General features: G+C 47.2%; 32 protein-coding genes and 1 tRNA gene (1 of these 33 running past the window's edge). 24 read left to right on the top strand and 9 right to left on the bottom strand.

Features of this window, described 5'->3' with window-relative positions:
• The 4 genes in view from Q1V85_RS20315 to Q1V85_RS20300 are tightly spaced (at most 59 nt apart) and all read left to right on the top strand, a layout consistent with a single transcriptional unit that may run on beyond the window.
• Positions 1 to 1487: the 3' portion of a RagB/SusD family nutrient uptake outer membrane protein gene (locus Q1V85_RS20315; protein WP_300602441.1), read on the top strand. The gene continues 433 nt to the left of window position 1, outside the view; only the last 1487 of its 1920 coding nucleotides appear in the window; its start codon lies beyond the left edge, outside the window; its stop codon occupies positions 1485 to 1487.
• A 49-nt stretch (positions 1488 to 1536) separates the two neighbouring features.
• Positions 1537 to 4635, top strand: coding sequence for a SusC/RagA family TonB-linked outer membrane protein (locus tag Q1V85_RS20310; RefSeq protein WP_300602439.1), 3099 nt, complete (start codon positions 1537 to 1539; stop codon positions 4633 to 4635).
• Positions 4636 to 4678: 43 nt separating this feature from the next.
• Positions 4679 to 6514 (top strand): RagB/SusD family nutrient uptake outer membrane protein, encoded by a 1836-nt coding sequence (locus tag Q1V85_RS20305; protein ID WP_300602437.1) that lies wholly within the window; start codon positions 4679 to 4681, stop codon positions 6512 to 6514.
• 59 nt (positions 6515 to 6573) lie between these two features.
• Positions 6574 to 8373 carry a hypothetical protein gene (locus Q1V85_RS20300; RefSeq protein WP_300602435.1) on the top strand — a complete coding sequence of 600 codons (1800 nt, stop codon included), beginning with the start codon at positions 6574 to 6576 and terminating at the stop codon, positions 8371 to 8373.
• Positions 8374 to 8481: 108 nt separating this feature from the next.
• Here Q1V85_RS20300 and Q1V85_RS20295 read toward each other — a convergent pair whose 3' ends face one another.
• The gene (locus tag Q1V85_RS20295; protein ID WP_300602434.1) at positions 8482 to 9108 is read right to left on the bottom strand and encodes a dienelactone hydrolase family protein; all 627 of its coding nucleotides are present in this window, start codon (positions 9106 to 9108) and stop codon (positions 8482 to 8484) included.
• A 179-nt stretch (positions 9109 to 9287) separates the two neighbouring features.
• Positions 9288 to 10217, bottom strand: coding sequence for a ring-cleaving dioxygenase (locus Q1V85_RS20290; protein ID WP_300602432.1), 930 nt, complete (start codon positions 10215 to 10217; stop codon positions 9288 to 9290).
• A 404-nt stretch (positions 10218 to 10621) separates the two neighbouring features.
• Between Q1V85_RS20290 and Q1V85_RS20285 the strand changes: the two genes are divergently transcribed.
• Positions 10622 to 11335, top strand: coding sequence for a pirin family protein (locus Q1V85_RS20285; RefSeq protein WP_300602430.1), 714 nt, complete (start codon positions 10622 to 10624; stop codon positions 11333 to 11335).
• A 175-nt stretch (positions 11336 to 11510) separates the two neighbouring features.
• Here Q1V85_RS20285 and hepC read toward each other — a convergent pair whose 3' ends face one another.
• The 3 genes from hepC to Q1V85_RS20270 form a co-directional block, all read right to left on the bottom strand.
• Positions 11511 to 13478: a heparin-sulfate lyase HepC gene (hepC, locus tag Q1V85_RS20280; RefSeq protein WP_300602428.1), complete on the bottom strand. Its 1968-nt coding sequence runs from the start codon at positions 13476 to 13478 to the stop codon at positions 11511 to 11513.
• Positions 13479 to 13517: 39 nt separating this feature from the next.
• A complete protein-coding gene (locus tag Q1V85_RS20275; protein ID WP_300602426.1) occupies positions 13518 to 15488 on the bottom strand; it encodes a heparin lyase I family protein in 1971 nt (656 codons plus the stop codon).
• A gap of 180 nt (positions 15489 to 15668) precedes the next feature.
• Positions 15669 to 16880 (bottom strand): glycoside hydrolase family 88 protein, encoded by a 1212-nt coding sequence (locus tag Q1V85_RS20270; RefSeq protein ID WP_300602424.1) that lies wholly within the window; start codon positions 16878 to 16880, stop codon positions 15669 to 15671.
• A gap of 619 nt (positions 16881 to 17499) precedes the next feature.
• On the opposite strand from Q1V85_RS20270, the gene Q1V85_RS20265 reads away from it, so the two are divergent.
• The 10 genes from Q1V85_RS20265 to Q1V85_RS20220 all read left to right on the top strand — a co-directional run bounded on the left by Q1V85_RS20265 (position 17500) and on the right by Q1V85_RS20220 (position 37031).
• The gene (locus Q1V85_RS20265) at positions 17500 to 20676 is read left to right on the top strand and encodes a TonB-dependent receptor (protein ID WP_300602422.1); all 3177 of its coding nucleotides are present in this window, start codon (positions 17500 to 17502) and stop codon (positions 20674 to 20676) included.
• 118 nt (positions 20677 to 20794) lie between these two features.
• The gene (locus Q1V85_RS20260; RefSeq protein ID WP_300602420.1) at positions 20795 to 22672 is read left to right on the top strand and encodes a RagB/SusD family nutrient uptake outer membrane protein; all 1878 of its coding nucleotides are present in this window, start codon (positions 20795 to 20797) and stop codon (positions 22670 to 22672) included.
• A 39-nt stretch (positions 22673 to 22711) separates the two neighbouring features.
• On the top strand, positions 22712 to 24223 hold the full coding sequence (locus Q1V85_RS20255) for a sulfatase (RefSeq protein WP_300602419.1): 1512 nt from the start codon (positions 22712 to 22714) through the stop codon (positions 24221 to 24223).
• A gap of 189 nt (positions 24224 to 24412) precedes the next feature.
• The gene (locus tag Q1V85_RS20250; protein ID WP_300602417.1) at positions 24413 to 25381 is read left to right on the top strand and encodes an ROK family protein; all 969 of its coding nucleotides are present in this window, start codon (positions 24413 to 24415) and stop codon (positions 25379 to 25381) included.
• Between the two features lie 3 nt (positions 25382 to 25384).
• Positions 25385 to 26647 (top strand): MFS transporter, encoded by a 1263-nt coding sequence (locus tag Q1V85_RS20245; protein WP_300602416.1) that lies wholly within the window; start codon positions 25385 to 25387, stop codon positions 26645 to 26647.
• Between the two features lie 139 nt (positions 26648 to 26786).
• Complete coding sequence (locus Q1V85_RS20240) at positions 26787 to 27935, top strand: heparin lyase I family protein (RefSeq protein ID WP_300602414.1); 1149 nt, start codon at positions 26787 to 26789, stop codon at positions 27933 to 27935.
• 141 nt (positions 27936 to 28076) lie between these two features.
• Positions 28077 to 29603: a sulfatase gene (locus Q1V85_RS20235; RefSeq protein ID WP_300602413.1), complete on the top strand. Its 1527-nt coding sequence runs from the start codon at positions 28077 to 28079 to the stop codon at positions 29601 to 29603.
• A gap of 52 nt (positions 29604 to 29655) precedes the next feature.
• Positions 29656 to 32844 (top strand): chondroitinase family polysaccharide lyase, encoded by a 3189-nt coding sequence (locus Q1V85_RS20230; RefSeq protein ID WP_300602411.1) that lies wholly within the window; start codon positions 29656 to 29658, stop codon positions 32842 to 32844.
• 82 nt (positions 32845 to 32926) lie between these two features.
• On the top strand, positions 32927 to 34300 hold the full coding sequence (locus Q1V85_RS20225) for a sulfatase-like hydrolase/transferase (protein ID WP_300602409.1): 1374 nt from the start codon (positions 32927 to 32929) through the stop codon (positions 34298 to 34300).
• Positions 34301 to 34355: 55 nt separating this feature from the next.
• A complete protein-coding gene (locus Q1V85_RS20220; protein WP_300602407.1) occupies positions 34356 to 37031 on the top strand; it encodes a DUF4962 domain-containing protein in 2676 nt (891 codons plus the stop codon).
• A gap of 74 nt (positions 37032 to 37105) precedes the next feature.
• Here Q1V85_RS20220 and Q1V85_RS20215 read toward each other — a convergent pair whose 3' ends face one another.
• Entirely contained in the window at positions 37106 to 38041 is a 936-nt protein-coding gene (locus Q1V85_RS20215) for an ROK family protein (RefSeq protein WP_300602405.1), read from the bottom strand.
• A 222-nt stretch (positions 38042 to 38263) separates the two neighbouring features.
• The gene (locus tag Q1V85_RS20210; RefSeq protein ID WP_300602403.1) at positions 38264 to 42319 is read right to left on the bottom strand and encodes a two-component regulator propeller domain-containing protein; all 4056 of its coding nucleotides are present in this window, start codon (positions 42317 to 42319) and stop codon (positions 38264 to 38266) included.
• A gap of 417 nt (positions 42320 to 42736) precedes the next feature.
• Between Q1V85_RS20210 and Q1V85_RS20205 the strand changes: the two genes are divergently transcribed.
• Positions 42737 to 42895 (top strand): hypothetical protein, encoded by a 159-nt coding sequence (locus tag Q1V85_RS20205; protein WP_300602401.1) that lies wholly within the window; start codon positions 42737 to 42739, stop codon positions 42893 to 42895.
• Positions 42896 to 43054: 159 nt separating this feature from the next.
• Here the strand turns inward: Q1V85_RS20205 and Q1V85_RS20200 are convergent.
• Positions 43055 to 43131, bottom strand: a tRNA-Ile gene (locus tag Q1V85_RS20200).
• A gap of 215 nt (positions 43132 to 43346) precedes the next feature.
• Here Q1V85_RS20200 and Q1V85_RS20195 point away from each other — a divergent pair.
• The 7 genes from Q1V85_RS20195 (at position 43347) to Q1V85_RS20165 (ending at position 55449) form a co-directional block, all read left to right on the top strand.
• Positions 43347 to 44096, top strand: coding sequence for a hypothetical protein (locus tag Q1V85_RS20195; RefSeq protein ID WP_300602400.1), 750 nt, complete (start codon positions 43347 to 43349; stop codon positions 44094 to 44096).
• A 209-nt stretch (positions 44097 to 44305) separates the two neighbouring features.
• Positions 44306 to 46255, top strand: a complete 1950-nt coding sequence (locus tag Q1V85_RS20190; RefSeq protein WP_300602398.1) for a heparinase II/III family protein — start codon at positions 44306 to 44308, stop codon at positions 46253 to 46255.
• A gap of 356 nt (positions 46256 to 46611) precedes the next feature.
• Positions 46612 to 47190: a sigma-70 family RNA polymerase sigma factor gene (locus tag Q1V85_RS20185; RefSeq protein WP_300602396.1), complete on the top strand. Its 579-nt coding sequence runs from the start codon at positions 46612 to 46614 to the stop codon at positions 47188 to 47190.
• Positions 47191 to 47236: 46 nt separating this feature from the next.
• Complete coding sequence (locus Q1V85_RS20180; protein WP_300602394.1) at positions 47237 to 48268, top strand: FecR domain-containing protein; 1032 nt, start codon at positions 47237 to 47239, stop codon at positions 48266 to 48268.
• A 219-nt stretch (positions 48269 to 48487) separates the two neighbouring features.
• A complete protein-coding gene (locus tag Q1V85_RS20175; protein WP_300602392.1) occupies positions 48488 to 51904 on the top strand; it encodes a SusC/RagA family TonB-linked outer membrane protein in 3417 nt (1138 codons plus the stop codon).
• Between the two features lie 62 nt (positions 51905 to 51966).
• Positions 51967 to 53778 (top strand): RagB/SusD family nutrient uptake outer membrane protein, encoded by a 1812-nt coding sequence (locus Q1V85_RS20170; RefSeq protein ID WP_300602390.1) that lies wholly within the window; start codon positions 51967 to 51969, stop codon positions 53776 to 53778.
• Between the two features lie 144 nt (positions 53779 to 53922).
• Positions 53923 to 55449: an alpha-L-fucosidase gene (locus tag Q1V85_RS20165; RefSeq protein WP_300602388.1), complete on the top strand. Its 1527-nt coding sequence runs from the start codon at positions 53923 to 53925 to the stop codon at positions 55447 to 55449.
• Between the two features lie 256 nt (positions 55450 to 55705).
• On the opposite strand, the gene Q1V85_RS20160 is transcribed toward Q1V85_RS20165, so the two are convergent.
• Entirely contained in the window at positions 55706 to 56203 is a 498-nt protein-coding gene (locus tag Q1V85_RS20160; RefSeq protein ID WP_300602386.1) for a hypothetical protein, read from the bottom strand.
• 87 nt (positions 56204 to 56290) lie between these two features.
• On the opposite strand from Q1V85_RS20160, the gene Q1V85_RS20155 reads away from it, so the two are divergent.
• On the top strand, positions 56291 to 56941 hold the full coding sequence (locus tag Q1V85_RS20155) for a hypothetical protein (RefSeq protein ID WP_300602383.1): 651 nt from the start codon (positions 56291 to 56293) through the stop codon (positions 56939 to 56941).
• The last annotated feature ends 730 nt before the right edge of the window (positions 56942 to 57671 follow it).

Here is a 57671-nt window from a genome sequence, read left to right as displayed (position 1 = left end):
ATGGCATACAGGAGTCGATCCGGAACCGCTGGAAGGCCGAAGCCCATGTTTTACGGGCGTACTATTACTCAGAATTACTGAAATGGTTTGGAGCGGTGCTACCCATACAAAGTGCACCCTATAATTTTAAAGATGATTTTTCAAAGCTGAAAAAGGCTTCTTATTATGAAGTAGTAAAGTTTATTATGGCTGATTGCGACTCGGCGCTCGCTATCCCGGATTTGCCCTGGCGCATTACGATTGCGGGCGAAGGAGGGCGTGTGCAAAAAGCGATGGCGGAAGCTATTAAATCAAAGATGATCCTTTTTGCCGCCAGCCCTTTAAACAACGGAGGAAAAAATTACTGGGAGGAGGCCTACCTGGTTAATAAAGCGTCGTTACAAAATCTGAGGGATCAGGGGTATGAACTTTATAACAAAGTGAACCAGCCGCAAACCTATCTTTCGGATATTGCATTTATCGGGCCCGATAAAAATGAAAAAGCCGCATTGTATAACGAGTATTTTACACAAACAATGGCTTATTCGGCTACACCCGTGGATAAAGAAACCATTTATCAAAGCCGGGACGGGCAGGGCAATATCTGGGATATTGACGGCATCGGCGCGCAGGATGGGTATAAATCCGGCACCTGCCCTACCCAGGAACTGGTGGATGCTTATGAAACCAAAGATGGACAGCCGATCCTCGACCTGGCAAATCCATACATAGATGAACAGCATTTGCGACCCAATTATAACCCGGATAATAAAATGTACGATCCGCAGAATCCCTATGCAAACCGGGATCCCCGTTTTTATGCATCGATCTATTACAATGGATCCAAAAGATATTGTCTTTGGAATTTTGATGAAGTAAAGGAGTCGCCCGAAAACTACCCGGGAGGAAAAGTGCAACGTACCCGTATTATCACTACCTATGTGGGCGAGCCGCAAACCGGTTTGGATCCGGCCGTAAGAAGGGCTACCCGTACGGGTTATTTTGAACGTAAATTTTTGCATCCGACCAGCAGTAATAATAACCCTGTTGGCGGCGCCAACTGGAAGCTGTTCCGTCTGGGAGAAGTGCTGCTCAATTTTGCAGAAGCAGCCGCAGAGTCAGGGCATTCGGATGAAGCCTATACTGCGGTGAATGAGATCCGGAGAAGAGCAGGCATGCCCGATTTACCACTGGGGTTGTCAAAAGAACAATTGATTTTGCGGGTGCGGCAGGAGCGCAGGGTAGAGCTGGCGATGGAAGAAAACCGTTATTTCGATATCCGCAGATGGACAAACCCTGAAGGGGACTTATCTAAAACCGATAAATGGCTGACAGCGGCGGAAATAAAACGCAATACAGACGGTACGTATACGTACGGCCGCCGTTTGGTACGGCCCACTCCCCGGGCCTGCTATGAAAACAAATTTCTTTGGCTCCCCATCCCGCTAAATGAAGCGAATATCCTCCTGAGTAATACAGGACAGACATGGCAAAACCGGGGCTGGTAGATGTAAAAATGTTTAATCGAAAATAATAAGAAATTACATGGACTATAAAATGATTAACAGAGTCATTATGTGGCTGGCGTTCCTTTTAAGTGGCCCGTTGATGAAAGGAGCCGCGCAACAATCGGGGATCGTGGTAAAGGGTACGATCACGGATGAATGGAACAGACCGGTACCGGACGCATCCGTTAGCTCCTCAAATGGTAAAAACGGAACTTTTACAAACAACAAAGGCGTGTACCTGCTGACCGTTAATGACAATAGCAGCTCATTTATTGTAAGTAAGGGAGGTTATAAATCGCAAGCCTTCGAAGTAAGCGGATTTAAGGAGCTGAACGTTCAACTGCAACCCGATGTGCACAACGAGTACGAAACCGTACAACTGGGGTATTCACAACAGTTGCGTAAAGATGTTTCCGGTGCGGTTTCATCCGTTAGCGGTGAGGTGTTGGAACGGGCACCTGTGGCAAATTTTACACAAACACTTGCCGGGCGGTTATCGGGCCTTACCACCATGGAAACCTACTCCGAATTATCCCGAGCTACCACAAATATTTATGCGAGAGGTTTCAACTCAATCCGGAAAAATAGTCCGCTGGTGGTCATCGACGGTGTTCCGGTTTCCTACAATGCCAGCCAGAGCCTGGAGTATATTTCACCCAATGAAATAGAATCTGTAAGTCTGCTGAAAGATGCATCTACCCAGGCCATTTATGGTATCCAGGGGGCCAACGGGGTGTTGGTGGTCAAAACAAAAAGAGGAGTAAAAGGTGCGCTGCAGATACACACGACCTTTGATCAATCGGTACAGCAGGTGACCACCAAACCGGCGTTTATCAGCGCAGCGGAATATGCAGGCTTCAGGAACCAGGCGGCTCAAAATGATGGTAAGAAGCTGCCGTTTACAGAGGCGCAAATAGAGAAATATCGTACGGGCGCTGACCCGGTATACTATCCCAATACGGATTGGTACAGCTACTTTGTAAAAGACTTTGCCAAAATGCAACGGGGTAGTGTAAATCTTACAGGAGGCAATGACCGGGTTCAGTTTTATTCAAATATCAATGTAATGCACCAGGGCGGGTATTTTAATACCGATCAGCCAAAGTACGACCCCAATGCCAACAACGTATGGGTGAACTACCGTACCAATGTGGATATGGTCATCAACAAATACATCAAAACATTTGTACGGTTAGCCGGTAATGTAAAACGGGAGCGAACGGCCGGATCGGGTAATTCTACGATCTACAGCAGTATCTTTCAACTTCCTGCCAGCTTTTACGGTCCCCTTACACCTGAGTTGAAGAATGCCGCAGGAACAGTGACCACTCCCGGCGGGCAGGTGGTGGCCTCTACGAATATCAGCAGCCCTACTTATGGAATGTTAAACCGCTCCGGTTATTACCGTCACACGGTAACGAATGTTACTTCCCAGTTTGGCCTGGATGTGGATCTGAGCTTTTTAACCAGGGGCCTGAGCATGGATGGTTTGTTTGCCTATCAAACCAATGCCGTGGGAAGTATGAGTACCATACAGGACTATGAACGCTATACAAGATCTGCCAACCTGGATACCATGGCGTTCTCCAAACTGGGATCCAGCACCAACAGCCCGCTTGCCTATGGGAAAACGCATTCCTTTTATTATCACTTATCCTATAAGGCAAACCTGAAGTATGAACGTGTTTTTGGAAAGCATACCCTGCGCGGCTTTGGCTATATGTTTTACCAGGACCTGATCAAAAATGACAATAGCAATACCGGGGCCCTGCCTTATGACCGGGTTAGTGCCGGTGCTGAACTGGATTATGCATATAACGACCGGTACCTTGTAAAATTTGACTGGGGGTATGGCGGGTCCGAACAGTATGCAAGAAATAAACGTTTTACCGGTTATCCTGCGGCTTCGGCCGGTTGGGTGATATCGAATGAATCATTCCTGAAAGATCAGTCATGGCTTAGTTTACTGAAGTTACGTGCCTCCTACGGAAAAGCAGGTAATGATCAAAGTGGTTTAAGCCGCTTTGCCTACCTGAATGATATCCGGCTGGCCAGGGGCGGCCCCATCGGCTATTTGCAGTGGCTGGTGTCTGAAAATAAAATGGCCAATCCCGATATTATGGCTGAAGTATCTACCAAAAAGAATTTTGGTATAGACCTGGGATTGCTGAATGCGATTACAATCAATGCCGATATTTTCAATGAGCGGATGGAAAATATGGTTGTTGGAGCTACCGGTACCATCCCCGCATACCAGGGCTTCCCGCTTAATGAATATCCCCAGTTAAACGAAGGGGTTTTTGAGAACAAAGGGTATGAGATTTCTGTCAACTTCCGCAAACAGCTGAATCAGGATCTGGGCTTCTCCATTGGTGGTATGTATAGCTATGCCCGGAATAAGGTGATCAGCATTAACGAGGCCGCACAAACCGAAGATTATGTATACCGGAAAAGAACAGAGGGCTTTTCTGTAGGTCAGTCATGGGGATACCTGGTAGACCGCAGTAATGGCAATGGCTTCTTCAATACTCCGGAGGAACTGGCTGCAAATAAACTGGCCTATGACCGGGTGGGTAAGCCCCGCTTGGGTGATCTGAAGTATATAGATTTGAATAATGATGGCATCATCGATGAAAAAGACCAGGCACCGATTGGTACGGGAGCCATTCCCCGCGCGATATATGCATTTAACGGAGCAGTAACCTTCCGGTCTTTTGAACTGAATTTTCTTTTTCAGGGAACGGGGACCTATACAACTATTGAAAGTGGAATGGGCGTATATGAAACTTCTAATGATGGCGTTTTTGGCGCACTGCACCGGAATGCCTGGACGGCTGAACGCTATCAGAACGGGGAACTGATCACCGCTCCGGCGCTTTCGTTAACCGCCAGCAGCAGTCATCAGGGAAGTGATTATTATGCTTCAAACCGGGCCTATCTCCGCCTGAAAAATATGGAGTTGTCCTACGTATTGCCTTCGGCAGCCGTTCGGTTTATTGGGGCGCAACATATCCGTTTGTTGTTAAGCGGTCAGAATCTGATAACCTGGGATCAAATGCGAACGGATGACTACGGACCCGAAGGAGGTGGTTTCAGTGGCTTCCCGGTTTACCGCGTATACAATATAGGGGTTAAAGTAACATTTTAATTAATAGTTCCGGTTTAGGATTATTTATCTGAAATTTTTTGATATGAGATCAATACAATTAAATAGAAAGCGGAGGATAACAAACGGCCGCAAAAGCGGAAGCAATGTTTGGGGTGAAGGACTGCTGCAAATGGGATGGCTGCTTGGTTGTCTGCTGTTGCTGAACGCCTGCAATAAACAATTGGATTTTACTGCGGACGGCCGGTTGCCGAATGTTGAAGATGCGTTTACGGATTATAACCGGGTACGGGGCTACCTCAACTCCTGTTATGGTTATTGCCCGTCGCCCTCAATGAACCGTGCTTCATTTACAGACGAAGCACAGGATGCGGACGATATTACCAGCGGATCCGATTTTATAAACTGGTACAGGGGTGCACTTACGGCTTCCACCTATGCCAGTAATTCGGCAGACGGAAGTCCCTGGACGACCCTGTTCCAGGGAATACACCAGTGCAATACCTTTTTGAAGTATATAAAAACGGCTACCGTCTATGCGCGGGAAGAGGAAAAGCCAGGCTGGATGGCACAAGCATATACCTTACGGGCGCTCTATTATTTACAGCTGATAAAAAGATATGGCGGAGTACCGATCTTCAAAGAACCATTGGGGATCAAGCATGATTTTTCACAGGATCGCCGCGCGAAATTTGGAGACGTGGTAAAGTTTATCCTCGCTGATTGTGATTCGGCGCTTACGGCTCCTGATTCGCAGTTTGGTTTTCCGTGGAATATTTATGACAACCAGTTTGGGATCATGAACCGGTCCATACCTTATGCCATAAAATCGCAGGCTATTACCTATGCGGTGAGCCCCTTATGGAACGATGGTACATTTACCCTTGAGGAAGCTGCGAAGATTACTGCCGAAGCGTTGTTTCAATGTACGGCCAATGACTATAAACTGTTTGATGTAACGCCGGCCGCAACCGTTGCGCAAAATGCTTATGCCTATTATTTCATTACCAGCTCCAATGATAAAAGAACCGTAGATAAAGAGACGATTTTTCAGCAGGGCAGCCAGCTGGCTGTTTGGCGGGATGCAGGAATGCCTACCACCGCCGGTATGAGCAAAGCGGGGCCTTGTCCAACCCAGGACCTGGTAGATGCTTATGAAATGGCCAACGGAGAACCGCCCATCCTTGGGTATAGCGACGCGGATCACCTGGTGCCGATCGTGAATCCCGCATCTGGTTATGACCCCAATAATCCCTATGTGGGAAGGGACCCGCGGTTTTATGCTTCTATATATTACAACGGGGCCGTACGATTCCTGAATCAGCCCACGGGGAGAAAAGTAGCTGCTTATATAGGCGGTGCAGACAGTCTTTCTGAAACCGACAGGCGGTATACACGCACGGGTTATTATCAACGGAAATTTAATAATTCGGTATCGAGCCAAAGCTCCAATGCCGACGGTGCTATCCGGTTATTACGCCTTGCTGAACTTTACCTGAACTTTGCAGAAATGGCCTACCAGGCAGCAGGACCTGATGTACCTGTTACGGTTAATGGAACCTCCATGAGCGCAAGACAGGCCGTGAATGCGATACGGAAAAGAGCGGGTATGCCCGATTTTCCGGCGGGGATGAGCAAGGAGGCTTTTGAAAAAAAATACCGTAACGAACGGCGTATCGAACTGGCTTTTGAAGAACACCGGTTTTTTGATGTGCGCCGCTGGAAGATCCTGGATCAAACGGATAAATTTGTAACCGGTATGCGCATCAGAACCAACGGATCGGGCCTTACCTATACGCGGTTCAGGTTTAACGAAAGGGGAAGTACAACGGACCGCTTCCTGATGTATCCTATTGACAAAAATGAGGTAGATAAAATCCTGGGTCTTTCAGGTGTGAACTGGCAGAATCCCGGATGGTAGCAGGTGAATAATAAAAGAAAATATATTTCAATAATAACGGTTATCAAATGAAATGCATTTTGACAATACCTCGTTTTCTTTGTCTGGCCGGCTGTTTTTTACTATTGCCGCTGTATGACATCGCCCAAACATTAACAACCTATCATTCCATGCTGACGGCTACAGATGCGCTGGGCCGGCGTGTTCCCGGTTATGAAACCACCGGTGCATCGCGGAAAGATAAATTTGTGGGGTTGTTTTACTGGACCTGGCATACAAGGCAGGGTAAGGACAATCCTCCATTTGATGTAACGAAATACCTGGCCCGCGATCCGAAAGCCATCGATAATTACGATCATCCTATTTGGCCTAAACGCAACAGCCCCTGGTTCTGGGGTGAGCCGTTGCTGGGTTATTATCTGGATACCGATGCGTGGGTATTGCGTAAACATGCAGAGATGCTTGCGGACGCAGGTGTGGATGTGATTATTTTTGACTGTACCAATGGAAACATCACCTGGAAAGAATCCTACATGAAACTCTGCGAAGTATTTACCAAAGCCCGGAAGGATGGTGTTCCCACACCCCGCATTGCCTTTATGCTTCCGTTCTGGCCCAGCGACGGAGGTAAGGAGATACTAAGGGAGCTATACAACGACCTGTACCGGCCGGGGCTTTATAAAGATCTTTGGTTTATGTGGAAAGGAAAACCACTGATCATGGGATTGCCCGAATTCGCAGATGATATTGCAGGTAAAAACAATGATCCTGCACTGCGTGTGGCTATGAAGCAATTTTTCACTTTCCGTCCCGGGCAGCCGGTGTATAATAAAGGACCGGAGCGTCCGGATCATTGGGGCTGGCTGGAAATATATCCGCAGCACGGGTTTGCAAAAAATCAAAAGGGTGGCTTTGAGCAGGTGACGGTAGGCGTGGCACAAAACTGGAGCCAGGAAAGGGGACTAACCGCTATGAATGCTCCCGGCGCTTTTGGCCGGAGTTATACCCATGCAAAAGGACAGATCACAACACCCGGTGCGGTCAATTATGGATACAATTTCCAGGAGCAATGGGAGCGGGCACTGGAACTGGATCCGGAGTTTATTTTTATAACCGGCTGGAACGAATGGATCGCCGGCCGTTACAAGGTTTGGCAGCAACAGACCAATGCATTCCCGGATGAATGTGACCAGGAGGGCAGCCGCGATGTAGAGCCGATGAAGGGCGGGCATGGCGATAACTACTATTACCAGATGGTCACCAATATCCGCCGGTTCAAGGGGATGCCGGCACCACAACCCGCTTCAGCACCCGGTTCCATCCGGATCGACGGAGCGTTTGATGATTGGAAGCAGGTGATCCCTGAATTCCGCACATATAAAGGTAACACACAGCACCGGAACAGTCCGGGATGGGGCAGCCTGTATTACCGGAATCAAACGGGGCGTAATGATATTGTTGCGGCCCGGGTTGCAAGGGATAACGAGTACTTTTATTTTTATGTGGAGACGGCTGCTGCACTTACACCTAAAACAGACCCGGGTTGGATGCGTCTTTTTATTGATACGGATAATGATAAAAATACCGGGTGGGAAGGCTATGATGTTGTTGTGAACCGGCTGAACCCGGGACAAAAAGCAATCCTTGAAAAATCGGACGGAGGCTGGTACTGGCAAAAAGCGGGGGAACTGGAATACGCTGTTGTTGGTAATAAAATGGAACTTAAAATACCAAGATCATTACTGGGTATACCGGGAAAAGCGGATCTTGGTTTTAAATGGAGCGATAATATGCAGGAGGATGGGGTTATCACCGATTTTATTGTTAACGGAGATGTAGCCCCTTCGGGAAGATTTAATTTTCATTTTACAGCCCCTTAAATGCAGGAGCTTGTTTAGGTGTTTATTTATTTGCAGAAGGAAACGTATGTTACCGCTGATCTGCGCAGCTTAAAGTACTGCGCAGATTTTTTCGGATTTGCTTTTGCGTTACTGTTGCCGGTCAAAAACGAGCCGGTTAGCCAGCGTGATTTCATCTTCGCTAATCGTATGCCCCATATTGGGATATACTTTTTCTGTAACATCCGCGTGCATTTGTGTTAATAATGCTGTAGTGGCATGCACCCGTTCTACCGGTACATGAAAATCAGGATCGCTGGTGCCAATGAATACAGGGGTCTGTTTAAAATCGCCCTGATAGTTCCCGGTATAGAGTTGATCGCCGATCAGTCCGCCGGTAAATGCCGCGGCACCACCATAACGCTGCGCATGCCGTGCGATATATTCAAGCGTTAAACAGGCTCCCTGGGAAAAGCCCAGGAAATAGATGTTTTCGGTGGTAATGCCTGCTTCCAATGCCGTGTTCACCGTTTGTTTTACCATATCAATGGCGGAAGAAAGCCAGGGCTCATTCTCCTGTACCGGAGCTATAAAGGAGTAAGGGTACCAGGTATGGTTGGTGGCCTGCGGCGCCAGCAAGGCGGCATCTGCTATATTCAAATAGCCGGCAAGCGATAGAATATCACGGGCTGTTCCGCCCCGTCCGTGCAGCATTATTACCGCCCGTGAGGCCTCACTCAATTTCTTTCCGCCGGTTATTATATTTAATGTATGCATGTGTTTGTTGGGTTGTTTGAATGTATAAGACTGAATTTCCTCAGACCTGTCCGGAAAAAATCTGCGCATCAGCGGCATATGAATAACACCAGTCAAGGTGCTGAATAACCAGTAGCAGATGCGCAGATAGAATATAGCAAGGCTAAGTCCCCGGCTTCATCAGCGGGACAGGTATCGCTTTACAATCCGGGAAGAACGGCTTCAATTTTCGTCCGCGCCGGTTCGTATTGTTTAGGCAATTTTAAGGCCGTGCCCAGTTGTTCCAGGGGCTCATCCCTGGTGAAACCCGGATTGTCTGTGGCAATTTCAAATAACACACCACCGGGTTCGCGGAAATAAAGTGAATAAAAATAATCCCGGTCAATCTTTTGTGTAATGTTTAATCCGGCCGCGGCTATTTTTTCCCGCAGTTCCATCTGAACCGTGTCGTCTTTTACCCGGAACGCAATGTGGTGATTGGTGCCTGCTGCATTGCGGCCATACCCCGCTTTGGCATCTTCAATAATATCGATATAATTGGCGGTATCAATGTTTTCATTTATAAAACGGTAGCGGTTGCCTTCCTGCAGTGTTTGCCGGTAACCCAGCAGGTCGGTCAGTACCCTGGCAGTAGGATCTGCCTGGTTCAGGGTGAGCGTTGCACTGTGAAAGCCCCTGGTGGCTACATCTGCAGCAACCGCTTCGGTAACCCATGGCGCCCGGTTATCTGCGCTAGCGGGAACGATGAGTGAAAGGTTCAACCCGTCGGGATCGCTGAAGGCCAGTTGAGGTTCTCCGAAGATCTCTGATTCTGTATATGCAATCTTGTTTTCGTCAAAACGCTTTTTCCAGAAATCGAAACTGCCTTCCGGAACCGTATAACCGATATGTGTGGCCATTCCGGCACCAGCTGTGCCCCTGCCGATGCCTTCCCAGGGAAAGAAGGTGAGGATGGTACCGGGTGCGCCGTTTTCATTGCCATAATAGAAATGATAGGTGCCCGGATCGTCGAAGTTTACGGTTTTCTTTACCAGCCGCAACCCCAGTACCTTTGTATAAAATGAATGGTTGCGTTTGGCATTGTCTGCTATTGCGGTGATGTGATGCAATCCTAAAACTTTATTTTCCATAATCGTGATTTTTTTAATTGAATCACAAAGTTACTATACCGCAACAGGGAAGCACTTAACGTAGATTAAGCGGTAATAACTACCGGTTTTGTTACTTTGTAAGCTGTTTGGGGGAAGGCAGCGGACAGCTCAGCGGTTTGCTGCTATTCAGGAATTCGATGGCCGCTGATTCGCAGATTGTGTTATTGAAATCAGCGCATCTGTGGCATTAATGCTGGTTTTGTAAAGACGCGGAGACGACAAAAATGATCGCTACTATTTTGTTTAAGCCGGGGAGCTGGATGGCCGCTGATTCGCAAATTGTGTTGTTGGATCAGCGCATCTGCGGCCTTTATTCAAACATGATTTTTGTTATTGAATCAATACATCTGTGGCATCGTATATCCATTTAAAAAATTAAAAATATGCAGGTACAACATTTTAAAGCATCCGAAAGAGGCGTTAAGGATGCCGGCTGGCTGAAGAGTAATTTTGTTTTCAGTTTCAGCAATTATTATAACCCGGTTAAAAGCGCCTTTGGCACGTTGATGGCATTCAATGACGACTACCTGGCACCGGGTAAGGGATTTGGCATTCACCCGCACGTGAATATGGAGATCATTTCCATTTTGCTGAAAGGGAGGATGAACCATAAGGATACGCTTGGCTATAATACCGAATTTGAAGAAGGCGGGGTGCAGATCATGAGCGCCGGAAGCGGGTTGCGGCATGAGGAATACAATATCGGTGAAGAAGAAGTGAATTTTTTACAGATCTGGATCTATCCGAAACAACAAAACATTACGCCGCGGTATCAGTACCGCAGTTTTCCAAAAGAAACGCGAAAGAACAGGCTGGTAACCATCGTGTCCGGAGAGGAAGGACAGGCGCATTGCTGGATCAACCAGAATGCCAAATTGAGTCTGGGTTATTTTGAAGCGGACAACAGCACTACCTATTCTTTTAATCCTGAAAATAAATGCCTGTTTGTATTTGTGATCTCCGGATCTGTTACCGTAAACGGTGTGGATGTTCCGGAACGGGATGCCCTGGGTGTATGGGATACGGATACGGCAACCATCCGGTGTAATACGGAGAGCGAATACCTGGTAATAGAGACGGTGGTGAATCAGAAATGATGAAGAAATGTTATAGTCTGAAGTGCATAGTTAATGGTGAGAAGCTGAAGCTGATTGTAATAGATGTGTTTGCATCTTTGTAGCAGCAGCGTTGACGCATAAAATAAAGTGAGATGCAGGCTTCAGACCGTACATCTCACTTTTTAGCTATACATTTATTCCTCTTCAAAAAAGACTATCGTGCAGGTTGCACCGTAATCTCTTTCTTTTTCCCGTCAACCGATAAGGTAAGCCGGATGGTGCCTGTTTCGTAGTTGTTCCCTGCATTTTCTTTTAACGTAATGACCGGAGCATTTTTGCTGCTGAAGGGGTACAGTACGGTAACAAAGGTTTGAGTGGCATTTCCTGTTTTTGATTTTTCAAATACAAAGGCGGGGCGTTCCAGTTCCTGACGATAGGAGTAGGAAACCTTACCTTCTTCTTCTTTTAATGTAACGGGTTCCTGGTTCAGGTTCTGGATCAGCAGGTTGTTGGCATCATTAAAGCGGGTGTATACCCGACGGTGCTCCTGATCAAAAACAGCATTGCAGTTTTCTTTAAGCTGAAAATGTGTGCCGATAGTACCGGTTGCTTTGCCCATAGCCCGGTCGATGATAAGAAAATATTGCTGATCGATAAACAATACCGTACGCTGGTGATTCAGTTCCGTGTAGCTGGGATTGGTGTAGGTAAGAATGTCCAGGTCCCTGCCCGTTTTCCATTGCTGCAGCGCGGCCTTGGTTATCACCATATTCTCATTGTTTAATGTGAGCGTACTATGTACCCGGGTTTGCCGGTACCAGTCTCTGAGTTTCATGATGGTAGAATCTCCTGCATATACATAGCAGCCGGCGTCCGGTGTAAAGTTCCGGCCTTTGATCCAGAGCTCGAAAGTGCCATTGTCTGGCTGGGCATGGAAGGCCCCGGGAGGACTGGCTTTTAACACCATTACGGTTGAAGCATTGTTCCAGCCGTTCCGGAACGTATAAAAACCGGAAGTGGTTAGCCCGTGTGAAAGAAAAGAAGGCTGTTTGCCTTTTTTGCCATCGGTGGCGTAGTACTGAATCACTTCATTATGCGGAAAGGCCTTGGCCCAGCTGGCGTATGATTTCAGCATTGAGGATTTATCTACCAGTTTGGCATCACTGAATACTGGGTAGGTATAATCGGGGAAGGAGAAGTTAATGGTGGCCAGGATCATTTTTTCAACAGTTTCTTTATAACTCGCCGGAAATACCTGGTCCATGCCGGCTTTTTGCGTAGAGCGAAGGGCACTCAGGAAGGTATTGATCATGGCTACATGATAGTTGGGTGACAACTCCCATTGCACACCATCCGGGTACACCTGTTTTTTAATTTCATCATTGAGAATGGCAACACCGCCATCTCTCCAGCCGGCCGCTTTTTTAAATTCGGGGAAGGAAACACCGGCAAACAATACCCGCTGTGCTTCAAAAAGCCGGTGGTTACCACGGTCGGCATAATTGCCCGACAGGTAATCGGCCTGCTGGTGGTAATTGTTTAAGAACGCCATCAGGAATGCCGGCGTAAAGTTGGGTGAGTGTACAAAAATATTAAAGGAAGGCGCCAGGTTTAAGATCCTGTCTGAAATTTCCAGCGGCCGCCAGGCGTATTTATCATTGTCTTTCGACAAGCCTAACGGATTTTTCTTTGCCCAATCCGTAAACTGGAACATCCATTCCTTTGCATAGCGCTCATCCTTTGTAGCCCGGTATACCAATGCCATGGACTGCCACCATTTTACCCGGTGCAGCTGCCAGCGCACTTCATTGTCCTTAACCGGCCAGTATTGCCAGTTGATGTCCCTGCCATAATCGAAAAATCCATAACCCTTATGCGGTTTGAATTTATGCTCCAGCGCGCTGTCTGCTGCAGCGCGCGTGGCTTTATCGATGGGCTGGTTTAAATCGATCTCTTCTTCCGCCGCGCTAAAATCCGGGTCCTTACTTTTCTTTTTATAATAGGCAAGTAAAGCTTCCGCCGCTGCATCATAACGCTGTGCCTGTACCGCGGCCTTAACCTTTTCCAACCCGGGGTAATTCAGGTTAATGACATTGAAACTTTCTTTGGTGGGCGCCGGGGTTTGCGCGTTGATCAATGTACCCAAAAATGAAAAAAAGGCGATGTATATCAGTTTAACCATAACGTAAATTTTAGAATGTATAATGAGCGTTCATGCCGGTTACAGATCGGATGTAGCCGTTACGATTTTTGAAAAAGTAGCGTTACCGTCCATATCTACCTGCTTTATCCTTACATATATTTTATCTCCATATCCCGAAACCGCGGCATCATTATACTTGCTGCAAGATGCAATGATGACTGTTAACGTTGCAGTGGCCATAAATAAGGCGTTTCTTGTGCTGTGGCAACGAGATACTCCCAGGCCCAGTAAACCGAAAAGCAGCGGCAAACTTAACAGGGTTGCCATATCGGTTGCGGCAATGCCCCATTCGTAATGCTGCGGTACCGATGCGTTGCCGTTTTTGGATTGCACGGTTTTAACGGCAGTGAATTTTTTACCATCTTTTGAAACCTGGATTTCAAAATACCTGTTATTGGTTTCGTAGAGGCTTTGCCAGTTTACCACCAATCCTTTGTCTTTTAAGACGGCCGATATGGAACCAAAGACTACCGGCAACGCGGTATTGGGTACTGTTTCACCGTAGAACCGGAACTCCTCAAGTCCCACACTATTGCCGCTTCCGCCGGCTGTGGAGCCATACCAATACATTCGTAGTGTAATGGGTTGTGTTATATCGGTAAGTGCCGACAGGTCGTATTTTGTGATGGTGGTTACTCCCGCTGCATTGTTGGTGGTAATGGGGGGCGAAATATCGGTGCTGAAGCCATCCCTGCTGGAGCCTAGCACAAAAGTATTGGGCGCTGTTATGGTACCGCGCCGCCAGGAAAAAACAATGGAGTCGAAATTGACAACATAGCCTGTTACAGGGCTCAACTTAAATTCATAATACTGTGTAAGATCCACCGGAGTGGGGCTGGCTGCTGTTCCTATATTAAATCCGTTAACGAGGTACCGGCCGGCAGGCCCGGGCGCTAAAGGAGTACCCGCGGCGCCGGAGGCGGTTAGCGAGGCTCTTGAGAAGTCGGAAGACGGGCTTCCTTCTACATTGTCTCCAGCCCCGGGAGCGGGCGAACTGCTATTAAAATATACAATGTTTTGCGATGGAGTGTACTGTATATTAGGATCTATATAAATGGTATTGCCGGTATTGATATAGGCTGCAGGAGCCGTAATGTTGGCGGCTTTTGTATAAGGTCCGTCTAAATAGGAGGGGTTGGCATCCGGTATGCTATTTCCCCAAATAAGGCCCCGGCGCGCTGTTGCCGGCGATGGATTTAGCTCAATGATGCGTATATCATCGTGGTAAACAATACGGGTAATATCGGGCGGAACTACGTATACCCCCCATTTAATATACCCGATATTGTTTCCTCCACCCGGAAATGTTATATAATCTGTTTTTTCATCTGCCAGCACATAATCCGGCTGGCCGGGCAACTTCATATAGGTTCTGATGTACCCGGTGGCGTCCAGCGTCCATTTTGCATCAATTCTAAACTGGATCCATTGGTTTACATAAGGCAGAAGATCTTTCAGGATGTCTTTTGTTGTAACACCGCTTGCAACGTCATTGTAACGAAGCCGGATCACATTCCGCTGCGTACGTACCTGCAGCGGTACTTCCTGCCCGCTCGATACTTTGAGCTGGAAAAAATTGGTTTCATTGATCGGATCGCCGGTGTTCCAGGGTGTCCAGTCTTTTAATAATACGCTAAACTCATAACGGCGTTCCATTCCCGGCGAAAAACGGGCGGGTAAATATTGGAGCGCAGCACTTTCGCTTCTCCAGTTTCCATCCGAATAATAAGTGCTGTCGCCATATACCACTTTATGCGCTATGGCATAATTGCCGGTAGCGCCGGGGCTTACCATATATACGGCGTCTGCACCCGGTGCACTGGTAGGCTCAACATCCGGAAAGCCCGAATTGAGCGCACCGTTTTCGTAGTCTATGTTTAAAATCGTTTTTCCCACAACCTGGGCAAGAACAGAACCCGCTGCTACAAAAAGCAGCAGTGCTGCAATAAGGCTGATACGGGTCGTTATGGCTGCAAATCGTTTGTTCATTTATAACGTATATTAAAATTAGCCGCATCTGAAAGAAAGACAGGCCGTATCAAAAGTTGTTCAAATGCACAAATTCAGCATGACAGAAGCAGTTTTTTAGTCAGCCCCCAAAATGAGCTCTTCTGATACGGCCCCGTTCTCCTTCAATAAACCGAAATACCTGAATGGCCTGCCCTGGGTCTATTGCAATGGCAGAGCGATCTTCTTCAGTGCCGCATACTTTTTCAAGGCCTCCAGGTAGTAATAATCGGCATAATTCAGCGGCGTATCAATTTCTGAATTATACAGGAAGGCACCTACGCTATGCTTCAGGAGAAAAAAATGATTTTCGCCCGGTTTTGCCAGGAAATCGGGCGCGGACAAGGCCTTTAATATATCTTCTGCGTAATCTGCGTATTTTTTGCCGTCTTTTACTTTGGTACTCAAATCCAGGAGTCCGCAGGCAATAACAGCAGCGGCAGAGGCGTCGCGGGGTGCCCGGCCGTCAGAATCCAGCGCATTGTGTACATCAAAGTCCCATACAGGAATTTTGTTTTTAGGCATCCGCGGGTGCGTCATAATAAACTGCGCAATATGTTGCGCCTGTTCCAGGAACCGGGGATTATTGCTGTTGTTGTAACACATAATATACCCGTAAAGCCCCCAGGCCTGTCCCCGGGCCCAGGCCGATTCATCGGAAAGCCCCTGGTGGGTCTCTTTGCTCCGTACTTTGCCGGTAACAGGGTCATAATCCACTACGTGGTAGGAGCTATAATCTTTCCGGAAATGATTTTTCATGGTGGTGAACGCATGGGTGTTGGCTGCCTGGTTATAGGCCGGCTTTTTAAATTGAGTGCCCGCCCAGTACAGGTATTCCAGGTTCATCATATTATCGATGATCACCGGGAACTTCCAGTGGTCGCCAAAATCCCAGGAGCGGATTACTCCGGTTTTGGGGCTGAAACGGTTATAAAGATGTTGTGCGCCGTCTTCCAGTACAGGCAGGTAGGTTTTGTCTCCCGTAATGCGCCAGGCATTACCGTAAGAGCAATAGAGCATAAAACCAAGGTCATGCGTTTTGGTTATATAGCGGATAGAGTCCAGGGCAAGAGTAAAAGTACGGGCAGATGTGGCCAGGGCCTTGTTTCCCGTTAACTCATAACCATACCAGAGCGAGCCGGGAAAAAAACCAGTGGTCCAGTCGGTATAAGGCGCTGTTCGCACCGTGCCGTTGGGGTTTACGGAGCGGGGATTTAACCCGGGAGTATAGGTTCCTGCGGCACGGGTCAACTGCTCGCCAATAACGGTAACAGAATGCCGGAACCAGTCCTGTGTATCTCCGGGTTGCGCCTGAACCTGTAGGGTAACAAACAAAAGGATGCCTGAAATAATGGCATGGAATCGTCTTTTCATGAGCTTTTTCTTTTCTTAAAAGTTTCCGATAAAAATAGCATTCCGCACCAGCAAGCTGTTTCAATATTGATTTTAATATTTTAAAACTGGATGAAATTTTGAAAATAAATGGGAAAAGCACGGCCCGGAGAAAAAGGGCCCAGCGTTTTTTGTTGTTTCTTACATTGTTGATTATCAATGTTGAGTTTTGCGTATTAATATCCGGAAGCAGAAAAATAACCAAAATTGAAAAAAGAAAAACCCATTTTTAAAACCTCCGGGCCAAAGGCGCTCTATATTTATGGGTGTTAAAAGCGGCGCTTTTCCGCGCAAGACCAACGATTAAAGCGGGAAGGATGAAGGTAATGGTTTCTTTACGACACTTTGTCGGGTTTTAAAATGGGGTACACGTAATTGCTTCGATTGTTGCCATTGAAACTGAAGATTGATTATCCGGACAACGCTGTTTTGAACCATTGACCTTAACGTCTAAAATGTACAGATTATGCCATTTGTTATTACAGGCAGCAGCCACGTCAACTGCAGTTCCCGGAAACAGGAGCGGCAAGCAAGTACCCGAACGCCCCATGAATCACTCATAAAAAAAATCATTTCACCTGGTTTAAAATTCAAGCTTAAAATGAGATCAACGTTTGTTCTATTATTATTACTGATGGGTGTTTCTGGCACACTGACTGCACAAACCATCAAGGTAACAGGAATTGTCAGTAACGCGTCGGGGGAGCCGCTGGCGGGCGCCACCGTTCAGGAAAAAGGTACTGCCCGTACGGTGCTCTCTCAAAAAAGCGGCCGGTACTCAATTCAGGTGGAGGCCAACGCGCTGTTGGTCATTTCGCATATCGGCTACGAGACCAAAGAAGTAACGGTAAACAACCGGGAGCAGATTGATATCAGCCTGATGGAGCAGGATAAAAGCCTGGAACAGGTAGTGGTTGTAGGGTATGGAACCCAAAAAAGAAAGGACCTTACAGGAGCGGTTAGCTCCGTAAGCGGCGCGGAACTGGCAAAAGTGCCGGTACAAAACGTAGGGCAGGCGCTCCAGGGCCGGCTGGCGGGTGTTCAGGTAACCATGAACGATGGATCGCCCGGTGCCGATCCTTCCATAAAAATACGGGGAGGAACCTCTATTTCCCAAAGCAATCAGCCTTTATATGTCATCGATGGTATTCCTCAAACCGATGGTCTTGGTTTTCTTGATCCGATGGACATCGAGTCGGTAGATGTACTGAAAGATGCTTCGGCTATCGCTATTTATGGAGCGCGTGGTGGTAATGGTGTGGTATTAATTACCACAAAACAAACAAAAGCCGGTAAAGTAACCGTAAACTATGACGGTTATGCAGGTGCCAAACACATCACGAAAGAAATTCCCGTGATGAACGGCTACGACTATTTGCTGCTGAGCTATGAGCGTTCGCTGGGCGATCCGACCCGCCTGGCCGGCTTTATCAAGCAGTACGGCACTTTCGATTCGTTGCAGCTTTTATATGGCAACCGCCCCGGTATCGACTGGCAGAAAGAAACATTCGGCAGCACGGTATATAATCAATACCATAAAGTAAGTGTAAGCGGCGGCAGCAAGGATACAAAGATCAATATGTTCTTTTCACGGAATAAGGATAATGGCATTATGATTCACAGCGCTTCCACCAAAAATATCGGCAAGCTATCGGTGAATCAAAAAGTAGGCGAAAAGCTCAATGTGAACGCCCTTGTAAGTTACTCCAACCAGAAAATAGAGGGACTGTCTCCTGCTGAAGGGGGAAATGCCCGGTTGGCTGTATTGCAAAACCTTTTACAATATCGCCCTGTAGCCGGCAGAAGTACATCGGATGATGACCTGATCGATTATGCAACGGACCCGGTAGACAACCCGGGAGGAGCTCCCACGTTTCAAAGTCCGGTAATTGGCGCCCGTTCAAGACTGCGGGAACGCGTCATCAATATTATGAATGCCAATGTAACCGCACAATACAAACTTACCAGGGATCTTACCTACCGCGGTGTAATCGGCTATACGATTAAAGATACCAAGGACAAGCAGTTTAATACCAGTGAGTCGATTACAGCCATCCGCAGCGGCGGGCCCTTTGGCAGCATCGGGCAGGCAAAAGATCCCCGTTTTACCTACAGCAACACACTTACCTATAGTAAGACGTTTGCGGCGGCACATAAGCTGGATGTAATGGCCGGGCAGGAATATCAATACATCTATCATGAAGATTTCAGCGCCAGTTCCAATGCCTTCCCATCTGTAAACAATGGCTGGGATAACCTGTCGCTGGGAACAGTACTGGGTACACCTTCATCCTATGCAGAGGAAGATAAATTACTTTCTTATTTTACCCGGCTTAATTATGGGTATAAAGATAAGTACCTGTTCACCGCAACCATGCGTGCAGACGGTTCTTCCAAATTCGGTGCAAATAACCGCTGGGGCTATTTCCCTTCTGCCGCATTTGCATGGCGGGTGATCAACGAAAATTTCATGAAGAACAATTCCCTGTTTTCTGATTTAAAGCTGCGCCTGGGTTATGGCCTTACCGGTAATAACCGTATTGCCAATTATGCGGCACTGGGTATTTATGGAACGGGGTCCTACAATCTCAATAATACGGTTGTGATATCGGCTGCAGAAAACAATCTGCCCAATCCCAATTTGAAATGGGAAGCCACCGAGGGCCGCAACATTGGGGTGGATATGGGCTTTTTAAGCCAGCGGATCACTTTAACTGCTGAAGTGTATGATAACCGGTCCAGGAACCTGCTTTATAACACCCGCATCCCTTCAAGTTCGGGCTTTGTAACCCAGTTTCAGAATATCGGAAGCACTTCCAGCAAGGGCCTGGAGTTTACGCTGAATACCGTAAATATTAAGAAAACAGATTTCAGCTGGAGCTCCAGCCTGAACATATCTTTTCCAAAAACAAAGGTACTGTCGCTGAGCCAGGGAGAAAATTCGATGGTATTACCCAGCTATACCGGCTATAACAGTAACCCCAGCATTAACGATTATATCCTGCAGGTAGGTCAGCCGGTGGGAATGATGTATGGCTATGTGGCAGACGGTTTGTACCAGGTAAGCGATTTTGATTTTAACGCAGCTACCAATACCTATACATTAAAAACAGGGGTGGTTCAGGACAACCGTACCGTGCAGCCGGGCTACCAGAAATTTAAAGATATAAGCGGACCGGATGGAATACCTGATGGTAAGATCACAGATCTGGACCGCACGGTGATTGGCAATTCCAATCCTAAATATACCGGCGGCTTTAACAATACGGTTACCTATAAAGGATTTGATCTGAGTGCCTTTGTAAATTTTACAGTAGGCAATGATATTTATAATGCCAATGTGCTGAACAATTCAGCGCTGAGCCAGGATTATAAAAATACGTTAGCCCGCTTTGCAGACCGGTGGATGACGATTGATGCCAGTGGTCAGCGGGTAACGGATCCTGCTGCACTGGAAGCGCTGAACCAGGGGAAAACCGTACCTTCTTATATTGGTATTGTATCAGACAGACCTTATAGCAGCCTGATAGAAGACGGGTCGTTTTTGAGGATCAACAATATCAGCCTGGGGTATACCTTGCCCAAGCTTTTTTTGAAAAGAGCAAAAATTGCAAATGCGCGGGTATATATCACCGCATACAACCTGCATGTGTTTACGAAATATTCTGGTTATGATCCGGAAGTAAGTGTGGTAAACAATGCGCTTACACCGGGTGTAGACTTCAGCGCTTATCCAAGGGCGAGATCATTTGTGGCTGGTATCAATTTATCCTTATAATTTATTTAAAGATTTTATACAATGAAATGCGCATAAAAATCAGCGAGCTAATTATATACAAAGCGATGATGATTTTTATGCGGATTCCATCTGGCAATAAAAAATAAAAAACAAACAGATGAAACTTATATCAAAACGTTTTATATGGATGGCGCTTGCGGCCGGCTCGCTGCTTGCTTTAGGTTCCTGCAAAAAAGCATTAGAGGTAAAAGCGTATTCGTACTTTACCAGCGATAATTTTTTTAGCGATGCAGATGAAGCCTATATGGCCACCCTGGGTGTATATGGTGCTGTATCAAATTTTTCGGGTTATGGCTGGTATGTACCGATGGTGCTGGATAATGATAATGACATCAGCCAGATATCGGGAAATAGTGTGGATAGCTGGCGTGTAATCCCTCATTACCTGGGTATCCCGGAAACCGATATTTATTACAGCACCTGGAGCGTATTGTACCAGGGCATTGACCGGGCCAATGTGGTAATTGAAAAGATCCCGCAAATGACCTTGTTTGCCTCCGGTACAGACGATCAGAAAGCATCGTTGAACCGTATGTTGGGTGAGGCCAAGTTTTTGCGTGGATTTTATTATTCGGAGTTGGTGCGCTTTTGGGGCGATGTGCCGTTCAAAACGACCTCTTCCAAAGCCGGTGATAACCTGAAAGGGGGCTTAACCGACCGTTATGTGATCTATGCCCAAATTATTAAAGATATGCAGGAAGCGATCGATTTGCTGCCTGCTGCCATGCCCACGGATGAACGGATCAATAAATGGGGCGCAAAGGCAATGCTGGCAAGGGTTTGTCTGTTTGCAGGAGGCTACTCACTGGCCAACGATGGTACCATGAAACGGCCTGCGAATTACAAAGATTATTATAAAACGGCACAAACCCAGATCAATGAGATCATGGCATCTAACCCGTATAAGCTGAACCCCAGCTATCCCCAGGTATTTATTAATCAGTGCAAACATAATTTAGAGCCTACTGAAAGTGTTTTTCAAATAGCGCTTTACACTGTAACAGATCCGGCCGGTGATGTACCCAACTCTTCCCGCTTCGGATTCTGGAATGCGCCGGCAACTTCAAAAGGTGTATATGGCTCAACCAATTTAAGAGAGGCCACTGTACGGCCGTTTTACGAAAGCTTCCAGGCGGGTGACTTTAGAAAGGACTTTGCAGTGGCCCGCTTTAACGTGGCTGCTGACGGAAGTCGTACCTATATCGTAACCGGTAACGGTGATCAGAACTGGGCACCTGGCAAATGGAGCCGTGAGTATCAGACCAATTCTATCACGGAACAGACCAGTACCGATATCAACTGTGTGGTGATGCGTTATTCGGACCTGCTGCTGATGCGTGCGGAAGTAGAAAATGAATTGAATGAAGGTCCCAATGATATCGCACTTGATGCCATCAACCAGGTACGGAGAAGAGCGTATGGATTGGATATGCCGGGAAATGCGGTAAGTTTTGCCCTTACCAGTGGGGGCAGCGGCTATACAGGTGTACCAACCGTACAGGTTTCCGGCGGCGGTGGCAACTACGCATCAGTAACCGTTACCACACGCACTGGTGATAAATTATCAGCGATCACCTTAAATAACCCCGGTTATGGATATACATCGGCTCCCACAGTTACATTAACCGGCGGTGGTGGATCAGGTGCGGTAATCACAGCATCGCTTGTACCCAAACCCACAACGGCGCAGGTTTATATACCCGGCGGATTGACCAAGCAACAGTTTTTGGATACTCTTGTTTCTGAACGTGCTAAAGAATTGTGCTTTGAAGGTATGCGCCGTTCCGACCTTGTCCGCTGGAATTTGCTGGGTACCAAAATAGCCGATACCTATGCTAAAACACAGGCAATAAGAGCTTCTTATCCCTATCTTTCCGGAACCAATTTCAAAGCCGGAAAGCATGAGCTGTTCCCTTACCCGCAAAATGAAAAAGATGTAAACAGCTCTATTACCCACCAGAATCCAGGCTGGTAAACAGGACTTTAAAAACAGAAATAATAAAATCGATTGATCATGTTAAAACAATGGAGCTATCTCTTTTATTTCGCTTGTTTGCTGTCATTTGCCGGCGGTTGTAAATCGCAGCAAAAGGAGCGGCCGGCGTCCCGTCCCAATATCCTCATCGTGATGTCCGATAACCAGTCGGCCGGTCATGTGGGTATTTATGGCGATTCAACCGTACGAACACCCAATATGGATAAGGTGGCAGGCGACGGCGTACGTTTTACCAATGCATTTTGCAACTCTCCTTCCTGTACGCCATCGCGGGCCGGGTTTCTCACCGGCCAGGATATCTGGCGGTTGGAAGAGGGTGCCAACTTATGGAGTATATTGCCTACAAAATACCCGCTGTACACCGACTTGCTGGAAGCTTCGGGTTATGAAATCGGCTTCCAGGGCAAAGGCTGGGGACCGGGAAGTTTTGAGGCCAACGGCCGCAAGCGCAACCCGGGTGGAAATCCGTATGAAACCTTTGGCCAGTTCTTAAAACAAAAGAAGCTGGGCGCTCCCTGGTCCTACTGGATCAGCAGTCATGAGCCGCATCGTCCGTACGAAGTAGGCATCGGTGCTAAATCGGGTATCGATCCGCAAAAGGTAAAAGTACCGGGCTATCTTCCGGATGCGCCGGATGTGCGCACGGATATTGCCGATTACTATCATTCTGTAGAAGTTTTTGATAAAGAACTGGGCGATGCATTAGCCTTATTAAAACAAAGCGGTGAACTGGAAAACACCATCGTGGTGGTTTGCAGTGACAATGGCTGGCAGATGCCCCGCGGACTGGCCAACCTGTATGATTTCGGAACCCATGTGCCCCTGATCATTTCCTGGCCGGGTAAGTTTAAGAAAGCAGCCGTTACCAGCGGATTGGTTACGCTGAACGATCTGGCGCCTACCTTCCTGCAGCTGGCCGGTGTACCGGTACCTGCAGAAATGACCGCAAAAAGTTTATTGCCGGTGCTGGATAATAACAGTAAAGAGCCGGACACTGAAAGGGAATTTGTGGTACTGGGCAGGGAGCGGCATGCCTTTGTGCGGCAGCACGGAATGGGCTATCCCGGAAGAGCCATACGCACCAAACAATATTTATATATCCGCAATTATGAACCCGATCGCTGGGCGGCCGGAGATCCTCCGCTGTACGGAGATATAGATCCCTATATGCTCAACTATCCTGGTCCTGCCAAGTTTTATATGATCGCCAATAAGGCGAACCCTGCCGTGAAAAACCTGTTTGAACTGGGGATGGGCAAACGTCCGGCAGAAGAGCTGTTCGATATCACCAGCGATCCTTACGAACTGCATAACCTGGCTGCTGACCCCGCATATAAAAATGTAAAAGAAAAGCTGGCGGCACAAATGCAGGATTACCTGGTAAAAACAAAAGATCCGCGTGCTACGGGCGGAGATGTAAGCATCTGGGATAAGGCGCCTTATTTTAGCGATATTGATAAACGCGCGCATCCAAGTGCAGAAGCCATCCGGCAGTTTAAGCTGGATTCTGTGTATGATTATATAAAATAAATGGTATTGGGGCTGATCAAAAACTGGCTTCTTGTCATGCTGAATTCATTTCAGCAGTTAAAACAGATACGGGTTGTTCATAAATGCTGAAACTGTAGATCCTGAAGCGAGTTCAGGGTGCAATCTCAGCACGGCAATTCAATGTAGCAGATTTTTAGTCAGCCCCGATACAAAAAAAGATACCGTCATTTGAAAGAACAATTTGCAATAGGAATAGATGTGGGCGGCTCTGCGCTGAAATGCGGCGTGGTAGCGGAAGACGGAAACCTGGTTCACTGCTTTACAGAGACCATACAAAAAGATAGCGGGGAGGCCGGCATCATTGAACAGATCGCGGTATGTATTGCACAGGCGGCGGCTGCAGCAGCGGATAAAGGTGGAACGGTTTGTGGCACGGGTATTGGTTTTCCGGGCATTGTTGAAGACAATGTGGTCATTGGTGGTGCAGATAACCTGCCTGGGTTTGAACAGCTGCCCCTCGGACGCCTGTTACAGGAGCGCACCGGTTACAGAACCCTTGTAGATAATGATGCCAATATGATGGGTATGGGCGAGTGGATTTATGGCGCTGCAAAGGGATGCAGTGATATTGTTTTTTTAACGGTGGGCACCGGCATTGGCGGGGCGCTCATTATCAATAACCAGTTATATGGCGGATACCGTAACAGAGGTACGGAGCTGGGACATATCATTATCCGGCACGGGGGCATAGCCTGCTCCTGTGGGTCAAGGGGCTGTTTTGAGGCGTACGCCTCCGTAGCAGCTTTAATCGGGCATTATCAATTACTAAAACAGGATGTACCGGAGCTGGTAGATGGTAAGCAAATTATTGAAGGCTATGTTCAGCAGGAAGATGCGGCCCTTGCAGCAATGGCGTATCATTTTGATTATATGGCGGCGGGTATCGCCGGCTACATCAATATATTCAGTCCGCAAAAAGTGGTGATTGGCGGAGGTATCAGTGAGGCCGGTGATTTTTATATCCGGGAAATAACAGAAAGGGTGGCCCGGCTGGCAATGCCGGCGGCCAGCGAACAAACCATACTGGTAGCCGCTGCATTGGGAAATAAAGCCGGGTTGCAGGGCTGTGCCGCAAAAATTTTTCAATCGCTTGCCGGATCAACATCCGCAACGATATATAACCAATCAACAAATTAACGGATGCAGCAACGAAATAATTTCCTGGTAGGGGTCATCTTACTGATCTGGTTTGTAATCTCCTTTGTAACCAATATCCTGGGTCCCCTAATGCCCATTATTATTGAAACTTACGGGTTGAGTCTGACGATGGCTGCCTTCCTGCCCTTTTCTTTTTTCCTGGCATATGGAATCATGTCGGTTCCGGCGGGCATGATGATAGAACGGCTGGGTGAAAAAAAATCAATGCTCATTGCCTTTGCGCTGAATTTTTCGGGTGCATTGATCTTTGCCTTCAATCCCCAGTACAGCATGGCACTGGCCTCGCTGTTTATCATCGGTATTGGTATGGCCATGCTCCAGGTAATCATCAACCCGTTGATGCGTACTGCGGGAGGAGAAGAAAATTTTGCGTTCTTTTCGGTGATGGGGCAGCTGGTATTTGGCCTGGCCTCTTTTGTAAGCCCCTTTGTATTTACCTACCTGATGAAAGAATTGGCTGGGCAACCGGTAAGCAATCCATTGGTGAGCGTGTTAGGCGGATTGGTACGGGACGGGCTGCACTGGACGGCGCTCTACTGGCTGTTTAGCGTTATCTTTTTAGTGATGTTGTTGATGCTGGCGCTTATAAAGATGCCGGCAGTGGAGTTAAAAGAAGATGAAAAATCCGGAGCCGCTTCGGCATACTGGGAATTGCTCGGAAAGCGCGATGTATGGTTATTCTTCCTGGGCATTGTAGCGTATGTTGGTACGGAGCAGTCGCTCGCAAACTGGATGTCGGAATTTTTAAAACGCTATCACCAGGTAGATCCCGCTACGGATGGTGCCAACGCCGTTGCATGGTTCTGGGGATTGATGACCATTGGTTGTTTATTGGGACTGGTCGTATTAAAGCTGTGGGACTCAAAATGGATACTGAAGATCGCCTGTGTCCTTTCGGCCATCGTGTTGAGCGCAGCGCTGCTGGGAAGCAGGGAGCTTTCCCTGTGGGCCTTTCCTGCTGCAGGGTTTACCATTTCGGTAATGTTTTCGGTGGTATTCTCGCTGGCGCTGAATTCCATCAGCAGGCATCACGGCTCTTTTTCGGGTATTTTGTGCTCCGGCATTTTTGGAGGAGCGTTGATACCTTTTATTGTAGGAGCATTGGGCGATTGGATCGGACTGCGCTATGCTTTATTGTTCCTGTATATCACGTTGGGCTACCTGTTCTTTATTGCAGCGTATGCAAAGCCCCTGGTAAATAACAAAACGATGACGTTAAAAGAGATCTTTTCGCGTAAAAAATAATAAAGCGAGATAAAGCCAATAGATGAAATGTTTTTTTTCAATAGTCAATAAACAAATAAACATTTGAGTTGTCAAAGTTACATCCACCAATAAAAATCCGTTTCATCCGGAATTTATCCAGGGCAATAAAAAATAACGAATGAAAAAAATAAGCATAGGTCTGTTGACGGTATGGTTCGCGTCAAATGCAGCAGCGCAGCAATCAGGGCTGGAACCCGTTACCGGCAGGGTAAATGTACAGGCGGATACGGCCGGTAAATCAGACATCGTAGACGGGGAGTGGGTGGCTGTGGGCATCAACCGCTCGTATGCTATTCAAAAGGATGCCACACGCAGTTTTAATGGGAAACCGTCCTACCGGTTTGAACTGAAAGGAGAAGACAATTCCCTGGAGGGATACGAGGAGGGCAGCACCAAGGGCCGGGCAGAGCTTTGTTACTGTTATGCCACTGCAGATGATTTTAAAGGATTGCCACCGGATGCGTATCCGACGGAGCAGGTATTGAAAATGGTATACGACAGGGGCAAAGGCCAGTGCAAGCAGGGAACCAAATGGACCTATACCTTTTCGGTATATGTTCCTTCAGACTTACCAGGAGATGTGAATACCATTTTTGCACAATGGCATGGAATGCCTTCCCGCACCCTGGTGCAGGATCCTTCGGGAAAAATTATGCAGCTGACGCCACAGCAGTTCGTAAAATTGAGCGACAGCGTGGTGTTTAACAAAGACCAGGGTCATGAGAAGATAAAAGCGGTTGATAAAAAAGGAAACGAAGTGTTTAAAGCCGGCAGGAAAAATGGCTGGAAGATCGAGCAGGGAGGCTACCCGCCGCTGGCTTTTGGATTTTCCAATAATATGTTTTACATAAAGGCTAATTCCGATAGTAAATGGATGACCGATAAAACCGACCGTACCCTGGCCAACCCGGGCAAAGACGCTACCATGGTGCCGGTGCGCTCTGCCTATAAAATTTCAACGATCGCGTATAAAAGCGCTTTTGATACATTTCCCAAAGATACCTGGGTAACGTTTACCGTTGCCATCGACTGGTCCGTGTACGGCGGGGCAAATAATAAAATAGAACAGCCCGGCAAGCTGGATGTGGTGATGCAGTATCAAAAAGCTAAAAAGAATATAAGCGAGCATATTGTCAATAATCAGCGCATTGCCATCGGAAGAAATGATGAAAGCGGGTATTATTTCAAATTCGGTATTTACCGTGTTGGCAGCAGTACAACACCGGTTGTATATAACCTGGCGGGATATAGCCAGGTGCAGCGCTAGTATAAGACCGTTGCCCCGCTGAAGTGAAGCGGTTCCTACGGATCAATAAACATAAAGGATGTATTAATTATTTAAAGGGCCTGTTATTAATAACGTTTATTTTTAAAGGAAAACATGAAACGAGTATACCTGTCAACCCAAATGAAAAGGAAATTACCGCTTGTGGTATTGCTGGTGCTGCTTGGCGGCATTCTGCAGGCCCAGCGTCCGAATATAGTGTTGATCATTTCCGATGATCACGCTTTTCAGGCAATCAGTGCTTATGGCAATAAACAAATCCAGACGCCTGGTATTGACCGGCTGGCGAAAGAAGGCGCATTGTTCAGCAACGCGTATGTTACCAATTCCCTTTGCGGGCCCAGCAGGGCCGCCATTCTTACCGGTACCTACAGTCATGTAAACGGGTTTAAGGACAATGTGAATTTCAATTTTAATTTTAACCAGGGCAGTTTTGCCAAGGTTTTACAAGGGGCAGGCTATCAAACCGCCTGGATCGGCAAAATGCACCTGGGCGACAGTATTCCCCAGGGGCTGGATTATTACAGCATCCTGCCGGGACAGGGCCAGTATTATAACCCGGATTTTATTCAAACGGGCAACAAAACCCGCCGTTATAATGGGTATGTGACCGATGTAATTACAGATGTTGCCGAAAACTGGCTGGAACACCGGGATGCTTCCAAACCTTTTTGCCTGGTCATCGGGCATAAAGCCACGCACCGTACCTGGATGCCGGCGCTGGAAGACCTTGGCCGGTACGATAACATAAACTTTACCTTACCGGAAGATTTTTATGATGACTATTGCACCCGAAAAGCGGCAGCCGTACAGGACATGACCATCGCAAAGACCATGCGGATGATGCATGACCTGAAAATATATGAACCCGGCGATTCACTGGCAATTGAGAACAGTGTAAAACGGATGACAAAAGAGCAACAGCAAAAATGGTTTGCTTATTATGCCAAAGTAAAGGCCGACCTGGATGCAAAAGCGCCCAAAGGGAAGGCGCTTACAGAATGGAAATACCAGCGGTATATGAAGGATTACCTGGCAACGGCAGCATCACTTGACCGGAACATCAGTAAAACACTGGATTACCTGGACAAAAGCGGCCTGTCAAAAAATACCCTGGTGATCTATATGTCGGATCAGGGATTTTACATGGGAGAGCACGGATGGTTTGATAAACGGTTTATGTACGAAGAATCCTTCCGTACACCCATGGTGATGCGGTACCCGGGAGTGATCAGGCCTGGCAGGGTGATCAGCGACTATGTAATGAATATCGACCTGGCACCTACCTTCGTTGAAATGGCCGGCGCCCGTGTTCCGGAACGCATGCAGGGCATCTCTTTTTTGCCGCTACTGAAAAATAAAAAATATGCTTCCCGCAATGCGCTTTACTATCACTACTATGAGAATGGGGAACATTCCGTATCGCCGCATTTTGGTATTAAAACGAAACGTTATAAACTGATCCGGTTCTATGATAAGGTAGAAAGCTGGGAGTTATTCGACTTGCAGCAGGACCCACATGAACTGAAGAATAGATACGATGATCCGAAGATGGCTGCTATTGTGGCCACGCTCAAAAAGCAGTTGCTGGAACAGATCCGGCATTATAAGGATACGGATGCGGCCGTTATTTTTAATAAGGCATTATAAAGAGCACGAAAGAAGTCGGTTATACAGTGCGATGCTTCGTAAAGCAGGTTATATGAATAAAAAAATAAAAGCTTTTGTTGCTGTTACCATGGCACTATCTGCCGCTGTTCCACTTTGGGCACAATCTAAAGAAACCGCAGCTACTAAAATTATTACCGGGCAATTTGGTTTTGAAACCGACCGGGAGCAGGAGGGATGGGCGGCGCAAAACAGCAGTTTGTCTTTATCCACGGCACATTATAAAGAAGGACAGCGTTCGCTTTGCTGGAGCTGGAAAAGAACGGGATCACTGGAGGTTACCGGTCTTAAGGGGTTAAAGGAGGCCGGAGCCGTTTATCCCGGTGGCATTCCCGAAATTTATGAGCCATCCTTTTATCCCAAAGCCCGGTTTGGGGGCATGAAGATCTGGTTATACCAGGAAAAGCCGGTTACCGGTCAGTTGGTTTTCCAGCTGGGCAGCACAGTAGCAGCAGCGCGTCAATCGCCGAAATACCGGTTTGTAGTAAACCTGGATTTTACCGGCTGGCGAACGGTATGGGTTTGTTTTGATGAAGATGCCAAAGTGCCGGGATATAAGGGCAGCGATGAATTGCAGGCCCTGGTGGTGGTGCCCCAAAATGTACAGGAGCAGGAAGGAAAACTGTTTATCGATCATCTTACCCTGCTCAGCTTTGTATCCAACAAAAGAAGTTCCGACCTTCAGTTTGAAAATAAAAAACGCAATCTGCGATCGGCGGATGGGTATGAGATCCTGAAACCCTTTCAGACGTTTCGTGCGGCTACGTTTAACGGGAACGTGAATGCGTCCCGTCTGAAAGAAGAGAGCCGGCAGATCGCCTCCCGCCTGGAATTTTTGATCCTGGGCGATCAAACCGCCGACTGGAAGGAACGCGCTACCGGTATTGAAAAACTAATGCAGGGGAAATTAAAGGCTGCAAAAAATGCCTACGAACAATTAAACATAAAACGGGGGAATGGTACGGTAAACGGAGTGCCGCTGTTTGCCATAAGGGATGAGCATCCGGCACCGGAAGGACAGGTCTATGATAATGTGGCGCAGACCCTGTTATTTCCCCTGGCTGCAGACTACCGGTTAAATGGCTCCGCTCAATCCAAAGAACAGTTGCTGGCAGCACTGGATTATTTCCTGGACCAGGGATGGGCCGCAGGAAGTGCCATTGGTACGGTAGATCATGTGATCCGGTTAACACCAATAGCCACAGCCATCTTCCTGATGCGGGATGAACTGAAAGCACAAAACAAATTAAAACCGCAGGTAGACATGCTGATCTGGCATACCCGTATGGGCGGCCTGCTGGAACTGGATGCCACCCGGGGTGAAAATTCAGATAAAGTGCGTGGTGGTGCGATGGTAAAGCTGATCACCATTTTACTGATGGAGGATGATGCGCGCAAACAGCAGCTATTGCAGCAGTTTAAGGAGTATATGGATTATGTGGCGGCATTTGCACCCGGGTACAGCGATACCTTTAAGCCAGACTATTCTATTTACCACCACCGGGGTACCTACCTGAATGCATATGGTACCAACGCCTTAAACACAATGGCATTGATCCACTGGCTGCTGGAGGGAACCCCTTATGCGATGGGTGCTACAGCAACGCATACGCTTACTGCGGCATTAAAACAACAGGCGGCAATTGCCTATGGCGTACAAATTCATTATGGAGTCAGTGGCCGCTTTCCGCTTAATAATAGTTCGATAGATGGGAACAGCATGCCGGCTTTTGCATATATGAGTATGGCTGGCGACAGTATCCGTGATCCGGAACTGGCCGCGCTGTATAACTATATTTATGCGGTGGCGCAACCAGAAGAGCTGAATAAAATGTTGTTGCCGGCGCTTACTTATTCGGGAACCTATGGCACACTGGACCTGATGGTACGGCTGCATCGTAAGATGGGGACCATACAACAGGTGCCCACGGATGGTGTAACGGTAATGCCTTACTCCGGTTTGCTGGCTTACCGGCGCGGTAATGCCTTTGCTACCGTAAAGGGATACAACAAATATGTTTGGGATTACGAAGGCGGAAAGGGTGAAAATAACCTGGGGCGCTACCTGAGTCATGGCATGCTGGTGACCGCACAGGGGGATGAAAAGAATGGGTTTGATGGCCTGGGAATGGCGCTGAATGAAGGGTTCGACTGGTCGATGTTGCCGGGCGCTACTACAAAAAAATTACCGGCAGATAAAGTGTTGTACTACCCGCAGGCCGATCAGAAATATGTGGAGAGCAAGCACCGGAATTTTTCGGAGAGTGTGGTAGCAAGTGGCCTGAAACAGGGAACCAACGGACTTTTTGCATTGGACCTGAGAGATGATGTGTTTCCGGATGCAGACCGGTCCTTGTTTGACAATAGTTTCCGCGCCAAAAAAACATATTTTTTTATCGGGGATGAAATTATTTGCCTGGGTTCAGATATCCGGAATACTGATAGCCGGTACGCAACGGTAACCACCCTGTTCCAGTATCGCACGGATGAAAAGCGCTCCAATTATTTTAATGGAAAAAATATTACATCGCAACCGGTACAAATGGCAGACGGCGGTTATTTTACAGACCAGAATGGATTGCAGTACATCATTCCCAAAGGTCAACAGGTCCGGTGGGTACAGGGTACGCAGCAATCCTATCAATGGAAGAGCGCCAGCTATAGTCCCATAGAAGGTACCTACCTGAAAGCCTGGCTGGATCATGGTACACATCCCACCGGCGGCGGTTATGAATACCAGGTGCTGCTGCATACCCGGCAACCGGAACCCTATCTGCAATTTAAAACCTACACGGTATTGCAGAAGGATCATGTAGCGCACAGTATCCGGCACAAGGCCCTGGGCATTACGGCCTATGCGGTGTTTGAGCCCAATGGACTGTTAAAGGGGGATCTGCTGTTAAAAACAGATGCACCCCTGCTGGCCCAGTTTAAAGAAACAAAAGGGCGACTATTGCTTACTGTGGCTGGTCCGGATATTGGCCAGGCCCGGTGGAATCATAATATGTCGCATATGCCGGACAGCATTACCAATGCCTGGGCAAAGGGACGGGTCACCACCTGCACATTAAAAGGTGAATGGTATGTTACCGGTCAGGTGCCTGCGCTCATAAGCTCCGTTGTTAAAAACGGTAATACGGTCATTTCTGTATTTTGCAAGGATGGCGAAAGCATTGACCTGCCGTTGCAGCACCGGGGAGCCGGTACGGGGGAGGAAGATTGATACGTTTAAAAGCTGCAAGGTTTGAACCTTAACGGGATTCAGGATCCGGGCTTTTGAACGTTAAACAATGTAACATTTGATTATGTATAAACAACTATTACTCGTAGCGCTCGTTCTTTATCAATGTATGGCTTTTGGCCAGCAGGCAGATCGTCCCAATATCCTCATCATTATGACGGATCAGCAAACGGCAGATGCCATGAGCAGTGCAGGTAATAAGGATCTGCATACCCCGGGTATGGACCGGCTGGCTGCCAATGGGGTACGGTTTACAAGAGCCTACTGCGCACAGCCTTTATGCACGCCTTCCCGCAGTGCTATCTTTAGCGGGAAAATGCCCTTCGAGACCGGCTTTATTGGAAACGCACCGGAAAAGGACGGGCAATGGCCGGATAGTTTGCTAATGATGGGTGCGATCTTTAAAAACGGTGGATATAAAACCGGCTATGTAGGAAAATGGCATTTGCCCCTGCCTGCAGAGAAGGTCAGTCAGCATGGTTTTGATTTTATTGAGAATACAAAATTCCAGGATTACAATGATGCCGCTACTCCCGCTTATTGTGCGCGGTTTATAAAAGAAAACAAGGATAACCCTTTTTTGCTTGTAGCCTCTTTTTTAAATCCCCATGATATTTGTGAATGGGCCCGGGGCGATGCTTTAAAAATGGATGTACTGACGGAAGCTCCGCCCCCTGACCAATGTCCGAAACTGCCCGCCAACTGGGCTATACCGGCCAATGAGCCCAGGATCGTACGGGACCAGCAATCGTCTAATATCCGCACCTATCCGTCTGTGAACTGGACGGGCGATCAATGGCGGCAATACCGCTGGGCTTATAACCGGCTGGTGGAAAAAGTAGATCAGTACATTGAAATGGTATTGGCTTCATTGAAAAAATATGGCGTTGAGAAAAATACCATTATCCTGTTTACAGCCGATCACGGCGATGGGTATGCCGCACATTCCTGGAACCAGAAACAGATCCTGTATGAAGAATCGGCCCGGGTTCCTTTTATTCTTTCAAAACTGGGAAGCTGGAGGCCTCGTACGGATGCATCCCTTGTATGCAATGGCACGGATATCATTCCAACGATCTGCGGACTTACGGGGGTGCCGGCGCCGGCTTACCTGAAGGGGGCGGATATCAGCAAACGGCTAAACAATCCGGCTGCAGTACTCCGGGATACCCTGGTGATTGAAACGGATTTTGCCGATAACGAAACGTTGCTGGGCATCAGCGGACGCGCGGTGATCACAAAGGACTTCAAATATATCGTCTATAACAAAGGACAGATCCGGGAGCAGTTATTTAACCTTGGCAAAGATCCGGGCGAAATGGATAACCTGGCCGTAAAACCGGCATACAAAAAGCAATTGCAGCAGATGAGCCATTACCTAAAGGCGTGGTGTAAGAAAAATGGGGATCCGTTTGGAAAGGAGCAGTCTGGCTTATAAACCAGACAGGTTTGGATAGCGTAGCTGTTTCATTGATGTACCGGTAAATTTCAAAATGATGAAAAAAAACTTCCTGGTCATTTTTCTCCTTGCCTTTATTTCGACCTGGTCCCAGGAACCTGCCATTATCAAATTAAACGCAGAAAAATTGCATGCCCGTGTGCGTGAATGGCCTTACCCCGTTAACGGCATTACGGTACCTGCCAATGCACCTGCATTGATGTGGCCGGCAACCAATGGGGTAAAAATGGTATTGCCTATGGAAAGCGGAAGCATTGTGCCCAACGACCCTAACATCGGCAACGTGCGTTACCAGGTAATGCTGGCGATGGACAAGCATTTTACAACAAATCTTATTAAAAGCGAGGTGCAGGCATGGGCCGTATATCCGTTGCACCAGGCGTTAAAACCGGGGCGTTGGTATTGGAAATATGGCTACACGCTCAAAGGCATCCATAAATGGACCTGGTCACCGGTGTACGATTTTGTGATCGATGCAACGTATGCGCATCAAAAAGTTTCTCCCTCTATAAGCCAGGTATTGCAACGCAACGAAGGCCCTCATCCGCATCTCTGGAACCTTTCTGCAACCAGGGACCTATTGTATAAAAACAACCTGGATAATCCGGAGGCCACGAAAATGATTGCTTTTGCTGAAAAATTAATGAACGAGCCGCTGCCCGGAGAGCGTCCGGTACGCCAGATTGATACCGCCGGTAAGCAGGGCAGGGAATTGGATGGCCTGATGGACCGGATGTATCATGGCTTTGGCGATATGGTGGGCAACCCGGTGCGCAATCTTTGCATCGCCTACTACTTAACAAAAGACAGGCGGTTTATGGATGATGCAAAACGCCGGGCAATGAACCTGGTCCGCATGGACCCGGAACGAAACTGGGCTACGCGAAGCGATTTCAATAACGGTGCCGTACTGGAAGCCCTGGGATGGTTTTATGATCTGGGTTATGATTTCATCAGCCAAGATGAAAAAGAATGGTTTAAAAAGGTAATGGTAAAGCGGGCAAAGCGGATCTATGAGCACCTGCCCAACCGGTTCGAAGTGCATGTATGCGATAATCATGTATGGCAAATCACCTTACGCAATCTTGCAATCGGAACGGTAGCATTACTGGGAGAAGTGCCCGAGGCCCGGGAATGGTTTACCTATATGTACGAAGTTTGGTCGGCCCGCTTTCCTGTATTGGGTACCACCGATGGCGGCTGGCGGGAAGGCAACGGTTACTTCTCCGTAAATTTCCGTTCCATCATCTACCTCTCCCAGTTATTTGGCGATTTTTCAGGCATGGATTATTTCCAACTGCCATGGATGCAAAACATACCCTATTATCTTTTATACTCCTTTCCGCCTTCAGGTACATCAACGGCCTATGGCGACCAGTGGGAGGATCTGCGCAATGGTATCGACAAGGGATATGCGTTGTTTGCAGAAGCGCTTACCTATAAACTGGACAATCCATATCTTAACCGGTATGTACAACAAATAAAAGATGCGCACCCGGATTTTTTTAAAGGCACGGATGACTACCTGTTTTTCCGTTTACTGAACTACAAACCCGGCCGAATGCTGCAATCAGGCTCATTGGAGGGACTGCCTCGCTCCCGGTCGTTTAACGATGTTGGCCTGGCGGCGATGACCGATGGCTTTGCCAAAGCAGGTGGAAATATATTCAGTTACCTGATCAGCAACCCGTTTGGCGCATCGGGGCACGGACATGCCGGCCAAAACGCAATTACTATTAATTATAAGGGAAAAACGGTTCTGGGAGCAACCGGCTATTACAGCCAGTTTAGCGACCGGCATAATTTACTGGACTATCGCAATACAAGAGCCTATTGTACAATCCTCGCAGACAGTATGAGCCAGCGTATCGGAGAGGAGGGATACGGGTGGCTGCCGCGTTCTATCAGCGGTAACAGGATCCAGTATGCACTGGGCGATGCATCCAATGCCTATGGCGATATCAAAAGTGAGTTTTGGCTAAACCGGTTCGATCAGTTGCATCTTAAGCCCGATGCGTCAAACGGATTCGGCGATCGCGGGGTTACCCTGTACCGCAGGCATATGCTGCAACTGGAAGGAGGATATATTGTATTGTATGACGAGCTGGAAGCGAAAAAGCCGGTAAAATGGACCACCCAGTTTCATGCACCCTTTTACACCATCGTGGCAGACAAGACGGATGATACCAACCAGCAGAACTTTGAAGTGAAAACCGATCTGGGAAATGTAACGGCCAGCGTGTTTGCCGCCACCCCTTTGCAAATGGTGGTGCACGATCAGTTTGCAGAGCCCGCCATCAACTGGATGAAATTAACAGACGGAAATAAATTACGGGAATATACCAACCAGTGGCATGTAGGCATTACATCGCTTCCGGAACAGCGGTTCCGGTTCTTAACCATTATCAGGATCAAAGAGGGCAGCGCTGAAGTGATGAAAACGGTCAGCAATGTTCAAGGCCTGGTGCAGGTACAGGCAGGTGGCTGGAACATAAATGCACAGCTGAACGGAGCCCGGCCGGCAGCTTTGCAGGTGAGCGATGGCGATGCATTTTTTAATTACGGAAATTTGCCGTTGAACTTTTCCGGTAAAAAAATCAAGCCTCAATTGCAGGGCAGTTCTATATTGCTGGAAAAACAGGGCAGCAAGATGACCCGGCAGGAAGTAGTGGATGAAACACCCGATGTGCTGAAATATGACCGTGAATAAATCAACGATCCGGGCCTGTTCTGCAGGAAGTACGCTTGCTGAATAGTGGCGTATAATGAGCCGGAATAAAACGATCAGGGCTGTTCATTCGACTGCAACAGCATCGGTGTAGAAAAAACCCGGCTGGCGCAGCCCAATAAACAGGCGTCATTTCCCATTTGAGAATGAACGATCATAGAATGGCTGAAGGTATCCGGCATCGCCCGTTCTGCCACCCGCCGGCTGATCTCCTGTACATAAAAACTGTCGGCATCGGAAACTCCTCCGCCAATGATAAGTTTTTGCGGGCTGAAAATATTGATCAGGCTGGTAATACCAATGGCCATATAATGCAGGTGCTGCTCCATTACTTCTACGGCTGCAGCTTCGCCGGATAGATAGTGCCGGCTGATCATTTTCCCATTTAGATCCGAAGGTGCTTTTCCGGTAAGCGATGCGTAATCCCGGATCAGGGCTTTTATAGAAGCATAGGCCTCAAAACAACCGCGGCTGCCACAAGAGCAGATCGGGCCCTCAAAGTTGAGAATGATATGCCCAAATTCCATTCCCTTATTCCGGTAACCACCATATAGTTTGTTATTGATCACCGCACTGCCTCCGATGCCGGCACCAACCGTCAGGAACACCGCATCCGAGCAGTTTTTCCCCGATCCGAATTGCATCTCGCCCCAGGCCATCATATTGGCATCGTTGTCTACCACCACGTTCAGGCCGGTGGATGCCGCAATCAGCGCGCCCAGGTCTACATGATGAAAACCCGGCAGGTTATCGGCACCTCCCAGGATGACGTTGTTCTCTACAATTCCGGGAAAGCCCACGCCCACCCCCAGGATCTGGCCTTCGGCAACGCCGGCACATTTACGCACTGCCGCATTGATGAGCGCAATGATCTCGCCTTCCGTCAGCACGTCCCTCGACGGCATTTTAAACGAATAAAGGATCTCCCCTTTCAGGGTGATAAGACCGCATCTTACATAGGTGCTACCCACATCAATGGCAATTGCATACATCTTTGTCAGCTTTTGTGTTTAATGAATACAGGAGAACATTTGATCGCCCATCTTACCTCAAAGTAATGCCACATCACAGACAAGCCATTTCAAAAATGGATTTATTTCTTTAGAAATGGGTGATTTTTTTACTCCAAAAAGCGGGGCGTGCTTTATCACGGCGCGTTAACTTCCTGATCATTTGTTTTTTACAGTTCATAAAAACGGCATCGCCCTTTTTCACTACGAATCGGCATGTTTATTTGCTACATATTCTGTGGGCAAACAACCATAATATTGTTTAAACGACGTTGAAAAATAGGAAAGGGAACTAAAGCCAGACATATAGGCAACCTCCGTAACGGAATACTCCTTGCTTTCTAAAAGTGCCGCCGCCTTTTTGAACTTGATGCGTTTGATAAAATCGGTGGTTGACTCGCCCGTTATGGCTTTTAACTTCAGGTACAGGCTGGAGCGGCTCATGCCGATATTGCGGCTGAATTTCAGCACGGAGAATTCCGGATCGCTGAGGCTTTCTTCAACGATCCCGATGGCCTTACGCAGGAAGTCTTCATCAAGCGTATTGAATGCAATGTTTTCGGGAACAATTTCCGTTGCAGCGGAATAGTACTCTTTCAACCGCCTCCTGGACCGGATGATGTTTTGCACTTTGGCCTCCAGCACCGGAAGCGAAAACGGTTTGGTCACATAGTCGTCGGCCCCTGCCTCCAGTCCCTTTACCTGGTTGGAGGGCTCACTTTTGGCTGTTAGCAGGATCACCGGGATATGACAGGTAATGATGTTTTGCTTGATCTTTTTACAAAACTGGATGCCATCTGTTTCCGGCATCATCACATCACAGATGATAATATCCGGGGCCTGCTCTTCTACCCGTTGTAAGGCCTCCTGTCCGTTATAAGCCTTTACAATGGTAAACTGGTTTTCAAAATAGCCGGCCAGGTAATCCACAATTTGTTCGTTATCGTCCACGATCAGCAATTGCTGTTCATGCTTCACCGGTTCGTCGGGTGCATCTTCTTTATGCTCCTGGTCCTGTGCGGCAGCGGTAAGATTATCCAGCAACAGCGTATAATGATTATCGGTACTGAATTCTTCCGTCTGGTACTGGTCACGGCTAACCGGCAGCTGAACCGTAAATACCGTTCCCTTTGCGGGCACGCTTTCTATGGAAATAGTGCCATGGTGTAATTCAACCAGGCTCTTTGCAAACGCCAGGCCCACGCCGGAGCCCCAATTGGCATCGGAATGATTCACCTGGTAAAACCGCTCAAAGACCCGCTCGTGGTCGGTAGATGCAATGCCTACACCGGTATCGCTTACGGTAATAATCATTTGCCCGTTCCGGTGCTCAAAGTTTAGCTCCACCGTATCACCCGGATGGGTATATTTAAAAGCGTTTGACAGCAGGTTATTGCATATTTTTTCAACAGCATCCCTGTCGAAATAACAGGAAAACTCCGACCGGTTGGCTTTAAAATAATATTTAATATTTTTTTGAAGAGAGAGTTCCAGGAAGGATGCGTAGATGTTCCGCATAAAGGAAACAATATCGCCCTCTGTGAGCTCCAGCTTTTTCAACCCGTTTTCTGTTTTCCGGAAGTCCATCAGCTGATCCACCAGCTGGTAGAGCCGTCGCGCATTCTCCAGCATGCGCTCATGATATTTCCGCAGCTTTTTTTCCGGAACGGATTTGTTCAGCATTTCTTCCAGCGGCGCAATAATCAGGGTAAGCGGTGTTTTAAATTCATGAGAAATATTGGTGAAAAAATCCATTTTCATCTGGCTCAGGTATTCCGCTTTTTCCCGGTCGCTCCGTTCTTTTTTCAAAGCGGTTTTGGCCTTTATGCGCTCTTTGATGACGCGGTATGCGATATAGCCGATGCTCGCCAGTACAGCAATAAGGAACAGGTAAAAACCATTGCTCCGCCACCAGGGAGGCAGCACCTGGATGTGCAGGGCGCGAATGGGACTTTTTTCGCCAACAGGCCCCGTTGCCTGTACCTCAAGCGTATAATTCCCCGGCTTCAGGTTGGTATAAACGGCTTTTGGAATATTTTCACATACCAGCCAGTCATTGTCAAAACCCTTTAGCCGGTAATGATATTGAATGCTGCCGGGGGCGATATAATTGAAGGTGCTGAAGTAAACCGTAAACTGTTTGTATTCGTGCGACAGGCGCAGGTTGTTGGTTTCGCTGATGGAGTGATCCAATACGTTGTAGCTGCTTCCGGGGGCCACATGCGTATTAAAAATATCCAGGCCCGTAAAGGTAACGCGCAGGTCAAAAGGCTTTAGCTGGATCGCCGGTGGGTAAAAATAAATAAGCCCGTTCAATCCTCCGAAAAGGACCAGTCCGTCGCTGGCTTTGCAAAATGCCGGAAGGCTGAGTTGCATATTGCCCATGCCCGTTTGATTATTGAAGAGCTGGATCTTATTGAACGTGTCATAAAGTTTGATCAGGCCCCTGCTGGTAGAGATCCAGATCCCGTTCTGATCATCCGGCTGAATGCCGAAGATGGCACCTTCGATGGCATTGTTGGTGCCCGTGTATGGGATGAATCGCTGTTGCCGCTCGTCAAAAAGATTCAATCCATCCCGGGTACCCACCCAGATCCGGCCCTGCTGATCTTCTGCAATACAGTTTACCAGCTCGTTGGAAAGGGTGGTGCCGGCAAATACGTCGAGGTGGCTGAGATCGGGGCTAAGGGCATTCATGCCATTGATGGTACCGATCCAGATCCTTCCTTTCCGGTCCTGCAGCAAAGAGGTGATGCCTTCGGAGCTCAGTTGCTTGCCGGATGGATCCCGGTCGAAGTGGATAAACCGCTGTTGTTCCTTATCGAAACGGCTAAGTCCCGAACGGGTGCCCACCCAGATGCGGTCCTGCTGATCCCGGAGCAGTGCATGCACCATATCACTGTTAACGGAAAAGGGATTGGACGGATCATACGTGTATTTCTTTACAGCGCCCGTTCTCTTGTTCACCAGGTTCATACCGGCATTAAAGGTGCCGATCAATGCATCGCCCTCCCGGTCAAATGCAATGGCCTTAATATTGTTGGAACTGATGGTATTGGTATTGGTTTCCGAATGCGACAGGTAGCTAAGCTGGTTGGTTTTCCGGTTCCAGATATTAATACCTTTATCATTGGTGCCGATCCAGATGTGCTGCTCCGGACCTTCTTTGATCACATTTACCACCTGGTCGTTCAGCAATACACTGCCGGTTGTCTGACTCAGGATATTAAAGCGGATATCGTCTTTGTGATAATAATTCAGTCCGCCAAAAAAAGTGCCCAGCCACATGCCGTTCTGCCGGTCTTTAAAAATGCAGCGTACAGAATTCTGACTAAGGGTTAAATGCCGGTTGGACTGGTGCTCAAAATTGCTGAAGGTTGCGGTATGGGTATCCAGGATAGACAGGCCTCTGAAGGTGCCTACCCACAGGTTCCCGGCCTGATCCCATGCAAGGCTCCGGATATCATTATCGATCAGGCTGTTTGCGGTTTGCGGTTGGTGCACATATTTAATGACATGGTCGTTCTTCAGATCCAGGCAAAACAACCCGCTGTTTTCGGAACCCATCCAAAGGAACTGGCCCTGTCGCAATAATGCGTTAATGCGGGCACTGACCTGTGCCGGTTGCCGGGCTTTTGCAGTTTTTGTGGCAGGATCCAGGTCGTATACACCTTTGTCGGTGGCCAGGAACAAATGATTGTCGATAAAAAGGATTTGCTGAATGGTGCTGATGGGCGCACCGCTTATTTTATAGGGAAAAGATACAAACCGGTTGCTGGCCGTATCCAGGTAATAGAGCTCGCCCGAGTTAGCAGCAAACCATAACCGGTTGTTTTGATCAGCTGCGATGCCGGAAATAAACCATTCTCCCGGCTTTACCGGCAACGGGTAATTATCGAACCGCTCTTTTTTATAATTATAACGGCTTACGCCTTTGTTGCCACCGATCCACAACATACCCTTCCGGTCGGTATATAAACTCCTGATATAACTTGAAAAAATACTGCTGCTGTCTTTTTTATTGGGACGGAATACCGTAAACGTCTTTCCGTCGTACCGGTTCAGTCCGTCCTGTGTACCCACCCAGATAAATCCCTGATGATCCTGTTGCACCGCAAACACGGTACTTTGCGACAATCCCTGGTCCACAGAAATCGTTCTGAAATACCTGTTTTCGGCAATAGTTGTTAGGGGTTGTCCTGAGGTGAAGTGGTATATCTGTAAGCAATAGAATAGTATCCAAAAACCCTTTCCTTTCATTGCCTGCAATTTAATAAAAATAGCGCTTGGGCCCCTGTCCGGAGATCCTGAATGCGTCAGAGTTTTAAGAAAGCGCCTTTTTTTAACATATACCTACCATTCCGCGCCGCCGGGTGGGCACCAGGTAAGCATTCATGAATGGTATATTTACAGCAAATGATTAGATCTGGCCCGTCCGACGGTACAGCGGCCCTTCGCCTTCAATTTGTTTCACTCAGGGCGACAGTGGCGTATATTATCAGCAGCACGTCCGCTTTGAAAGAAGGGTCAACATAACAATAGAGGCTTTGGCCAATCCGGGCGTATGAAAAATATTTAGAGTTACGTGATGATGACATGATACAGTTGGAGCTGAAATATGTAGATTTTCCAGCCTGCTGCTAGGCCTTGGTTCGCCCAATTTTCTTATATAGAAAAATGGCACAGTCTGTCTATCAAATCAAAAATTATGATGCGTATAATCAGGAAGAGTTGTCTAAATTATTTAAAGAAGCTTCCAGTTACAATAGCTTGATGGATCATTGGAGTGATATCCCGGGAATGGCTAAGAATGGTAGATTAATGGAAATATTTTAAACAGAGCAATGAAAAGTTGATGCATCGCGTAGAATGGAAAATTGGTGAAATGTTTGGAAGATGTTCTAAATAAGGCATAGTCAAATGTTGTCCCTATGTTTACCCCAATAAAAAAAGGCTCACACAACTGATTGAATTTCAATTATGTGAGCCTTAATGTGGTGGTCCCACCTGGGCTCGAACCAGGGACCCTCTGATTATGAGTCAGATGCTCTAACCGGCTGAGCTATAGGACCAATGCTGTTAACAGCAATAATATTTCAAAAGAACCGATGAATCTAAATCAACCCTGTACGGAACCGGCTTCCTTCAGGGGGGGCGAAATTAAACAAAATAATCATTCCACAAGCAGAAAATCCTGTTTTCAAAGAGAAAAGTTTTCCAAGAACAAGGGGTTATTAACCTAATTTTAACCCAAAGAGAAGCTATATTTGCGCAACTTAAAATATTTATGAAGAAAATAGTTCTATTCCTGGCTGTCAGCTTTTTATTGGGAGGGGCACTATACGCCCAGGTTGATACATCTGTAGCAGCAGCTGTTATGGCTGCCAATCCACCAAAACCCAAAAAGAAAAAATATGATCTTTCCAAACGGGCAAATGATCACTTTTTGCTTCAGCTGGGATATACCAATTGGACAAATCTGCCGGATAGCATTAAAACAGGAAACCTGCCGCGGAGCATCAATGCTTATTTCATGCTCGACTTTCCGTTTAAAAGCAATCAGCAGTTAAGCGCCGCCATTGGGTTGGGTATCGGTTCCGATCATATGACCCTGGATAAGAACCTGAACTTTGTAAACGTAAGAGGCACCGGTGCAAAGCTTCCCTTTAATGATACGGCCCGTTTCGACGTAAAGAAAACAAAACTTTCCACCGCCTACCTGGAAGCTCCTATTGAGCTGCGTTTTGTATCCGATCCGGAGCATAGCGACCGGAGTTTTAAAGTGGCGCTGGGGGTGAAACTGGGAACCATGATCAAAGCGGCCACCCGGTCGAAAGTGATTCAGTCCAGTGGCGACTACCTGCTGAAAGAATCGAGCAAACGTTATTTTAATACAACAAGAGTCGTGGGTACCGCCCGCATTGGTGTTGGCCATTTTACCCTGTTTGGAACCTACCAGTTTACCAAATTGCTGAAGGATGGCGCAGGGCCGGAGATAAAGCCCTTCACCGTTGGTTTAAGCTTTGGTGGGCTCTAATGCTGGTTTATGACTTTTTTGAAGGCGGATCCGTTGGGTCCGCTTTTTTATTGCACCAATGGCTGATTTTATTATCTTTCGGCACCGGCGCGGTTGCTGGAGCGATGGCCTTTATCTTTCTAAAGAACGGTTACGGAAGAAACGAATAGAACAGGTATGAATGACCGCTGCCTGGGCAAGCATCGATGCGGGATCATCAAAACAGGTATATGAAAAGAATGTTCAAATTTTTATCGCAAGGATGCATGCATACCCTGCTGCTTTTATTAATGCTGATGCCGGGTATCACTTTTGCATATGTGAAAAGAGACCTGCTGCAAAAACAGGGCAATGTGCAACAGGTAAAAACGATGTTATTACCCCGTGAGCAATGGATCCCGTATCCGGCCTATAAAGACCGTGCGGGCTGGGACCAGCTTACCGGTGGATATAAAAATGCCTTTATTGAAAAAGGCAATGCGGCGCTTAACTACCTGTGGAAAGTGGTAAAGGCCACGGATTACCTGGAGTATACCCGCAGTGGGTCCCGGGTAATTATGGAAGCGCCCTTCAATGAAAACATAGCGGCTGTTGTAAACCTGTTTACAGCAGAACTGGCGGAAGGAAAAGGCCGGTACCTCAATCAGCTGGCCAATGGGGTCTTTGCTGCCTGTGAAATGACTTCCTGGGCATTATCAGCACATCTGAGCCTGCAATCGAGTAAAGTAGGATTTCCAGACCACCGGGAGCAGGTCATTGACCTGATGGCCGGAGATGTGGGCTCCCTGTTTGCCTGGATCTATTATTATTTTCATGACGACTTCCGGAAAATAAATCCGCTGCTGGAAATGCGGTTAAAAAAAGAACTGGAAGACCGCATTATAGAGCCGTATATGAAGCGGGATGATTTTTGGTGGATGGCCCTCCGGTACAAATCCGGCGACCTGGTGAATAACTGGAACCCCTGGTGCAATTCCAATGTCTTGCAGACATTTGCGCTTATTGAAGATGACCCCGAAAAGCTGGCCCGCGCCGTTTACCGGACGATGATGTCTGTAGACCAGTTTATCAACTATACCAATGAAGACGGCGCTTGTGAAGAAGGCCCTTCTTACTGGGGACATGCTGCCGGTAAATTATACGATTATCTTCAGCTACTGCATGATATCACCGGAGGAAAGATCTCTCTGTTTGGAGAGCCCATTATTAAAAATATGGGAACTTATATCTCCCGCGCCTATGTGGGAAATGGCTGGGTGGTAAATTTTGCCGACGCTTCGGCAAAACTCTATCCGGATGCACCATTGGTTTACCGCTATGGTAAGGCGGTGAACAGCACAGAGATGATGCAGCTGGCTGCTCTTATCCGGAGCAGCGGCAAAGAGGGGCAGGTGCCGTCGCAGGGAAGGGATGCCTACCGGTTGTTTCAAACGCTGCGCTTTGATAAAGAGCTGGCCGCATGTACAGCCGCGCATAATACGCCGGCCGTTACCTGGTATCCGCAAACGGAGGTTTGTTTTATGAAGCAGGGCACGCTTTTCTTTGCCGGTAAAGGCGGCCACAATAATGAAAGTCATAACCACAATGATGTAGGCTCTTTCAATTTATATATGAACGATGCCCCGTTTTTTATTGACGCCGGCGTGGGAACCTATACCCGCCAAACCTTCGGACCGGGCCGTTATGCTATCTGGACCATGCAAAGTGGCTATCACAACGTGCCGGTCATCAATGGATATGAGCAGCGAAATGGTGCTGCCTACAAAGCCAGGAACGCGCAATTTCAGGAGGCCGGCAAAACCTTTTCGCTGGATATCGGCAAGGCGTACCCGGATAGTGCCGGGATAACAAAGTGGTTGCGAAGCTACCGGCTGAACAATGGCACACTGGAAATAAAAGACGCGTTTTCAATTGCTGACCCCAAAAAAGAAAACCAGGTCCATTTCCTTTGTTATGGTACCGTAAAAAATAACGCACCCGGAAAGATCCTGGTTGAACAGGATGGCGGCAAAGCCGAACTTACGTATAACAGCCGGGATTTTGAAGCTGCGATCGAAGCCATTCCCCAGGAAGATGCCCGCTTGCAGGCTGTTTGGGGAAAACAAATTCATCGCGTTATACTGGTAGCCCGCAAGTTGCAGCGGTCTGGAATTTATGTGTTCCAGATCCGGAAGTTGTAGCTTTCGTTGATCCGGAACAGGCCGATGGGATATAAAAAGAGACAAATTTGGGAAAAAAGAGACAAATGAATACGATTCTTTCATTTATTTTAAAGAGATTGTCTAGGAAATAAAGCAAGGATCTGCAGGCACAGGAAGACGTTGGTTGAGCAAGAAAATGTGGGTCCAATGATTTTCCAGAGTGTTAAAAGCTCCTGCTGCCTGGGGAAAGGAAGCGCTTTAAAAAGAGGCTTCAAAAAGTATTACCTGCGCTGATAGGTAAGCCAAGCTTTGGGATGGCTGGTTTATGTGTTTATTGAACTCCCGTTATATTTAATTCTTAACATTGATTATCTTCATATTGTTTTGGTGTTGCAATGGATGTTCAGATAAAAGACAGGACGGCGTTATTATATCTGCAGAACCGGGTGGCGTATGCGCGTGACCAGGGAGCGTACAAAGAACTGTACCTGTATTTTTACCCATCAATGTATCGTCTGGCCCTGGTCATCGCGGGAGAAGAAACCATGGCTGAGGAAGTGGTATCCGATGTGATGATCCGTATCTGGACGATGGAATACCGGCTGGCTTATGTAGAACATCTGAAAACCTATCTGCTGACTGCGGTACGCAACACAGCGCTTACGCATCTTAAAAAGAAAGGACCGCAAATCCCAATCCCTGAAGAAGCCTGGGACCGGGAAGCGGCCGCTGCCGATATCCCGGATCAACGGCTGATGACTGCAGAGCTTTCTGAACTGATAGAACGGACGGTGCGCGCATTGCCGCAAAAATGCCAGGAAGTGTACCGCCTTATCAAAGAGGAAGGACTTTCCTATAAAGAAGTGGGAACCATTCTGCAACTATCCCAAAATACACTGGAAACGCATATGTGTACGGCCCTGAAAAAACTGAGAGCCGCCCTGAGTGCCTATCTTTTGAAAAAAAAATCATGATCAGGGTCACGGTAGCCCTATTTTTTTGAGTCTAATAGTATAGACAATGGACAAAAAACTGGAACATAAGTTTTACAGGTTGTTTGCGTTGAAGTTGTCGGGGGAAGCTACTGCCCAGGAATTGGAGCAGTTGGAAACTTTGCTGACGGCGAATCCCGAACTGCGTTTCTTTTGTGATGAACTGATAAAGCCGGTGATAGCAGATGAAGCATACGGGGACCGGGCAGAACAATCGTTTGCTGCACATGCGGTAGATATGCATTTGAAGGGACTGTGGCAGGAAAAGGAGCAAACGCAGGCAGTACCTGGTAAACGGGGCTACTGGAGACGTGCCGCCGTATACATTGCAGCGGCCTGTGTGGTATTGCTTATTGTTTCTTTGACAATGCTATTTAACCGGAAACCGCCGGCGCATATGGCCGGCAATGAAACGGCAACAACGAAAGGGTCGAAATCAAAGGTGAAATTGCCGGATGGAACGGTGGTTATGCTAAATGCGAACAGCCGGTTAAGCTATGATGAAATGTTCAAAGGCAGTACAAGGGAAGTAACGTTGACCGGTGAAGCTTTTTTTGATGTAACGCATGATGCCGCTCACCCGTTCATCATTCATACCCATGCGGGCGATATTAAAGTGCTGGGTACCGCATTCAATGTAAAGGCATTGGATAACGGTTTTTTTGAAACTACGCTGATCCGCGGTAAAGTAGCGATTCGCTTAAAGGAGCATGAAGACGAAGAGATCTTACTGCGTCCGGGGCAAAAACTGGTGACGCGTGCAAAAGAAAAAAAGACCGAACTCCTGAAAATTGTTCCGCTGACCATTAAAGACAGCGTGGTGGCGGAAACCTCCTGGATGAAGAACCAGTTGTTTTTTGATGACCGGCCTCTGGCAGAGATTGCCGAAGAATTGGAACAGCATTTTGGGGTGAAAATTATTTTTCAGTCGGATAAGGCCCGGCAATTCCGGTACACCGGTTCATATAACGATACGGACCTGGATCAGATCCTGGAATTGTTGAAACTATCGCGGCCCTTCCGGTTTCACCGGGATAAAGATGTAATTATCATAGAATAGCGCTTGCAATTGTAAAAACTTAAAATAGAATAATATGATGAAATCAGATTAAACTGCTTTAAAAAGAAAAGGAGAATGCGAGCACATTCTCCCTAAGTAATCGTCCGTTAAAGCGCCAACCTTAACGGAATTGTTTAATTAACTCAAAACAAATATATGCAAAATTGTACTTGCCAGGGGCGAGGTGTCAGACCGCGCCTAAGGGATTTTTTTATCATTATGAAGTTATCCGTAGTATTTCTTTCACTCGCTTTGCAGGCCTCAGCAACAAATTACGGGCAAAATACCATCAACCTGAAGGAAGAAAATATATCGCTTACGGAGGTGTTTAAAAAAATTGAAAAAAAATCCCCGTACCGGTTCTATTTCAGTAATGATGTGCTGCCCAAAAAATACTTTACATCCATTTATGCTGAAAATGCCAGCCTGAGCGATGTGATGACGAAAATACTTGCAGGTGCCAATTTGGCCTGGAAAGAGCTGCCGGGTAATAAAGTAGTGGTAGCTGCGGGTGATCCGTTATCTGACGAAAACGTAATCATCAAACGGATCGTTACCGGTGTGGTAAAAGATAATAAAGGGATGCCGCTGGAGAATGTATCGGTAATGGTGAAGGGCTCCGGAACGGGTATTAGCACTTCAGAAAATGGCCGTTTCTCCATCAATGCCAACAAAGGAGATGTGCTGGTATTTTCAAGTGTGGGATTCCAGACAAAGGAAGTAACGGTTGGCGACCTGGAGGCGCTTGAAGTAACCCTGCTTTCTGTTGATAATTCTTTAAGCGAGGTCATTATTGTAGGATATGGAACCCAGAAAAAAGGCGACGTGTCGGCCGCCATTACACAGGTTTCCGGGAAAGTGTTGGAGAACAGGCCCATTACGAACCTGGGTGCAGGGCTGCAGGGGCTGATTCCCAATCTGCAGATCACCCCACAAGGCGGCGCTCCCGGACAGGGATCCAATTTCAATATCAGGGGCTTTACTTCAACCTCTAATTCCGGACCATTGATCCTTGTAGACGGGGTGGTGCAGGACCCTAACCTGGTAAACCCCGCTGACGTGGCCAGTGTTACCGTTTTAAAAGACGGAGCTTCTGCTGCGGTATACGGTGCAAGAGCTGCTTATGGCGTTATTTTAATCACTACAAAAACCGGAAGGAAAGATCAGTCACCCTCTATTAATCTGTCCAGCTCTTACGCAGTGAACGATATTACCGTAAATCCCAAATACGTAAACTCGCTTACTTATATCAATTACATGGATTCGGCAAGCGTAAATGCTGGTGGCGGGTTGTATTTTTCACAGCGTATCCGGGACGGGGTAACGGCTTACTTTAATGATCCTGCCCATAACCCTTATGTATTGTATGATCCGTCTATTGATAAAACAGGGTATTATACCTATGTAGGTAATACAGACTGGACGTCTGCATTGTATAAAAGTGGCAGTATTCTGAACAATAACGTGTCTTTAACAGGCGGCTCAAAAAACACCACGTACTATATGTCTTATGGCAATATGCGGCAGAATGGTTTCCTGTCTTCCTATAACGACTATTATCAGCGGCATAATATTAACCTGAACGTTGTTTCGGATGTTACGCCCTGGTTAAAGCTATCCGGTAAAATACGGTACACGTATTCGTTCGAAGATCATCCCTCTGGTGGTACCGGCGGTAATTCCGGGCTTACCGCAACCGGTGGTTCGCTCAAAGGTGATTTGAGACCATTGATGCCGGTAAGGCATCCGGATGGCAATTTTGCAGGACAGGGAAGTTTTACGAATCCTTTTGCGGTAGGTGCATTGGGTGGTCATAGTCAAACGAAGAAAAATGATCTGTGGGCAACAGCCGCAGCAACCATCACACCGGTAAAAGACCTTAAGCTGGATATCGATTATTCATTCAATCCATATTCGTCCAATACTGAATTTACATCGCAGCTGTTTAGGGAATATCATGCAGATGGTACCTATAATATCTATCCCTGGACCAATCCGAACCTGGTAAACCTGAACAATAATAATGATTATTATCACGCGCTGAATATATATGGCAATTATACCAGGCACCTGGGTTTTCACAATCTCAGCTTAATGGCCGGGTATAATGAAGAAGTGAAGTTGCTGAAGTTCTATTCTGCTCAGCGAACCAATCTGATCGATAATAACCTTCCGGTACTTAACCAGGCAACAGGCACCATGACGGTTAATGAGCAATTGCGCAGCTGGGCGGTGCAGGGCTATTTTGGCAGGTTGAATTACGACTATGATAACCGGTATTATTTAAGTTTGATAGGCCGGTACGATGGTACCAGTATTTTTGCTCCCGGTCATCGCTATGTTTTCAATCCCTCTATCTCCGGTGCCTGGCGGATCAGCAATGAAAAGTTCTGGAAAAATAATGCGGGTCTTTCCAATCTTTTTAACGAGTTTAAGTTGAAGGGGTCTTATGGAAAAATGGGTAACCAGGCACTGGATCCCGCCAAATACGGATACTTCCCCTATATTTCCAATTATGCCACGAATACCGCTTATCCCTATATATTGGGAAACACCACTACACTCCCCGTGGCGGTTGCACCGGGCAATTTGGTAAATCCTGATTTTACCTGGGAAAATGTAAGTCAGTGGAACGTTGGAACGGAACTGGAATTACTGCAGCACCGGCTGGGCCTGTCATATGATTATTACACCAGGTACACAACAGGCATGTTTGTTACAGGGCTTGCCTTACCCGGTGTTTTAGGCGCCACACCTCCCACCCGTAATGCGGCTGATCTAAAAACCAGGGGTTGGGAATTTTCGGCGAACTGGCATGATGATATCGGCAAAAACGTTTCATACAGAGTTGGCGTAGTCTTGTCAAATTCGGACGCTTATATTACCAAGTTCGACAACAATCCTACAAAATTGATCGATAATCCTTATTATGTAGGATATCGCATAGGACAAATTTGGGGCTTAAAAGCCGACGGGTTGTTTCAATCAGATGCCGAGGCTGCCGCTTATCCTATTGATCAATCACAACTATATGGAGGTGCATGGCACGCGGGTGATGTAAGGTACCTCGATCTGGATGGAGATAATAAAATAACACGCGGAAAAAACACCGCCGATTCAAGCGGAGATCTGCGTATTATTGGCAACACCAGTCCCCGGTATCAATACGGCGTTACAGGTGGTTTCTCATGGAAAGGATTAGACCTGGATATTTTTGTACAGGGCGTAGCTAAAAGGGACTTTATGCCGGATGGCCGTTATTATGGTATCGGCAGTCAATGGGATGTGCCCATGGAAGCCGCCTTAAATTACTGGTCATACCAGAACCCGGGAGGGTTCCTGCCACGGCCTTACATTGATGGTACGCATGGAAACCGGGGTGGCTTGGGATATGGAACAGACCGTTATATGCAAAGTGCTGCTTACCTGCGCCTGAAGCAAATAACGCTCGGTTATAATATTGTGCAACCCTGGTTGGAGCGCGTAAGAATTGGAAGTATAAAGGTTTATGTAACCGGGCAAAATGTGCTTACCATTACCAAACTTTCCAAGTTGTATGATCCGGAGAATCTCAATCTGTTGGGATATCCGATCACCAAATCATGGGCGGTGGGGCTAAACATTGCATTGAAGTAGATTCCCGGTCGTTAGCCGATTTTTAACCCATCCTTTTAACGGATCAATAAAATTTCAAACTGATGAAACAACGATATTTATTATATATTCTTGCATGCCTGGTGTTTGCCACGTCTTGTAAAAAAGTGTTGGACAGAACGCCGCAGGATGCAATTACCGATCTTAATTTCTGGAGCAGCATCGACAACCTTAAGCTCTATTGTAATAATTTTTATGGTTCGCTTTATGTGCCCGGTGCAACAGCCGATAATCAAAGTGATAACAGTGTACCTAATACAGTTAATACCTGGCTGTATGGAGATGCCGTAGTTCCTGCATCCGGTGGTGGATGGGGATATTCCAACTGGAGCAATATCCGGAATGCCAATTATTTTTTAGCCCGGTACCAGCAGGTAGTTGACGACCCTGCCCTGATTAACCGGTATGTGGGGGAAATAAAATTCTTCCGGGCTAATGAATATTTTAATAAAGTAAAAAGTTTTGGTGATGTGCCCTGGATCAACAAAGATCTGAACATTAACGACAGCGCCTTCCTGTACAAACCCCGGACGCCGCGCCAAACAGTGATCGACAGCGTCATTGCCGATCTGAATGCTGCCGTAGCCTATCTGCCCCTGCCTGCAAATGCGGAACTGGGACGGCTGCATAAATATGCCGCGTTGCAACTCCTGGCAAGGGTAAACCTGTACCAGGGAACCTGGATGAAGTACCGGAATGTAAGTGGCTGGCAAACCTATCTTACAAACGCTGCTACTGCTGCCAAGCAGATTATGGACAATGGCGGCTATTCCATTCCCCGGCCAACCGCTTTGTATTATTTTAAAAATGGCGACCTGGTAGATGCAAAAACCAATACTTATGCCACCAAAGATTATCCCCTTTATTACAAGGAACAGTTTATTACCGAAGACCTTACACCGAACAAGGAATGCGTTATGCCAAAAATATATGTAGTGAATGTCTTGACCAGCGGCTTGTCAAGAACGGTAGGTGAGGCGAATGTGGGCGTGAGTAAAGATCTGATTGAAGATTTTTTGTGTGATGATGGTTTGCCCATCGCACTTAGTCCGCGATATAAAGGTGATGACTCTGCCGCAATAGAGTTTCAAAACAGGGACCCCCGTTTGCGGAATATGATCGATAACCGGTTCCTGCCAAACAACCTGAACAACACTACGCTTGTATCCAATTACTTGTCCCCGGTTGCCAGTGGTACGCCTACCGGGTACCTGGCGTCTAAATTCAAAAGCCCGATCCCCAAGCAAAATGAGGCCAACCAAACCACCTATGACATGTTTGTATTTCGATATGCGGAGGTGCTGCTGACCTATGCGGAAGCGCTGGCAGAGCTGGGTAATATCACGCAAACAGATCTGGATAATTCCATTAACCTGTTGCGGGCCCGGTTAGACGAACCATCACTGCCCGGGGGTAAAATGGCTCGCCTGACGTTGAATCCTGCTGCAGATCCAAATGCCACGACCATTGCCGGTAAATCCAGGTATGGCTATGCGGTGTCCCCGCTTATTTATGAAATAAGGCGTGAGCGCAGAATTGAGCTGGCTTTTGAAGGCTTCAGATGGGATGATATTGTAAGATGGAATGCCGGTAAATTAGTTGAGAACCCTAAAACCGTTTATGGAATTGTAGCCAGTGCGGATGTACGGAGCCAATATAATGCCTATTACGGGTCTAATATATTTACCGGTGTAAATCTTGCTACGATCACGGACTGGGATGGAAAAAACAAGCAGGTTATATCGCCTTATACCAGGGCGATGCGTACCTGGAACGACAAGTTGTATCTAAATCCCATCCCGCAGGACCAAATCAACCTGGGAAAAGGCTCCATTGTTCAAAATCCCGGTTGGTGAGCATAGATGGCGTAATATTGCAGGCATGGCACCCTGCAATTCGATCAACGATTGAAATAGGCAGATTAAATTCCATTTAACATTCCGGATACACTGTGTGGCGTCCCTGCACGGTGTATCTCTTAAAGAAAAAATCTTTGGGTTATGAGCAAACGGATTCTTTTTTTTATGGGGCTGATGCTGGTTTATGATGCGGGCATCGCTCAAAAGCAAAACTATGTACAGATCTTTCCCGGTGAATCAGAAAAACAGATTATTGAGAAAGCCGCGAATATTGTACCTACACCCCGGCAGCTGCGCTGGCAACAGCTGGAGCTGACCGCCTTTTTCCATTTTGGGATCAATACGTTTACCGGCAGGGAATGGGGCGATGGTAAAGAAGATCCGGCGATCTTTAATCCAACGGCGTTAAATGCGGAGCAATGGGTAAAGACCATGAAGGACGCAGGTTTTAAGCAGGTGATCATAACTGCCAAGCATCACGATGGGTTTTGTTTATGGCCTACTGCTACCACAATGCACTCGGTAAAAAGCAGTCCCTGGAAAAACGGAAAGGGCGATGTGGTAAAAGAAGTAGCAGCGGCCTGTAAAAAGCTCAATATGGGCTTTGGAGTGTACCTGTCTCCCTGGGACCGGAATGCACCGGTTTATGGTACCGATGCGTATAATGATTTTTTTGTACAGCAGCTGACCGAATTACTTACCGGCTATGGCAAAGTGGATGAGGTTTGGTTCGATGGCGCTAATGGTGAGGGACCGAATGGCAAAAAACAGGTATATGATTTTAACCGTTGGTACCAGCTGATACGGAAACTGCAACCCCAGGCAACCATTGCCATCATGGGGCCTGATGTGCGCTGGGTGGGTACAGAAACCGGCCGCGGACGCCGGATGGAATGGAGCGTGGTAACTACCAATAATCTTGATCAGAGCCAGGTGGCCGCCAACTCGCAACAGGGGCTGTTATTTAAACCCATCAGCGATTTGAGGGGTGATGATCTGGGAAGCCGCGAAAAAATTGTAACAGCCAAAGGGCTGGTCTGGTATCCGGCAGAAACGGATGTATCGATAAGGCCGGGTTGGTTTTATCATGAAGACCAGGATAAAAAAGTAAAAACACCGGAAGAACTTTTGAAGATCTATTTTACATCGGTGGGCATGAACAGTGTGTTGTTATTAAACGTGCCGCCCGATAAACGGGGACTGATCGCCGATGCCGATATACGCTCCCTGCAGGAGTGGACCCGGATACGCAACGGGCTTTTCAGTACAAATTATCTCAGGGGATCAACCATTCTTTGTAAAAATGGTACGCGCGCAAGCGCGCTGTTAGATGGGGACAATGCTACCTATTTTACCACAACCGGTACGGATACAGCCACCGCAATCATCTTCAAACTGAAAAAGCCGACAACATTTAATGTGCTTTCCCTGCAGGAAGATATCCGGGTGGGCCAGCGGGTAGAAAAATTCAGTGCCTGGTATAAGGAGGGTGGTCAGTGGAAGCCCTTTGCAAATGAAACAACCATCGGGTATAAACGATTGCTGCATTTTGACCCCATAACCGCCGCTGAAATAAAAATTGAAATAGAATCGTCGAGGTTAAACCCTGCAATAGCAGAGGCAGGGATCTATTTTTGTAAAGAATTAACCGGTACGGATAGCAAATAGAAAAGATTTAACAGGTGCCATTTAGATCCGTCTGCCGGAGATGGGATTTAAATGGCACTTTGTTTATCTGAAAAATGATCAGTTAAGCCGTTGCGTTTGTACGCAGCATAGGGAAATACTACAGGCGAAACGAAATAAAAGCCTGGGAAGCCTGCCCTTAACCGCATTATTCATGAATGGGGGCGGTGGCTGATATAACTGACTGGATATGAAAGAACGCTCCTATTGTTCAAAGGCCGGCCGGCATCTAGCGACATCAGATGCCGTGTTCTTCAAAATAAAGCAGCACATGGTCTTTCAGGAAGTTTTCCTGTTCTATGGGACTCATTACGGGCATTTGTTTCAGCTGCCGGAAATGCGGCCAGCCGTCCTGGTCTTTCCCTTCATACACATAATAACCACTGGGTGCCAGCAAGCTGCATATGGCCACATGCATCAGGTCCTGCTTTTGTTCTTTTGAGAATTTGGGCTTTATCTGCCCGAATTCCTGGATGCCGATCAGGAATAAAAGCGTTTCCATATCCGGTTTTTTCCCAAACCGTTCCACCAATTTTGCTTCCAGGTTCCACCAGCGCACCTGCAGATCATCACTCATTACCATACTGCAAAAATACAGGGTTATGAAATACCGGTGTACGCCCTTTTTATAAGGGGATGTAATGATAATACAGGAAAAGGTGGCCGGCGGTGCTGCAAAAGCTGTGCGGATCCCTTTCTTTGCAGTAAAATAGGGTATTCTATCAAAAAAAGGCATGCCTCTTTTTACGGTGAACAGCAACCCTTATCTTTGCAGCCCCAAAAGGATGGCTGCGGCCACCCTTCAAACAAAATAAGAATCAGCATGAAAGCGTATAATATTTTAATAAAGTACCGGTTACCGATCAGCATTATTTTAATCCTCGCGGGTATATATGTAAACTATGCAGGCAGTTTTTGGCCGGCGTTTCCCCTGTACCTGATCGGAGTCATTCTTTTATTTAGTCATTTTTTCTTTGGACCGCTGCGTTTGATCCAGGAATTTATGGAAACCGGGGACCTGGATGGTGCTGAAAAAGTATTGAATTCCATTCGCTTTCCAAACCTGCTGTACAAACCGATCCGCTCCGTATATTATACGCTGAAGGGAAATATTGCCATGAGCAAGCAGGATTTTGATAGTGCCGAAACCATGATGAAAAAAGGATTGGACCTGGGTATGCCCATGAAAGAGGCCGAAGGTGCCAGTTTATTGCAAATGGGGATGCTGGCCATGCAAAAAGGCAATACCCGCCAGGGCGAAAATTATATCCGCCAGGCCATCCGTAAAGGATTGCCGGATAAAGAGAACGAAGCCGCAGCCTATCTGCAGATGTGCAGCATTATGATGAATAAAAGAGAATTCCGGGCTGCAAAGGATTTCTTCCGCAAGGCCAAGGCCTGTAAACCTACCACACCGCAGATCGTAAGCCAGATCAAAGAAATCGAAAAGTATATTTCCCGGATGCCGGGATAGAGCTATCAGTGGTCAGCTATCAGAGGTCAGTTATCAGTTATCAGCAATCAGTTATCAGATGATTTCGTTTGGGCTCAGCAGATCTATATTCAATGCGGATCTTTAATAGCTTGATGATTTCCGAACAGGAGCAGCAATGGCTGAAAGCTGGCTACTACCCCGAACAGGAGAAGGTCCAACTGAAAACTAATAACTGAAGGCTGAAAACTTGTCTGGGCTATCAGAGGTCAGCAATCAGTTATCAGATGATTTCGTTTGGGCTAAGCAGATCTATATTCAATACGGATCTTTAATAGCTTGATGATTTCCGAACAGGAGCAGCAACGGCTGAAAGCTAAACGCTGATTGCTGAAAGCGGGCTACTACCCCGAACAGGAGAAGGTCCAACTGAAAACTAGTAACTGAATGCTGAAAACTTGTCTGGGCTATCAGAGGTCAGCTATCAGTTATCAGATAATTACGTCCGGATAAGCAGATCCATATTCATTGTTAATCCTCAATAGACTTATTATCTCCGAACAGGAGCAGCAACGGCTGAAAGCTAAACGCTGATTGCTGAAAGCGGGCTACTACCCCGAACAGGAGAAGTTCCAACTGAAAACTAATAACTGAATGCTGAAAACTTGTCTGGGCTATCAGAGGTCAGCTATCAGTTATCAGATGATTTCGTTTAGGATACACGTATCCATATTCAATGTTAATCCTCAATAGACTTATTATCTCTGAACAG

Source organism: Niabella sp. (assembly GCF_030150205.1).
GTDB lineage: Bacteria > Bacteroidota > Bacteroidia > Chitinophagales > Chitinophagaceae > Niabella.
Note: the sequence above shows the minus strand (reverse complement) of the source record. Positions and strands in the feature narration are given on the sequence as shown.

Excerpts from the sequence above, each read along its gene's own strand:
- Q1V85_RS20230 (WP_300602411.1), top strand. The coding sequence starts at position 29,656 with ATGAATAAAAAAATAAAAGCTTTTGTTGCTGTTACCATGGCACTATCT.
- Q1V85_RS20175 (WP_300602392.1), top strand. The coding sequence starts at position 48,488 with ATGAAGTTATCCGTAGTATTTCTTTCACTCGCTTTGCAGGCCTCAGCA.
- Q1V85_RS20185 (WP_300602396.1), top strand. The coding sequence starts at position 46,612 with ATGGATGTTCAGATAAAAGACAGGACGGCGTTATTATATCTGCAGAAC.
- Q1V85_RS20260 (WP_300602420.1), top strand. The coding sequence starts at position 20,795 with ATGAAACTTATATCAAAACGTTTTATATGGATGGCGCTTGCGGCCGGC.
- Q1V85_RS20155 (WP_300602383.1), top strand. The coding sequence starts at position 56,291 with ATGAAAGCGTATAATATTTTAATAAAGTACCGGTTACCGATCAGCATT.
- Q1V85_RS20255 (WP_300602419.1), top strand. The coding sequence starts at position 22,712 with ATGTTAAAACAATGGAGCTATCTCTTTTATTTCGCTTGTTTGCTGTCA.
- Q1V85_RS20270 (WP_300602424.1), bottom strand. The coding sequence starts at position 16,880 with ATGAAAAGACGATTCCATGCCATTATTTCAGGCATCCTTTTGTTTGTT.
- Q1V85_RS20225 (WP_300602409.1), top strand. The coding sequence starts at position 32,927 with ATGTATAAACAACTATTACTCGTAGCGCTCGTTCTTTATCAATGTATG.
- Q1V85_RS20275 (WP_300602426.1), bottom strand. The coding sequence starts at position 15,488 with ATGAACAAACGATTTGCAGCCATAACGACCCGTATCAGCCTTATTGCA.
- Q1V85_RS20245 (WP_300602416.1), top strand. The coding sequence starts at position 25,385 with ATGCAGCAACGAAATAATTTCCTGGTAGGGGTCATCTTACTGATCTGG.
- Q1V85_RS20165 (WP_300602388.1), top strand. The coding sequence starts at position 53,923 with ATGAGCAAACGGATTCTTTTTTTTATGGGGCTGATGCTGGTTTATGAT.
- hepC (WP_300602428.1), bottom strand. The coding sequence starts at position 13,478 with ATGGTTAAACTGATATACATCGCCTTTTTTTCATTTTTGGGTACATTG.
- Q1V85_RS20305 (WP_300602437.1), top strand. The coding sequence starts at position 4,679 with ATGAGATCAATACAATTAAATAGAAAGCGGAGGATAACAAACGGCCGC.
- Q1V85_RS20290 (WP_300602432.1), bottom strand. The coding sequence starts at position 10,217 with ATGGAAAATAAAGTTTTAGGATTGCATCACATCACCGCAATAGCAGAC.
- Q1V85_RS20180 (WP_300602394.1), top strand. The coding sequence starts at position 47,237 with ATGGACAAAAAACTGGAACATAAGTTTTACAGGTTGTTTGCGTTGAAG.
- Q1V85_RS20220 (WP_300602407.1), top strand. The coding sequence starts at position 34,356 with ATGATGAAAAAAAACTTCCTGGTCATTTTTCTCCTTGCCTTTATTTCG.
- Q1V85_RS20195 (WP_300602400.1), top strand. The coding sequence starts at position 43,347 with ATGAAGAAAATAGTTCTATTCCTGGCTGTCAGCTTTTTATTGGGAGGG.
- Q1V85_RS20310 (WP_300602439.1), top strand. The coding sequence starts at position 1,537 with ATGATTAACAGAGTCATTATGTGGCTGGCGTTCCTTTTAAGTGGCCCG.
- Q1V85_RS20285 (WP_300602430.1), top strand. The coding sequence starts at position 10,622 with ATGCAGGTACAACATTTTAAAGCATCCGAAAGAGGCGTTAAGGATGCC.
- Q1V85_RS20170 (WP_300602390.1), top strand. The coding sequence starts at position 51,967 with ATGAAACAACGATATTTATTATATATTCTTGCATGCCTGGTGTTTGCC.
- Q1V85_RS20240 (WP_300602414.1), top strand. The coding sequence starts at position 26,787 with ATGAAAAAAATAAGCATAGGTCTGTTGACGGTATGGTTCGCGTCAAAT.
- Q1V85_RS20295 (WP_300602434.1), bottom strand. The coding sequence starts at position 9,108 with ATGCATACATTAAATATAATAACCGGCGGAAAGAAATTGAGTGAGGCC.
- Q1V85_RS20210 (WP_300602403.1), bottom strand. The coding sequence starts at position 42,319 with ATGAAAGGAAAGGGTTTTTGGATACTATTCTATTGCTTACAGATATAC.
- Q1V85_RS20215 (WP_300602405.1), bottom strand. The coding sequence starts at position 38,041 with ATGTATGCAATTGCCATTGATGTGGGTAGCACCTATGTAAGATGCGGT.
- Q1V85_RS20235 (WP_300602413.1), top strand. The coding sequence starts at position 28,077 with ATGAAAAGGAAATTACCGCTTGTGGTATTGCTGGTGCTGCTTGGCGGC.
- Q1V85_RS20205 (WP_300602401.1), top strand. The coding sequence starts at position 42,737 with ATGGCACAGTCTGTCTATCAAATCAAAAATTATGATGCGTATAATCAG.
- Q1V85_RS20160 (WP_300602386.1), bottom strand. The coding sequence starts at position 56,203 with ATGCCTTTTTTTGATAGAATACCCTATTTTACTGCAAAGAAAGGGATC.
- Q1V85_RS20190 (WP_300602398.1), top strand. The coding sequence starts at position 44,306 with ATGAAAAGAATGTTCAAATTTTTATCGCAAGGATGCATGCATACCCTG.
- Q1V85_RS20265 (WP_300602422.1), top strand. The coding sequence starts at position 17,500 with ATGAGATCAACGTTTGTTCTATTATTATTACTGATGGGTGTTTCTGGC.